The organism is Faecalibacterium sp. AF28-13AC (assembly GCF_003478405.1).
GTDB lineage: Bacteria > Bacillota > Clostridia > Oscillospirales > Ruminococcaceae > Faecalibacterium > Faecalibacterium prausnitzii_E.
Window position 1 is genome coordinate 1 of the sequence record NZ_QUFG01000016.1, and the last position, 57,671, is coordinate 57,671.

At 57.7% G+C, this 57,671-nt stretch carries 49 protein-coding genes, 2 tRNA genes and 1 pseudogene (1 of these 52 running past the window's edge); 24 read left to right on the forward strand and 28 right to left on the reverse strand.

The features are described 5' to 3' along the window. Positions 1-697 precede the first annotated feature (697 nt). Both nrdD and nrdG read left to right on the forward strand, forming a co-directional pair. The gene (gene nrdD, locus DWY95_RS15770) at positions 698-2,869 is read left to right on the forward strand and encodes an anaerobic ribonucleoside-triphosphate reductase (RefSeq protein ID WP_097793008.1); all 2,172 of its coding nucleotides are present in this window, start codon (positions 698-700) and stop codon (positions 2,867-2,869) included. A gap of 108 nt (positions 2,870-2,977) precedes the next feature. After that, positions 2,978-3,529: an anaerobic ribonucleoside-triphosphate reductase activating protein gene (nrdG, locus tag DWY95_RS15775; RefSeq protein WP_118554257.1), complete on the forward strand. Its 552-nt coding sequence runs from the start codon at positions 2,978-2,980 to the stop codon at positions 3,527-3,529. 53 nt (positions 3,530-3,582) lie between these two features. Here the strand turns inward: nrdG and DWY95_RS15780 are convergent, their stop codons facing one another. Then, positions 3,583-5,367 carry a sugar-binding domain-containing protein gene (locus tag DWY95_RS15780; protein ID WP_118554227.1) on the reverse strand — a complete coding sequence of 595 codons (1,785 nt, stop codon included), beginning with the start codon at positions 5,365-5,367 and terminating at the stop codon, positions 3,583-3,585. 144 nt (positions 5,368-5,511) lie between these two features. Between DWY95_RS15780 and DWY95_RS15785 the strand changes: the two genes are divergently transcribed. The 8 genes from DWY95_RS15785 to DWY95_RS15820 all read left to right on the forward strand — a co-directional run bounded on the left by DWY95_RS15785 (position 5,512) and on the right by DWY95_RS15820 (position 14,384). Beyond that, the gene (locus DWY95_RS15785; RefSeq protein WP_097793010.1) at positions 5,512-6,234 is read left to right on the forward strand and encodes a DUF4830 domain-containing protein; all 723 of its coding nucleotides are present in this window, start codon (positions 5,512-5,514) and stop codon (positions 6,232-6,234) included. A gap of 197 nt (positions 6,235-6,431) precedes the next feature. Next, entirely contained in the window at positions 6,432-6,695 is a 264-nt protein-coding gene (locus tag DWY95_RS15790; RefSeq protein ID WP_097793011.1) for an HPr family phosphocarrier protein, read from the forward strand. An 80-nt stretch (positions 6,696-6,775) separates the two neighbouring features. Then, positions 6,776-8,422 carry a phosphoenolpyruvate--protein phosphotransferase gene (gene ptsP / locus DWY95_RS15795; RefSeq protein WP_118554228.1) on the forward strand — a complete coding sequence of 549 codons (1,647 nt, stop codon included), beginning with the start codon at positions 6,776-6,778 and terminating at the stop codon, positions 8,420-8,422. A 224-nt stretch (positions 8,423-8,646) separates the two neighbouring features. Continuing rightward, positions 8,647-9,837, forward strand: coding sequence for a cation diffusion facilitator family transporter (locus DWY95_RS15800; protein WP_118554229.1), 1,191 nt, complete (start codon positions 8,647-8,649; stop codon positions 9,835-9,837). Positions 9,838-9,858: 21 nt separating this feature from the next. Then, entirely contained in the window at positions 9,859-11,046 is a 1,188-nt protein-coding gene (locus DWY95_RS15805; RefSeq protein ID WP_118554230.1) for a pyridoxal phosphate-dependent aminotransferase, read from the forward strand. A gap of 84 nt (positions 11,047-11,130) precedes the next feature. Then, positions 11,131-12,339 carry an NADP-dependent isocitrate dehydrogenase gene (locus tag DWY95_RS15810; protein ID WP_118554231.1) on the forward strand — a complete coding sequence of 403 codons (1,209 nt, stop codon included), beginning with the start codon at positions 11,131-11,133 and terminating at the stop codon, positions 12,337-12,339. 174 nt (positions 12,340-12,513) lie between these two features. Beyond that, on the forward strand, positions 12,514-13,647 hold the full coding sequence (ychF, locus tag DWY95_RS15815; RefSeq protein ID WP_118554232.1) for a redox-regulated ATPase YchF: 1,134 nt from the start codon (positions 12,514-12,516) through the stop codon (positions 13,645-13,647). A 53-nt stretch (positions 13,648-13,700) separates the two neighbouring features. Continuing rightward, on the forward strand, positions 13,701-14,384 hold the full coding sequence (locus DWY95_RS15820; protein WP_097793017.1) for a 5'-methylthioadenosine/adenosylhomocysteine nucleosidase: 684 nt from the start codon (positions 13,701-13,703) through the stop codon (positions 14,382-14,384). 16 nt (positions 14,385-14,400) lie between these two features. Here the strand turns inward: DWY95_RS15820 and DWY95_RS15825 are convergent, their stop codons facing one another. The 3 genes from DWY95_RS15825 to malQ all read right to left on the reverse strand — a co-directional run bounded on the left by DWY95_RS15825 (position 14,401) and on the right by malQ (position 17,435). Further along, positions 14,401-14,841: a hypothetical protein gene (locus DWY95_RS15825; RefSeq protein WP_097793018.1), complete on the reverse strand. Its 441-nt coding sequence runs from the start codon at positions 14,839-14,841 to the stop codon at positions 14,401-14,403. 62 nt (positions 14,842-14,903) lie between these two features. After that, positions 14,904-15,698, reverse strand: coding sequence for a diguanylate cyclase (locus DWY95_RS15830; protein WP_118554233.1), 795 nt, complete (start codon positions 15,696-15,698; stop codon positions 14,904-14,906). 195 nt (positions 15,699-15,893) lie between these two features. Further along, a complete protein-coding gene (malQ, locus tag DWY95_RS15835; RefSeq protein WP_118554234.1) occupies positions 15,894-17,435 on the reverse strand; it encodes a 4-alpha-glucanotransferase in 1,542 nt (513 codons plus the stop codon). Between the two features lie 199 nt (positions 17,436-17,634). Between malQ and DWY95_RS15840 the strand changes: the two genes are divergently transcribed. Genes DWY95_RS15840 through DWY95_RS15855 form a run of 4 tightly spaced genes read left to right on the forward strand, consistent with a single transcriptional unit; the run spans position 17,635 to position 20,821 of the window. Continuing rightward, on the forward strand, positions 17,635-18,822 hold the full coding sequence (locus DWY95_RS15840; protein ID WP_118554235.1) for an alanyl-tRNA editing protein: 1,188 nt from the start codon (positions 17,635-17,637) through the stop codon (positions 18,820-18,822). Further along, complete coding sequence (gene trmB, locus DWY95_RS15845) at positions 18,819-19,589, forward strand: tRNA (guanosine(46)-N7)-methyltransferase TrmB (RefSeq protein WP_118554236.1); 771 nt, start codon at positions 18,819-18,821, stop codon at positions 19,587-19,589. The genes DWY95_RS15840 and trmB overlap by 4 nt, the downstream gene beginning before the upstream one ends. Further along, positions 19,582-19,761, forward strand: a complete 180-nt coding sequence (locus DWY95_RS15850) for a DUF6472 family protein (protein ID WP_097793023.1) — start codon at positions 19,582-19,584, stop codon at positions 19,759-19,761. The genes trmB and DWY95_RS15850 overlap by 8 nt, the downstream gene beginning before the upstream one ends. A gap of 13 nt (positions 19,762-19,774) precedes the next feature. Further along, positions 19,775-20,821, forward strand: coding sequence for a putative ABC transporter permease (locus tag DWY95_RS15855; RefSeq protein WP_118554237.1), 1,047 nt, complete (start codon positions 19,775-19,777; stop codon positions 20,819-20,821). 56 nt (positions 20,822-20,877) lie between these two features. Here the strand turns inward: DWY95_RS15855 and DWY95_RS15860 are convergent, their stop codons facing one another. Beyond that, a complete protein-coding gene (locus DWY95_RS15860; RefSeq protein WP_118554238.1) occupies positions 20,878-21,798 on the reverse strand; it encodes a sugar phosphate nucleotidyltransferase in 921 nt (306 codons plus the stop codon). A 166-nt stretch (positions 21,799-21,964) separates the two neighbouring features. Between DWY95_RS15860 and DWY95_RS15865 the strand changes: the two genes are divergently transcribed. The 7 genes from DWY95_RS15865 to thrS all read left to right on the forward strand — a co-directional run bounded on the left by DWY95_RS15865 (position 21,965) and on the right by thrS (position 30,644). Beyond that, positions 21,965-22,957: an aldo/keto reductase gene (locus DWY95_RS15865; protein WP_097793026.1), complete on the forward strand. Its 993-nt coding sequence runs from the start codon at positions 21,965-21,967 to the stop codon at positions 22,955-22,957. Between the two features lie 15 nt (positions 22,958-22,972). Then, positions 22,973-23,752 (forward strand): SDR family oxidoreductase, encoded by a 780-nt coding sequence (locus DWY95_RS15870; RefSeq protein WP_118554239.1) that lies wholly within the window; start codon positions 22,973-22,975, stop codon positions 23,750-23,752. A gap of 106 nt (positions 23,753-23,858) precedes the next feature. Beyond that, positions 23,859-24,494 (forward strand): RpiB/LacA/LacB family sugar-phosphate isomerase, encoded by a 636-nt coding sequence (locus DWY95_RS15875; RefSeq protein ID WP_118554240.1) that lies wholly within the window; start codon positions 23,859-23,861, stop codon positions 24,492-24,494. Between the two features lie 21 nt (positions 24,495-24,515). Continuing rightward, complete coding sequence (locus DWY95_RS15880) at positions 24,516-24,884, forward strand: DUF1622 domain-containing protein (protein WP_097793029.1); 369 nt, start codon at positions 24,516-24,518, stop codon at positions 24,882-24,884. A 334-nt stretch (positions 24,885-25,218) separates the two neighbouring features. Next, on the forward strand, positions 25,219-26,961 hold the full coding sequence (locus tag DWY95_RS15885) for an ammonium transporter (RefSeq protein ID WP_118554241.1): 1,743 nt from the start codon (positions 25,219-25,221) through the stop codon (positions 26,959-26,961). Between the two features lie 254 nt (positions 26,962-27,215). Then, positions 27,216-28,493 (forward strand): chloride channel protein, encoded by a 1,278-nt coding sequence (locus DWY95_RS15890; protein WP_118554242.1) that lies wholly within the window; start codon positions 27,216-27,218, stop codon positions 28,491-28,493. A gap of 360 nt (positions 28,494-28,853) precedes the next feature. Then, the gene (gene thrS / locus DWY95_RS15895) at positions 28,854-30,644 is read left to right on the forward strand and encodes a threonine--tRNA ligase (protein WP_118554243.1); all 1,791 of its coding nucleotides are present in this window, start codon (positions 28,854-28,856) and stop codon (positions 30,642-30,644) included. Positions 30,645-30,718: 74 nt separating this feature from the next. Here thrS and DWY95_RS15900 read toward each other — a convergent pair whose 3' ends face one another. From DWY95_RS15900 to DWY95_RS15945, 10 genes are all read right to left on the reverse strand, one after another. Continuing rightward, positions 30,719-31,099, reverse strand: coding sequence for a hypothetical protein (locus tag DWY95_RS15900; RefSeq protein ID WP_118554244.1), 381 nt, complete (start codon positions 31,097-31,099; stop codon positions 30,719-30,721). Positions 31,100-31,185: 86 nt separating this feature from the next. Then, complete coding sequence (locus tag DWY95_RS15905) at positions 31,186-32,061, reverse strand: XRE family transcriptional regulator (RefSeq protein WP_118554245.1); 876 nt, start codon at positions 32,059-32,061, stop codon at positions 31,186-31,188. Positions 32,062-32,107: 46 nt separating this feature from the next. Next, positions 32,108-33,730, reverse strand: coding sequence for a recombinase family protein (locus tag DWY95_RS15910; protein ID WP_071431012.1), 1,623 nt, complete (start codon positions 33,728-33,730; stop codon positions 32,108-32,110). 107 nt (positions 33,731-33,837) lie between these two features. Continuing rightward, entirely contained in the window at positions 33,838-34,023 is a 186-nt protein-coding gene (locus DWY95_RS15915) for a hypothetical protein (RefSeq protein WP_004849804.1), read from the reverse strand. Between the two features lie 270 nt (positions 34,024-34,293). Beyond that, the gene (locus DWY95_RS15920) at positions 34,294-35,634 is read right to left on the reverse strand and encodes a virulence-associated E family protein (RefSeq protein WP_117491720.1); all 1,341 of its coding nucleotides are present in this window, start codon (positions 35,632-35,634) and stop codon (positions 34,294-34,296) included. Beyond that, the gene (locus tag DWY95_RS15925) at positions 35,519-36,259 is read right to left on the reverse strand and encodes a CHC2 zinc finger domain-containing protein (RefSeq protein WP_014079457.1); all 741 of its coding nucleotides are present in this window, start codon (positions 36,257-36,259) and stop codon (positions 35,519-35,521) included. Before DWY95_RS15925 ends, DWY95_RS15920 begins: the two co-directional genes overlap by 116 nt. A gap of 47 nt (positions 36,260-36,306) precedes the next feature. Further along, a complete protein-coding gene (gene mobQ / locus DWY95_RS15930) occupies positions 36,307-37,779 on the reverse strand; it encodes a MobQ family relaxase (protein ID WP_187116994.1) in 1,473 nt (490 codons plus the stop codon). Positions 37,780-37,781: 2 nt separating this feature from the next. Then, positions 37,782-38,099 carry a DUF3847 domain-containing protein gene (locus DWY95_RS15935; protein WP_008816380.1) on the reverse strand — a complete coding sequence of 106 codons (318 nt, stop codon included), beginning with the start codon at positions 38,097-38,099 and terminating at the stop codon, positions 37,782-37,784. Positions 38,100-38,385: 286 nt separating this feature from the next. Next, a complete protein-coding gene (locus DWY95_RS15940; protein WP_004614949.1) occupies positions 38,386-38,589 on the reverse strand; it encodes a hypothetical protein in 204 nt (67 codons plus the stop codon). A gap of 146 nt (positions 38,590-38,735) precedes the next feature. Further along, positions 38,736-38,960, reverse strand: a complete 225-nt coding sequence (locus DWY95_RS15945; RefSeq protein WP_008368839.1) for a helix-turn-helix domain-containing protein — start codon at positions 38,958-38,960, stop codon at positions 38,736-38,738. 302 nt (positions 38,961-39,262) lie between these two features. On the opposite strand from DWY95_RS15945, the gene DWY95_RS15950 reads away from it, so the two are divergent. Next, entirely contained in the window at positions 39,263-40,303 is a 1,041-nt protein-coding gene (locus DWY95_RS15950) for a DUF6076 domain-containing protein (RefSeq protein ID WP_118554247.1), read from the forward strand. Positions 40,304-40,306: 3 nt separating this feature from the next. Here the strand turns inward: DWY95_RS15950 and DWY95_RS15955 are convergent, their stop codons facing one another. From DWY95_RS15955 to DWY95_RS15995, 9 genes and pseudogenes are all read right to left on the reverse strand, one after another. Then, positions 40,307-42,121, reverse strand: a complete 1,815-nt coding sequence (locus tag DWY95_RS15955; RefSeq protein WP_029732304.1) for an ABC transporter permease — start codon at positions 42,119-42,121, stop codon at positions 40,307-40,309. Positions 42,122-42,135: 14 nt separating this feature from the next. Further along, positions 42,136-42,801 (reverse strand): ABC transporter ATP-binding protein, encoded by a 666-nt coding sequence (locus DWY95_RS15960; protein WP_009260049.1) that lies wholly within the window; start codon positions 42,799-42,801, stop codon positions 42,136-42,138. Positions 42,802-42,952: 151 nt separating this feature from the next. After that, on the reverse strand, positions 42,953-43,984 hold the full coding sequence (locus DWY95_RS15965) for a HAMP domain-containing sensor histidine kinase (protein ID WP_009260048.1): 1,032 nt from the start codon (positions 43,982-43,984) through the stop codon (positions 42,953-42,955). Further along, positions 43,981-44,670, reverse strand: a complete 690-nt coding sequence (locus DWY95_RS15970; protein WP_019162604.1) for a response regulator transcription factor — start codon at positions 44,668-44,670, stop codon at positions 43,981-43,983. The genes DWY95_RS15965 and DWY95_RS15970 overlap by 4 nt, the downstream gene beginning before the upstream one ends. Positions 44,671-44,897: 227 nt before the next feature. Next, a pseudogene (locus tag DWY95_RS15975) lies at positions 44,898-45,008 on the reverse strand (helix-turn-helix transcriptional regulator); the annotation flags it as partial. A gap of 198 nt (positions 45,009-45,206) precedes the next feature. Further along, positions 45,207-46,268 carry a tryptophan--tRNA ligase gene (gene trpS / locus DWY95_RS15980; RefSeq protein ID WP_118554248.1) on the reverse strand — a complete coding sequence of 354 codons (1,062 nt, stop codon included), beginning with the start codon at positions 46,266-46,268 and terminating at the stop codon, positions 45,207-45,209. A gap of 260 nt (positions 46,269-46,528) precedes the next feature. Then, positions 46,529-46,605 (reverse strand) — tRNA-Asn (locus tag DWY95_RS15985). 41 nt (positions 46,606-46,646) lie between these two features. Continuing rightward, a tRNA-Glu gene (locus DWY95_RS15990) sits at positions 46,647-46,721 on the reverse strand. A 97-nt stretch (positions 46,722-46,818) separates the two neighbouring features. Further along, entirely contained in the window at positions 46,819-47,442 is a 624-nt protein-coding gene (locus tag DWY95_RS15995) for a hypothetical protein (protein ID WP_118554249.1), read from the reverse strand. A gap of 527 nt (positions 47,443-47,969) precedes the next feature. Between DWY95_RS15995 and pckA the strand changes: the two genes are divergently transcribed. After that, complete coding sequence (gene pckA, locus DWY95_RS16000; RefSeq protein ID WP_118554250.1) at positions 47,970-49,574, forward strand: phosphoenolpyruvate carboxykinase (ATP); 1,605 nt, start codon at positions 47,970-47,972, stop codon at positions 49,572-49,574. 169 nt (positions 49,575-49,743) lie between these two features. Next, positions 49,744-50,409, forward strand: coding sequence for a helix-turn-helix transcriptional regulator (locus DWY95_RS16005; RefSeq protein WP_118554251.1), 666 nt, complete (start codon positions 49,744-49,746; stop codon positions 50,407-50,409). 61 nt (positions 50,410-50,470) lie between these two features. Here the strand turns inward: DWY95_RS16005 and DWY95_RS16010 are convergent, their stop codons facing one another. The 4 genes from DWY95_RS16010 to DWY95_RS16025 all read right to left on the reverse strand — a co-directional run. Further along, entirely contained in the window at positions 50,471-51,988 is a 1,518-nt protein-coding gene (locus DWY95_RS16010) for a sodium/proline symporter (protein WP_118554252.1), read from the reverse strand. A 287-nt stretch (positions 51,989-52,275) separates the two neighbouring features. Further along, entirely contained in the window at positions 52,276-52,830 is a 555-nt protein-coding gene (locus tag DWY95_RS16015) for a GtrA family protein (protein ID WP_097793042.1), read from the reverse strand. A 15-nt stretch (positions 52,831-52,845) separates the two neighbouring features. Further along, entirely contained in the window at positions 52,846-55,263 is a 2,418-nt protein-coding gene (locus DWY95_RS16020; protein WP_118554253.1) for a glycoside hydrolase family 3 C-terminal domain-containing protein, read from the reverse strand. A gap of 117 nt (positions 55,264-55,380) precedes the next feature. Next, positions 55,381-57,671, reverse strand: partial view of a glycoside hydrolase family 3 N-terminal domain-containing protein gene (locus DWY95_RS16025; RefSeq protein ID WP_118554254.1) — the 3' portion only. The gene runs 661 nt beyond the window's last position; only the last 2,291 of its 2,952 coding nucleotides appear in the window; its start codon lies beyond the right edge, outside the window; the stop codon is at positions 55,381-55,383.

Here is a 57,671-nt window from a genome sequence, read left to right on the forward strand (position 1 = left end):
TTCAAGGTCCTGTGCGCCTCAGCCGACCGGCTGACGACTTGATTATTTTATCACAGAAGCGATTTTTTGTCAAGCACTTTTTTCGAAGCGTTTCGAACATTTTGAACTTGGACTGCTTCCGATTTCTCAGAACTGACTGGAATCTTTCAGCGTCTATTGGTTCTTTTCTCTCGCTTCTCAGCTGAGGCTTCAGAAGTCATTCTTTTGTCTCAGCGCTTGGCGCTCAAGTATAATACCATACACCCGCCCGTTTGGCAACCCCTTTTTTCAACTTTTTTGCCCTTTTTTCTCGGTTCGGCTTTTTTACCAGTTTTTCGCGTGGAACTCGCATCTCCTTTGACACGATGGATACAACAGTTTATTTTTCTGCTTTCTCTCCCTATATAATGTAATAATACAGAGTCTGCGTATAGATACAGGCGGATATTACGGCCCGGAATGCAGATACTTTTCTTGTGCGATTTGTCAAGCCCTCCGGTCTCAAATTTTGCTCCGAAAATCTTCCCGGATTTTTGGCGAAAGCGACGAAGCACAAAATGTAGTGGTTTTCCCATTGACATATCACTAAATAGTGATATCATAGAATCACATTCCGATGAACGCATTTCAGAAGATCTGCGGGCGGCTCCTGTTCCGGGAGACGCCCGTTTGAACTGCGGCAGAAAACCACAACGCGACAGAAAGATGGAGGAACGCCATGAAGATCATCAAGCGCAACGGGTCCGAGGTCCCGTTCGATATCACCAAGATCATCACCGCTGTTACCAAGGCCAGTGATTCCGTGGGCGGCAAGAGCCGCCTGACCCGCGAGCAGATCAACCAGATCGCCGACGACGTCACGGAGCAGTGCCAGGCGCTCAACCGCGCCGTCAGCGTGGAAGAGATCCAGGATATGGTCGAGAACAAGCTGATGGACATGAAGGCGCACGACATCGCCCGCCATTATATCACCTACCGCTATATCCAGAGCCTGAAGCGCCAGACCAACACCACCGATGAGCGCATCCTGAGCCTGATCGAGTGCCAGAACGAGGAAGTCAAGCAGGAGAACGCCAACAAGAACCCCACCGTCAACAGTGTGCAGCGCGACTACATGGCCGGTGAAATCTCCAAAGACCTGACCGCCCGCCTGCTGCTGGACCCGGAGATCGTCAAGGCGCATCAGGAGGGCCTGATTCACTTCCACGATTCCGACTACTTCGCACAGCACATGCACAACTGCGACCTGGTCAACCTGGAAGATATGCTCCAGAACGGCACTGTCATCTCCGGCACCTATATCGAGAAGCCCCACAGCTTCTCCACCGCCTGCAACATCGCGACCCAGATCATCGCGCAGGTCGCCTCCAACCAGTACGGCGGCCAGAGCATCAGCCTGACCCATCTGGCTCCCTTTGTGGACGTCTCCCGCCGAAAGATCGCCAACGAGGTCGAGGTCGAGATGGAGGGTCTGGATGTCTCCGCTGAGCGGAAGAAGGAGATCGTCGAGCGCCGCCTGCGCAATGAGATCAACCGCGGTGTCCAGACCATCCAGTATCAGGTCGTCACCCTGATGACCACCAACGGTCAGGCCCCCTTCATCACCGTCTTCATGTATCTGGGCGAAGCCCGCAACGCACAGGAGAAGGCCGATCTTGCCATCATCATCGAGGAGACCATCCGCCAGCGCTATCAGGGCGTCAAGAACGAGGCCGGCGTCTGGATCACCCCCGCCTTCCCCAAGCTCATCTATGTGCTGGAAGAGGACAACATCCGCCCCGGCACTCCCTATTACTATCTGACGGAGCTGGCCGCCAAGTGCACCGCCAAGCGGATGGTGCCCGACTATATCTCCGAGAAGAAGATGCTGGAGCTGAAGGTGGACAAAAACGGCGAAGGCCACTGCTACACCTGCATGGGCTGCCGCAGCTTCCTGACCCCTTATGTGGACCCGGAGACCGGAAAACCCAAATACTATGGCCGCTTCAATCAGGGCGTCGTCACCATCAACCTGGTGGACGTGGCCCTGTCCTCCGGCGGAAACTTTGACAAGTTCTGGAAGATCTTTGATGAGCGTCTCGACCTGTGCCACCGCGCCCTGCAGGCACGGCATAAGCGTCTGCTGGGCACCCCCAGCGACGCTGCCCCCATCCTGTGGCAGTACGGCGCACTGGCCCGCCTGAAGAAAGGCGAGAAGATCGACAAACTGCTCTTCGGCGGCTACTCGACCATCAGCCTGGGGTATGCCGGCCTGTATGAGTGCGTCAAGTATATGACCGGCCGCAGCCACACCGATGCCGGTGCAAAGCCCTTTGCCCTGAGTGTGATGCAGCACATGAACGACAAGTGCAATGAGTGGAAGAAGGCCGAGAACATGGACTACTCCCTCTACGGCACCCCGCTGGAATCCACCACCTACAAGTTCGCCAAGTGCCTGCAAAAGCGGTTCGGCATCGTGCCCGGCATTACGGACAAGAACTATATCACCAACAGCTACCACGTCCATGTCTCCGAGACGATCGACGCCTTCACCAAGCTGAAGTTCGAGAGCGAGTTCCAGAAGCTTTCGCCGGGCGGTGCCATCAGCTATGTGGAAGTGCCCAACATGCAGGACAATCTGGAAGCCGTCATGAGTGTGCTTCAGTTCATCTACGACAACATCATGTATGCGGAGTTGAACACCAAGTCCGATTACTGCCAGTGCTGCGGCTACGACGGCGAGATCCGGATCGTAGAGGACGACGGCAAGCTGGTCTGGGAGTGCCCCAAGTGCGGCAACCGCGACCAGAACAAACTGAACGTCGCCCGCCGCACCTGCGGCTACATCGGCACCCAGTTCTGGAACCAGGGCCGCACCCAGGAGATCAAGGACCGGGTCCTGCACCTGTAATCCTCTCAGGCGCTTTGCGCCAGCTCCCCCAATAGGGGGGCAACCGACAAAAAGCATCATCAAATGGAAAAGCAAAGCAGCGCGCTCTGCTTTCAGGTTTCATCCGTCATGAACTACGCTACCATCAAATATTACGATATCGCCAACGGCCCCGGTGTGCGCACCAGCGTCTTCGTTTCCGGGTGCCGCCATCACTGCCCCGGCTGCTTCAATGCGGTAGCCTGGGATTTCGGCTACGGCAAGCCCTTCGACAAGGCCGTCCGCAACGAGATCTTCGCCTCCTGCCAGCCGGACTACATCGCCGGGCTGAGCCTGCTGGGCGGCGAACCCATGGAGCCGGAGAACCAGCGGGAGCTTCTGCCCTTTGTGCGGAACTTCAAGGCCCTCTACCCCCATAAAACAGTCTGGTGCTACTCCGGCTACACCTGGGAGCAGCTGACCGGCACAGAGCCCTGCGCCGCCCGCTGTGAAGTCACCGATGAACTGCTGACCCTGCTGGACGTCCTCGTGGACGGCCGGTTCGTGGAGGCTCAGCATGACATCACCCTGCGCTTCCGCGGCAGCTCCAACCAGCGGCTGCTGGATGTGCCCCGGTCTCTTGCCGCCGGGCAGCCCATGTGGTGGGAGGACGAACAGGTCTTTGCGACCCACACGATGTGATCTTACAAAAAAGCAGACATGCCGCCGTTTCCGGTGCTGCATGTCTGCTTTTTCTATGCCTGTTTCAGGACCTTTTCAAACTCTGCTTCCAGTGCTTCGTTCACCGCGCGGACGGCGGCCGGGTCGGGCTTGATCGCCTGTCGGTCGTAGGTGAACAAGCCGTTCACCTCGTCCTCCACATCGCTGACCTGGGTGTACACCAGTGCCGACAGCCCGTTCCGGAGCTGCGGGAGCACCGTTTCCAATTGCAGTTTCCGGTAGCGCCCGGTCAGCTCGGCGCGGCTCTTTGCCGTGCCGTAGCCGTAGGTCCTGCGGGGCGGCTCGTGGCCGGGCATCGGCCAGGCGATGCCGCCGTATTCGCTGAGGGCAACGGTGCGGCGGCCGGGCCGGAGATGGAGCGGATAGAAATAGTTGTGGCGGGAGTCCACATCGCCGCCGCCCTGGTCATACCACCCGCTGGCCTCGTCCACCAGACGGTCGGGGTCGAGGGCGCGGAGCGTTTCGACCGCCTGCGCGGCATCGAACTGCCCCCATCCCTCGTTGAAGGGTACCCAGCAGCCGATGCAGGGATGCCCCCGCAGAACCTCCACCGTTGCTTCCAGCTCCCGGCCGTATTCTTCCCGGCTGGCCTCGCTGCGGCGGCTCAGCAGACCCCGGAGGGCCGCTGTGTCGGGCAGTTTCCGCAGCAGCGGCTGCAGCACGTTGGTCAGGTAGGTCACGAACCACAGCCGGTACGGCTCGCCGCCGTTCACCATGTCCTGCCAGACGATGAGGCCCAGCTTGTCGCAGTGGTAATACCACCGCTGCGGCTCGATCTTCGCGTGTTTGCGCAGCAGATTAAAGCCCAGTTCCTTGATGGTCTGCAATTCGTGCACCACTGCCGCGTCGGATGGCGGGGTATACAGGCCCTCCGGCCAGTAGCCCTGGTCGAGCAGACCGTTCAGCAGGAGGGGCCGGTCGTTCAGGCAGAAGCGCAGCACACCCCTTGCATCGGGCGCACAGCTCCACTTCCGCAGGGCGAAATAGCTGTGTACCGTGTCGAAGTTCTCTTCCTCCCCCTGGGTCGTACCGACGGTCAGGTCGTAGAGGAAGGGGCTGTCCGGGCTCCACGGGAAGAAATGCTCTTCCGGGATGTTCAGCGTCACCGCGCCGTCCCGGTCGGCCTCGTCGCTGCCCCAGTCCTCTGCGATGGTCACGCCGCCGGCCCGCACCACCGCCCAAAGGTTCACCGCCCCACCGGGCTTTGCCGTGCGGGCCCGGACGGTCACGGTCCGGGCGTCGTAGTCCGGGGTGACGGTCAGCGTCTCGATGTAGTTGTCCGGCACCCGCTCCAGCCAGACAGTCTGCCAGATGCCGCTCTGGGCCGGGTAGAACATCCCGCCGGGCCGGAGCGTCTGTTTGCCCCGCGCCTGCACCCCGGCCCCGGTGGGGTCCTGCACAGCCACCCACAGGCGGTTGTGGTCGGCGTTCAGGGCCTCGGTGATGTCGAACGTAAAGGGCCAGTAGCCACCCCGGTGGCCGCCCACCAGATGCCCGTTGACCTGCACGGCGCAGGCGTAGTCCACGGCACCGAAGTGGAGCAGCACCCGGCCCCCGGAACCGGCAGGCGGGGCAAAGCTGCGGTAGTAGTGGAGCCACTCGCCGGGCTGAAGGGTCCGCCCCACGCCGGAAGCCCGCGTCTCCGGGGAATAGGGCACAAGGATGTCGCCCTCCCACTGCCGGGGCAGCTGCGCCGACTTCGTGATGGCGAACTGCCACAGACCGTTCAGGGATTCGAAACTGTCCCGCCGCAGGGCAGGGCGCGGGTATTCCGGCAGAGGATGCTGCGTCTTGGTCATCGTGGTCACCGCTTTCTGGCGTTTTGGCCTGTTCTGCCCCCATTCTAGCACAGAAAAACAGACTTGTATAGCGGCTTGCCGTATATCCTGCCGCTGCAGCGCATACAATGCTTCCAGAACCAAACAAGGGTGGGAGGCATGGGCATGTTTGTGGTAACGCTGAACAAGGCAAGTCTGAAGAAGGTCGGCATCGGGGCCATGTGCTGTGCGCTGGTGGCGTTCAGTGCGCTGCTGGGGCGGTACATCAGCACCCGCACGGTGGCGGTCTCGGCCAGTGGAAACAAGATCGAGAGCGCACAGGACATCCAGACCTGGTTCACCGGCTACGGCCTGGATGTGGACGGCGCATCCATCACGGCGGATAAGGTCAAGATCCCCCGCAAGTGGGACGACAGCTTCTCCGCCTTCAATGGGGTGGTGCAGCAGAGCGGGCTGGACCTGACCCGCTACAAGGGGAAGACCGTCGAAAAATGGACGGCGCTCATCCCCGCCGCCAGCAAGGGCGACCTGAGCCAGTACGGTGTACTGCTGGTCTACCGGAAAAAGGCCATCGGGGCCTACCTGCTCGAAAAGCCCTCCGGCACCGTGACCGGCCTCAAGGACGCCCAGAGCGCCGCCCTGGCCGAAGAGCAGCAGGCCGAGCAGGTCTCCGGTGAGGATTACAGCGGCGACTGGGGCGAACGACACGACGAAGAGCTGGGAGCTTCCGACCAGGCCCAGCAGACTTCCGGCGAGGACTTCAGCGGCGACTGGGGCGAACGACACGACGAGGAGCTGGGGGCTTCCGGGCAGGCACAGCAGACTTCCGGCGAGGACTACACCTACACCGACCTTCCGCTGGATGCCGAGGGGTATCCCGTCGAATAACCTGCGTTGAAAATTTTCCACCAAAAATTCTGTGGAACTATACCAAAAAAGTTGCATGAAAATCAGCGAAATGGGATAATGAAAAAACCACGAATGAGGTTTATAATATAGGTAGTGTATCCCGCAGCAGGATTGGGCTGCCTCCGGCGCGGCCGATGGCCCCGGAGCATGATGAAGGGGATACCCAGTAAGGAGAAATGATCATGAAGGAATTTCAGTACACTGTAAAGGATGCCTGCGGCATCCACGCACGTCCCGCCGGCCTGCTGGTCAAGGTCGTCAAGGGCTTTTCCAGCACCGCCACCCTCGAAAAGAACGGCAAGACCTGCGACCTGCGCAAGCTGATGGCTCTGATGGGCATGGGCGTCAAGCAGGGCGAGACCGTCACCGTCAAGGTCGAGGGCGAGGACGAGGAGGCTGCAGCCGCAGCCATCCAGCAGTTCCTGACCGAGAACGTCTGAGGACAAGCGAGCCAAAGCCCTTGCGGGACCTTCCTGCGGGGGCTTTTTCGCACATCTGAAATGAGAAGGAGATATGAACGATGCAGGTAGGCACCGGTAAAAGCATCCTGAACGGGATCGCCATTGGCAAACTGAAGCTTTACAAAAAAAAGGACGCCGTCATCTCGGCCGCCGACGTCACCGACACCGCCGCTGAGGAAGCCCGCTTCGAAGACGCCCGCGCCAAGGCCATCGACCAGCAGACCGCCCTTTACGAAAAGGCGCTGGACGAGGCCGGTGAGGACATCGCCGAGGTGTTCAACATCCATGCCATGATGCTGGACGACGACGACTTCGTGGACGCCATCAAGGAGATCATCAACGGCCAGCACAAGTGTGCCGAGTACGCCGTCAAGACCGCTGGAGACAACCAGGCCGCCGTCTTCGCCGCCATGGACGACCCGTATCTGCAGGCCCGCAGCGCCGACGTCATCGACATCGCGCAGGCCATGCTGGATATCTTGCAGGGCGTGGACAACGCCACGCTGCAGGGCACAGAGCCCAGCATCCTCGTGGCCGAGGATCTGGCCCCCTCCGAGACGGTCCGGATGGACAAGAGCCTGCTGCTGGGCTTCATCACCCGCGAGGGCAGCTCCAACAGCCACACCGCCATTCTGGCCCGCAGCATGAACATCCCCGCCCTGATCCAGTGCAAGGAGATCCAGGACGACTGGGACGGCAAGATGGCCGTGGTGGACGGCTACAACGCCTGCGTGTATGTAGACCCCACCCCCGATCTGCTGGAGAGCCTGACCAAGCGTCAGCAGGAAGACCAGAAGAAGCTCGCCCTCCTCTCCGAGCTCAAGGGCAAGCCCAACACCACGCTGGACGGCAAGACCATCAACGTCTTCGCCAACATCGGCGGCATCAGCGATGTGGGTGCCGTGCAGCAGAACGACGCCGGCGGCGTGGGCCTGTTCCGCACCGAATTCGTCTACCTGAACTGCAAGGACTTCCCCACCGAGGACTACCAGTTCGAAGCCTACAAGCAGGTGATGGAGAGCCTGGCCCCCAAGAAGGTCGTCGTCCGCACCTGTGACATCGGTGCCGACAAGACCGTCGATTACATGAAGCTCGACCATGAGGACAACCCCGCCCTGGGCTACCGCGCCATCCGCATCTGCCTGACCCGCCGGGACTTCTTCAAGACCCAGCTGCGGGCTCTGCTCCGTGCTTCGGCCTACGGCAACATGAGCATCATGTTCCCCATGATCTCCAGCCTGCGGGAGCTGCAGGACGCCAAGGCTGTCCTCGAAGAGTGCAAGCAGGAGCTGACCGCTGAGGGCAAAAAGTTCAGCAGCAGCATCGAGGTCGGCACCATGATCGAGACCCCCGCCGCCGTCCTCATCGCCGACGACCTGGCCGCCGAGTGCGACTTCTTCTCCATCGGCACCAACGACCTGACCCAGTACACCTGCGCACTGGACCGCCAGAACGCCAAGCTGGAGCCGTTCTTCGATCCGCACCACCCGGCTGTGCTCAAGGCCATCCAGATGACCATCGAGGCAGGCCACCGCCACGGCATCTGGGTCGGCATCTGCGGCGAGCTGGGCGCGGACACCGCCCTCACCGAGACCTTCCTCCGGATGGGTGTGGACGAGCTTTCCATGAACGCCAAGAGCATCCTGCCTGTGCGCAAGATCATCCGCAGCGTCAACCTGAGCAAGCCCTCCGCCAAGAACATCTGAGTCCCGCGTTTTCCTGCATCCACAGCCCCCTCTGCGGCCTCTTTCCGCCGCCCTGGGGGCTGTTTTCTATCCCATCGTTTCCGGGCAGACACGACCGAATTTCATGTTTTGCCGCCGCAACAAGCCGCGCTTTCATCCCGAAACGCTTCCCAACGCGAAAGCAACATGCTATACTAGGTGCAAATCATTCTGCCGCCAAATTTATCGTATCAGGAGAGATTGGCATGACCCAATTATTGATCCGTTTGTTTATCCGGGACTCGGACGACACCCGCGACCCCGCCGTCCGCACCGCCTACGGCAACCTGGCCAGCCTGGTCGGCATGGCCTGCAATCTGCTGCTCTGCATCGGCAAACTGGTTGCCGGCACCCTGTTCGGCTCCATCGCCATCATGGCAGATGCCCTGAACAACCTGTCGGACGCTTCGTCCAACATCGTCAGCCTCATCGGCTTCCGGCTGGCCGCCAAGGCCCCGGACGCCGAGCACCCCTACGGCCACGCCCGGTACGAATACCTTGCCGGGCTGGTGGTCAGCGTCACCATCCTGGCCATCGGCCTTTCGCTGGGCAAGGAATCGGTGGTGAAAGTCCTCCACCCCACACCCGTCATCTTCAGCTGGCTCAGCATCGGTGTGCTGGCCGCTTCCATCGCCGTCAAGCTCTGGATGAGCCGCTTCAACCGTACCGTAGGGCAGCGCATCGCCTCCGAGACGCTGCTCGCCACCGCTGCCGACAGCCGCAACGACGTGCTGACCACGAGCGCCGTCCTGCTCTCCACCATCCTGTGCAGTGCCACGGGCTGGAACATCCTCGACGGCCTCATGGGCGTGGCGGTGGCCGCGTTCATCCTCTGGTCCGGCTGGGGCCTCGTGATGGACACCCTCAGCCCGCTGCTGGGCGAAACGCCCTCGCCGGAGCTGGTGGCGCACATCGAGCGGACCGTCATGTCCTACCCCGGTGTGCTGGGCGTACACGACCTTATGGTCCATGATTACGGCCCCGGCCACCAGTTCGCTTCGCTCCACGTCGAGTTCCCGGCCGAAAGCGACCCGCTGGCGGCCCATGACGTCATCGACAACATCGAGCGGGATTTCCTGAAAAAAGACAACCTGCAGGTCACCATCCACTACGACCCCATCGTGACCTCGGACGCCAAGGTCGGTGTGCTGCGCACCCGCCTGACGGAGCACCTCCGCCAGCTGGACCCGCAGCTCTCCATCCACGACCTGCGCATCGTCCCCGGCGACACCCACACCAACGTCCTGTTCGATCTGGCCTTCCCCGCCGGGTACACCGGCGATACGGACGCCGTCATGGCCGAGATGTGCCGCTTCGTCACCGGGCAGGACCCGAACTACAGCTGCATCATCAAGCTGGAGCAGAGCTATGCCGCTGTGCCCCAAAGCCCGAAATAACATCATCAGGGGGAAGTATTTATGTTGAACGAGACCTACCGCGGGATGCTGGCGCACAAGAGCGTCATCCGCGAGACCTTCATGTACGGCAAGCAGCGCGCCGCTGAGATCGGCTATGAGAACGTCTTCGATTACTCGCTGGGCAACCCCAGTGTGCCCTGCCCGCCGCAGTTCACCCAGGCGATGCAGAACCTGCTGGAGACCGAAGGGCCGGTAGACCTCCACGGCTACTGCCCCAGCCAGGGCGACCCCGGTTTCCGCACCGCCGTGGCAAACCACCTGGCCAAGACCTTCGGCCTGCCCTATGCGCAGAAGGACATCTTCCCCACGACCGGTGCCGCCGGTGCCATCGCCCATGCCATCCGCGCCGTGACCCGGCCCGGCGACGAGGTGCTGACCTTCGCCCCCTACTTCCCGGAATACGGCCCCTACGTTGCGGGCACCGGGGCCTGCCTCAAGGTCGTGCCGCCGCAGGCCCCGGCCTTTCAGCCGAACCTCGACGCTTTTGAGGAGATGCTGACTGAGCAGGTCGCCTGCGTCCTCATCAACACCCCCAACAATCCCACCGGCGTGGTCTACTCCGCCGAAACGCTGACCCGCATGGCCGAGCTGCTGACCGAAAAGAGCCGGGCCTACGGCCACACCATCTACCTCGTCAGCGACGAGCCCTACCGCGACATCGCCTTCGACGGCAGACCGGTGCCCTACCCCGCCGCCTTCTATCCCCACACCCTCACCTGCTTCTCGTTCTCCAAGAGCCTGAGCCTGCCGGGCGAGCGTCTGGGGTATGTGGCGGTCCGCCCCGGCTGCGAGGGCGAAGACCTTCTCGTGGACATGATGGCCCAGATCTCCCGCTTCACCGGCCACAACTGCCCGCCCAGCATCATCCAGCGGGCCGTCAGCCGCTGCCTGAACGTCACCAGCGACCTGTCCGTCTACGAGACCAACATGAACCTGCTGTACGACAAGCTCAAGGCCCTCGGTTTCGAGGTCGAGCGCCCCGGCGGCACGTTCTACATCTTCCCGAAGGCGTTGGAAGAGGACGCCAACGCCTTCTGCCTGCGGGCCCGCGCCTACGACCTGCTGCTCGTCCCCAGCAACAGCTTCGGCGTCAAAGGCTATGTGCGCCTGGCCTACTGCATCGACACCGAAAAGGTCGAACGCAGCCTGCCCGCACTGGAAAAGCTGGCGGCATCCTACCGCAAATGAACCGACTTCCCCGGCGTACATCTGGCAATGCCGCCGGGGTCGAAGATATCCGTCTGTTATGATCGAGAGGAAAGGGAAAGAACTATGGAAAAGATCAAGATGACGACCCCGCTGGTGGAGATGGACGGCGACGAGATGACCCGTGTGCTCTGGCAGTTCATCAAGGACGAGCTCATCCTGCCGTTCGTAGACCTCAAGACCGAGTATTATGACCTCGGCCTGCCCAACCGTGACGCCACCCGCGACCAGGTGACCCTCGACGCCGCCGAGGCCAACAAGAAATACGGCGTGGCCGTCAAGTGCGCCACCATCACCCCCAACGCCCAGCGGGTGGAGGAGTACAAGCTCCATGAGATGTGGAAGAGCCCCAACGGCACCATCCGCGCTGCGCTGGACGGCACGGTCTTCCGTGCGCCCATTATGATCGACAGCATCAAGCCCGCCGTCAAGTACTGGAAGAAGCCCATCACCATCGCCCGCCATGCCTACGGCGACGTCTACAAGGCCACCGAGTTCCGCATCCCCGGCCCCGGCAAAGCGGAGCTGCGCTTCACCGGCGCGGACGGCACCCAGCAGTCCGCCACCGTCTACGACTTCGAGTGCGGCGGCGTCCTGCAGGGCCAGTACAACAAGGACAGCTCCATCCGCAGCTTCGCCCGCAGCTGCTTCAACTACGCGCTGGACCAGAAGCAGGACCTCTGGTTCGGCGCCAAGGATACCATCTCCAAGAAATACGACCACACCTTCAAGGACATCTTCCAGGAGGTCTACGACACCGAATACAAGGCCCGGTTCGAGGCCGCCGGTCTGGAATATTTCTACAGCCTCATCGACGACATCGTGGCCCGCGTCATCCGCAGCGAGGGCGGCTTCGTCTGGGCCTGCAAGAACTACGACGGCGACGTCATGAGCGACATGGTCTCCACCGCCTTCGGCTCTCTGGCCATGATGACCAGCGTTCTCGTCAGCCCGGACGGCAAGTTCGAGTTCGAAGCCGCCCACGGCACCGTCACCCGCCACTACTACAAGTACCTCAAGGGCGAGGCCACTTCCACCAACCCCATGGCCACCATCTTCGCCTGGAGCGGTGCTCTGAAAAAGCGCGGCGAGCTCGACAGCCTGCCCGACCTCGTCCGCTTCGGCGAGGCCCTGGAAGCCGCCAGCCTCCAGACCCTCAACGACGGCATCATGACCAAAGACCTGTGCAGCCTTGCCGAAGGCATCACCCCCACCCCCGTGGACAGCCTCGGCTTCATCCGCGCCATCCGCGAGCGGCTGGAGAAGAAGTTCTGAGCCGCAGGAAGACTTGCATAAACAGAGCTTACATGCTACAATTAGAGTTGGCCATGTAAGCTCTGTTTTTTTGTGAATGGAGCCTGGTCTGCGAAAAAGAGACCTGCAAAAACAACTGATATCCGTTCAATCGAGCTGTTTATCATCGACATCATAAAAGGAGAAATCACAACTATGAAATTAGGTATCGTTGGCCTGCCCAACGTCGGCAAGTCCACTCTGTTCAACGCCATCACCTCCACCAAGAATGCGGAGGCGGCGAACTATCCGTTCTGCACCATCGAACCCAACAGCGGCATCGTGGCCGTGCCCGACAAGCGGCTGGACAAGCTGGCTGAGATCTGGCAGACCAACAAGAAGACCCCCGCCATCGTCGAGTTCGTGGACATCGCCGGTCTGGTCAAGGGTGCCAGCCAGGGTGCCGGTCTGGGCAACAAGTTCCTGGGCCACATCCGCGAGTGCGACGCCATCGTGCATGTCGTCCGCTGCTTTGACGACGACAACATCATCCATGTCGTCGAGGATGTGACCAAGGCCGAGGCCGTGGACCCCATCGCCGACATCGATGCCATTGACTACGAGCTGATCCTGTCCGACCTGGAAGTCGTCCAGAACCGTGCCGGCCGGATGGCCAAGGCCGCCAAAAGCGGCAACAACAAGGGCGCTGCCGCCGAGGCCGCATGGCTGCAGCAGCTGGCCGACCACCTGAGCGCCGGTAAGCCTGCCCGCAGCTTCGACTTTGACGAGGGCGATGCCGAGCAGCAGACTGTCCTGCACGAGATGGGCCTGCTGAGCGCAAAGCCCGTCCTGTACGCCTGCAACGTAGGCGAGGACGACCTGATGGAGGGCATCGAGAACAACCAGTATGTCCCGCTGGTGGCCGCCCGCGCTAAGGAAGAGGGTGCCCGCTACATCCCCATCTGTGCCAAGACCGAAGAGGACATCGCCGATTACTCGCCCGAAGAGAAGAAGGCCTTCCTGGCCGAGATGGGCATCGAGGCCAGCGGCCTGGACAACCTCATCACGGCCAGCTACGACCTGCTGGGCCTCATCTCCTTCCTGACCGACGGCAAGAAGGAGTGCCGCGCCTGGACCATCCGCAAGGGCACCAAGGCCCCGCAGGCAGCCGGTAAGATCCACAGCGACTTCGAGCGCGGCTTCATCCGCGCCAGCGTCATCGGCTACGGCGATCTCGAAGCCAACAACTTCGACTATGCCGCCGTCAAGGCCAAGGGCCTGCAGCGCACCGAGGGCAAGGAATACGTCGTCAAGGACGGCGATGTCATCGAGTTCCTGTTCAACGTCTGATTGCAGACGCGTTTCCCGACCCCACCGATTTGAAAAGAGAACGAGGTTTCCAAATGATTATTGGCATAATGGGCGCAATGCCCGATGAAGTCGAGCAGCTCTGTGCAAAGCTGGAAAACGTCACCGTAGAGCCTTACGGCGGCGTCGAATACCACAAGGGCACACTGGCGGGCAAGGAGGTCGTGGTCTGCTGCGCCGGGATGGGCAAGGCCAACGCTGCCGCCACCACCCAGGTGCTCATCACCAAATTCGGTGCCGAGAAGATCATCTTCTCCGGCATCGCCGGCAACATGACCAGCAAGATCGGCATCGGCGATGTCGTCATCGGCAAGACCGTGCTCTACCACGACGCCCAGCTGGACATGATCTGCCAGAACCCGCCGTTCCTCAAGGAGTATACCGGCGACCCGGCCCTCATCGCCGCCGCCGAAGCCGCCTGCAAGGCCGCAGGCGTCAAGGCGCTGACCGGCAGGATCGCCACCGGCGACCTCTTCGTCGGTGACAGCGAGACCAAGGCCGCCATCGAGGCCAAGTGCGCCCCCGACTGCGTGGAGATGGAAGGTGCCGCCGTCAGCCAGATCGCTGCCAAGAACGGAGTGCCCTGCGTCATCCTGCGGGCCATGAGCGACAACGCCGACGAGGACGGCCACGAAGTTCTGGTCGTCAAAAAGTTCAGCATTGCCGCATATGTTGCCACCGCGACCCAGATCGTGGCCGCGATGGTGGAAGCGCTCTGAGCAGAGCGCCTTCCCTTTACAGAAAGCGTTCCAGCCGGATGCGGTTGTCCTCCTCAAAATCCTGCACTTTCTGCATCAGGCGCTTGGAGCCGGGCGCAGCATCGGGATAGTCCTTCTGGGACTTGATGCAGTCCATCACGCCCTGGCTGCTGCCCTCGGAGAGCATCTCGGCCAGATTCCGGGTGGATTTGTCGGTCAGGGTCTTCATCCCGATGCCCATTCTGGTGTTGAGCTTTGCCATGGCGCTCTGGCCCTGGGCGGTTCCGCCGCAGGCCTCGATGGCGGTGTGGGCCTCCTGGTTCAGTTCGCGGTAGATGTTCCGTTCCCGCAGCAGTTCTGCCTTGAACTGCACGTCGTCCGTCATCGGCACGATCTGTTCCAGCGTGTTTTTGCCCATTTCCGTGTTCTGCACCACGGCTTCCAGCAGGCTGAGGTTGTCGTTTTTCAGATGTTCCATAACAAAAAATCCCCCTTCTGGCTCTTAGGATGTCCAGAAGGGGGATCTTTTATCCAGTGATCTTATCCGGCGCAGACCTGGCTGCCGCCAGCTTCCTGCGCGGCCTTGAGCCGTGCTGCACAGAGCTCGTACAGTGCGTCCCAGTTCTTGCCCCGCACCTCGCAGGTGCAGGCGCAGCCGATGGACTGGGTGAACGGCACCCGGCGCATCAGGCCCACCGAAGCCACATAGGCACGGGGCATCTCCGCGTAGATGCTCCGCAGCTCCTCGGCCAGTTCATCGCAGGTCTTGTCCGCACAGCCGATGGCGAACAGTGTATCGGTCAGACGGCAGACCACCCGCTCGTCCGGGCGGTCGTAGTGCTTCTTCCACTGGTTCGCCACAAAGCAGACCAGCTGATCCATAACGGCATCGCCCTGCTCCGCCTGCATCTGCTCGACGCGGTCCAGCTCCACCAGCGCCAGCGAGGCGCAGCGGTGGGCGTCGGTCCAGTCATCCAGGCGGGTGCAGAACTCGGTCTCAAAATAGCGGCGGTTGAACACACCCGACAAAAAGTCGTGGTTCATGTCGTCGCGGCACAGCTCCCGCTCACGCGGGGACATCCGGTCCTCCGGCAGGTCGCTGCCCGCCAGCGGCGCGGTCATCTGCAGTTTCCATATCTTGCCGTCCGCAACGATCTGGCGGCGCAGTACGCAGTCTACCTGCCCATTGCGCAGCTCATAGTCCACCATCAGGCCGTCATCCTGCCAGCTGCGGGCTGCTTCTTCGTCCGCTTCGGTCAGGGTCACGTCCTCAAAGGCGGCCTGTGCGCTGCGCACAAATTCGCGCAGGTCCTGCTCAGTCCATTCTTTCTTCATGCGTTTTTCCCCATCGTTGTGGTGCCGGATTCTCCCTCCCGGCACACCTTGCCACGAAAAACACTTTGAAAATGTTTCTCAGATTACAAAGATTATACCACTTCTGCGGAAGACTTGCCAGCAAAACGCACAAATTTCAGCCAATTTTTTTGCAAATCCGTCAATCTGCTAAAGCTCTCCCGGTTTTTCAGGTTTTTATGCACGGCAGACCGCCTCGCACTCGCCCAGGATCTTTTCGGCCAGCTTCTTTGTGCCAAAGCCCTCGGCAGCGCGCCAGGTCCAGTTGCCGCCCAGACGGCCGGGCGTGTTCAGGTGGCCTTCCTCGCCCAGGCCCAGCCAGTCGGCCATGGGAATGATGGCGCGTGCGGAGGCCGAACCCAGCGCTGCGCGCAGCAGGGCCACGCGGGCCGCATCGGTCTTGACGGCGGCGACCTCTTTGGCCGTGGGGTGGCAGGGGGTCAGATGCAGGTAGGCACAGGCCATGGCCTTTTCCTTCTCAGCCGCCCCGGTCTCCCACCAGGCGGTCAGGGTCGTGTTGTCGTGGGTGCCGGGGTAGACCACGCTGTTCCGGACGTGGTTGTGGGGCAGATACTCATTGTCCCCGCCGCCGAAGGCAAACTGCAGCACCTTCATGCCGGGGAAGCCGCTCTCTGCCAGCAGCTCGCGGACGCTGTCCACGATGTCGCCCAGGTCCTCGGCGATGATGGGCAGTTTGCCCAGCGCGTTTTCCAGCGCGTGGAACAGCTCCATCCGGGGGCCGATCTCCCACTTGCCGCCCTTGGCGGTCGTGCTGCCCGCCGGAATAGCCCAGTAGGTATCGAAGCCGCGGAAGTGGTCGATGCGGAGCAGGTCGTAGATGCCCAGTGCATGGCGGACCCGCTCGATCCACCAGGCATAGCCGGTCTCACGGTGATACGGCCAGTTGTACAACGGGTTGCCCCAGAGTTGGCCGTCGGCGGAGAAATAATCCGGCGGGCAGCCGGCCACGCGGGCAAAGCTGCCGTCCGCCGCCAGTTCGAACAGCGGACCGCCCACCCAGGCGTCCACCGAGTCGGCCGAGACATAAATGGGGATGTCGCCCAGGATCTGGATGCCCTTGGCGTTGGCATAGGCTTTCAGCTTCTTCCACTGGATGGCAAACTCATACTGCAAAAACTTCCAGAAGCCGATCTCTTCCTCGTGCTCCGCGCGGAACGCGGCCAGTGCATGGCCGTCCCGCATCCGGTACGCGCGGGGCCACTCGGTCCAGCTCTTCATCTGGTTGGCGGTCTTCAGGGCCATGTACAGTGCATAGTCCTCCAGCCAGCTCTCGTTTTCCAGCGTGAAGGCATAGTAGGCATCCGGGTAGTAGTGGGCACAGCCGTGCAGCCCTTCGCACTGCCTGCGCCAGGCCGCGTATGCCGCGCGCAGGATCTTGTAGCGGCTGGTGTACAGGGTGCCGTAGTCCACCTGAAGCGGGTCTTCGCCCCAGGATTCCGCCTTGAGCTGGGCGGCGGTCAGCAGGCCCTCCGCCTTGAGGGCGTCGAGGTCGATGAAGTACGGGTTGCCCGCAAAGGCCGAGCAGCTCTGATAGGGGCTGTCCCCATAACCGGTGGGGCTCAGCGGCAGGATCTGCCAGATCTTCTGGCCCGCTGCGGCCAGAAAATCCACAAACGTTTCCGCTTCCGTTCCGAAGCAGCCAATTCCATAGGGGCCGGGCAGGCTGGACACCGGCATTAAAATTCCACTTTCACGCATGATGTACCTTCCTCATTTCGTTCGGATTTCGGTTATTTCCTATCATAACATAACCGCAGACTATTTTCCACAGGCAAAAATCGTGGTATACTAAAATCTATGGAATAAACCTCTCAGTCGGGCTTGCGCCCGACAGCTCCTCTATCAGGGGAGGTGGCATCGCGTCAGCGATGACGGAGAGGTTTTTTAGGAGGACACCATGCAATCCACTCAAAAATATTACGAGGCCGATGCCTACCGCACCGAGGCGGCAGGGCGCATCCTCGCGGCCGAGCCGGACGGCAGCGGCGGCGGAAAGATCGCGCTGGACGGCACGGTCTTTTACCCCGAAGGCGGCGGTCAGCCTGCCGACCGGGGCACCCTGACCCTTCCTGACGGCACAGTGCTGCACGTCACCGACGTCCACGAGCAGGGCGGCGTCATCTGGCACACCATAGATGATCTGCCCGAAATCGCCGCCCCCGGCACCGCAGTGCAGGAGGCCCTTGACTGGGCCTGGCGGTTCGACAAGATGCAGCAGCACACCGGTGAGCACATCCTCTCCGGCATCCTGCACCAGATGTTCGGGGCCGAGAATGTCGGGTTCCACATCGGCACCGACGCGGTGCGGATGGACACCAGCGTCCCCATCTCCGCCGAGGGTCTGCGGGAGGCTGAGCTTGCCGCCAACCGCATCGTCTGGCAGAATGTGCCGGTGTGTATCACCTACCCCACCCGCGAGGAGCTGGCCGCGCTGACCTACCGCAGCAAGAAAGAGATCGAAGGCCAGGTGCGCATCGTGAGTATCCCCGGTGCCGATGTCTGCGCCTGCTGCGGCACCCACACCGCCGCCACCGGCGCGGTGGGCCAGATCAAGATTCTGGCCGCTGAGAACTACAAGGGCGGCGTCCGGCTGAGCATCGTCTGCGGCGAGCGGGCCCTGCTGGCTGCACAGGCCATGCGCCAGCGTCAGGCCGAGATCGGTGCCCTGCTCAGCGCCAAGCCCAGCGAGACGGCCCACGCCGTCCACCGCGTCTTCGACGAGTACACGGCCCTGAAATTTGCCCATTTCGGGCTTTGCAGCCAGCTCTTTGAGGCGCTGGCCGCACAGACCGCCCCCGGCGAAGACGCCATCCGCATCGTGCCGGGGCTTGACCCGGACGGCCTGCACCGGCTGGCCGTCAAGCTCAGCGCGGCCACCACCGGCCTGTGCGCGGCCCTGACGGCCAACGAAAAGGGCACCGGCTACTGTCTGGCCAGAGCCGACGGCGACGTCCGCTCCCTGACCAAAGCCCTCAATGCCGCCCTGAACGGCCGCGGCGGCGGCAAGCCCGGCATCTGCCAGGGCAGCTGCGCCGCAGCACCCGAACAAGTTGAACGATTTTTGAAGGAGAACCACATATTATGAGAATGCGCTTCAAACCCTACGCCCACGATGAGCTGATGGCCGCCGATTTCCACGTCCACGAGCCCCTGATCTGGGGCGGCCGGTGGCACGCACAGTATGCCCGCCCGGAGCAGCCTTTTGTGCTGGAACTGGGCTGCGGCAAGGGCGGCTTTATCTCCCAGCTGGCCAGCGCCCACCCGGAGAACAACTACCTCGGCATCGACATCACCGACAAAGTCCTCATTCTGGCCAAGCGGAAGATCGAGGCCGCCTATCAGGAGGCGGGCCGCCCCATCGACAACGTCAAGATCATGAGCACCGACATCGAGCGCATCAAGGGCGTCCTCACGCCGGAGGATACCGTGAGCCGTATCTACATCAACTTCTGCAACCCGTGGAGCAAGAATGCCTCCTCCAACAAGCACCGCCTCACCTATCCCCGCCAGCTCATCCAGTACCGCGCCTTCCTCGAAGACGGCGGCGAGATCTATTTCAAGACCGACGACGACGATCTGTTCCGCGACAGCCTGGAATACTTCCCCGCTTCCGGCTACGAGATCACCTGGAAGACCTTCGACCTGCATGAGAACGAGCCGGCATGGAACATCCGCACCGAGCACGAGGGGATGTTCACCGAGATGGGCATCAAGATCAAGGCCCTCATCGCCCGGAAGCTGCCCGGCGACGAGACCGTGACCTGGATCGAGCCGAAGGTGCTCAAAAAGATGGCGGCTGCCGAAGCCGCTGCCGCCGAGGCCGCTGCCCACGGGGAGACCGCCGATGCGTGACCCCTGTGAGCTGTGCGTGAACAATGTCCCGGACGAATACGGCACCTGTTATTGTGCACAGGGTGCCGCACTCGACGAGGACGAGATGGCACGGTATCTCTCCCGCAGCACCCGCGCCTGCCCCTTCTTTGAAGCGGGCGATGAATACAGCATCGTCCGGAAACAGAATTAACGGAGGTGTTCCCTTGCTTTCTTTTTTCGTTGATACCACCGTCTGCGGCTTTTCGCTGTATCAGATCTTCGCTTACTTCCTCATCTACTCCTGCCTCGGCTGGTGTCTGGAGGTCATCTACGCCGCCGTCACGACCGGCAAGCTGATCAACCGCGGCTTTCTGAACGGCCCGGTCTGCCCCATCTACGGCTTCGGCATGGTCATCGTCCTCTTCGCCCTGACGCCCCTGTCGCACAACCTGCTCCTGCTCTACCTCGGCGGCGTCATCCTGCCCAGTGCGCTGGAACTGGTGGGCGGCTGGGCTCTGTACAAGCTCTACCACACCCGCTGGTGGGATTACAGCGACTACCCCTTCAACATCGGCGGCTACATCTGCCTGGAGTTTTCCCTGCTGTGGGGCGTGGGCACCCTCATCGTGATGAAGCTCGTCCACCCCATCATCGCCGATGCAGTGGCCTTCATCCCGCCGCTGGTGGGCCTGATCCTGATGTTCCTGCTCTACGTCCTCTATGCCGCCGACACCATCGCCACCGCCTTTGCTGCGTCCGACCTGGCCCGCGACCTGGATGCGCTGGAAAATGTGGCCGACAGTATGCACGCCGTCAGCGACGCCATGACCGAGCTGCTGGGCACCAACGCCATGGCCATGGACCAGAAGATGGACGAGAGCCGTTTGCAGTTCAAGCTGGCGGCCGCCGAGGCCCGCGACAATGCAGCCAAGCTGAACGCCCGCGAGGCAGTCGCTGCCATGCGCGCCAAGGCCGACGAGGCCATGGAGGCCGCGAAGCGGGCCTCGCAGGACGCAAAGCTCAACGCCAGCGAAGCGGCCAATGCCGTCAAGCTGGCGGCCAAAGGCAGAGCCGAGCGCACGGCCGAACTGTTCCGGCTGGAACAGCTGGCCGAGGAGCTGCAGGCCCGCAGCGAGGAGCTTCGCTCCCGCACCCAGCGCGCCACCCCGCACTTCGGCAAGCGCCGTATGCTCCGCGCCTTCCCCAAGCTGAAGCACGGCGCGCAGAACCGCTCGCTGGACACGCTGCGGGAACAGCTGAAGCGAAAATGAACCAAAAATGGAGCGTTCCCCGCAAAAGGGAGCGCTCCATTTTTTCATGGTCCGATTCAGTTCCAGAGGTCTTCCGGGTACAGGCCGTCCTGCGTCTTCTGCGCGATGGCGGCCACGACGGTGGGCTTGTCCTCGCGGTAGGTCACGCCGAACCACTTGTCGCGGCTGTGCAGGATCTTCACGGTCGCCTTGCCCTCGTCGATGAGTTCGCTGATGACCAGCGGCAGGAAATATTCGCACTTGAGCGGGTTCTGTTCCAGATTCTCAGTCAGCCAGCCCGCAAAACGGCGCTCGGCCTCATCGAGGAAGCTCCGGCCGAAGCCCCACAGGTTCATGCTGACGGGGGCGTCCAGCGGCAGGTCGTGCCAGCTCGCGCCGCCGTCCTCGGTGTAGTGGATGCCGCCCTCGTATTTCTCGATGCGGGTGCGCTCGGTGACGCTGTGCAGGGTGCCGTCCGCGTTCGCGACGCAGACGCCGCGGGCAACGCTGCCGTTCTCGGAGACGGTGTTCTTCAGCAGGTAGCTGACCATGCAGTAGTCGTAGACCGTGCCGTCCGCGTGGGTGGACAGGTAATCGTAGATGACCTGGAACGCCTCCGGGCCGTAGTAGTCATCCGCATTGATGACCGCGAACGGGCCGTCGATGAGGTCTTTTGCCGCCAGGACTGCGTGGCAGGTGCCCCAGGGCTTGACGCGGCCCTCCGGGATGGAGAAGCCTGCGGGCAGCTCATCCAGCTGCTGGAATGCGTATTTCACGTTCATCACTTTGGCCACGCGGTCGCCGATGGCCTTTTTGAAGGCCTCCTCGATCTCGTGCTTGATGACGAAGATCACGGTCTCAAAGCCTGCACGGCGGGCATCGTAGAGGGAATAATCCACGATGACCTGCCCGTTGGGGCCTACCGGGTCGATCTGCTTCATGCCGCCGTAACGGCTGCCCATGCCAGCCGCCATGACCACCAATACCGGTTTGTTCATATTCTGATACCTCCTGCGCTGTGCGCGTTTTTTGCCTTTATTATACTCCAAACGGCAGGCGTCAACAAGTGCCGTTCTGCATCGTGCGGGACCCCCATGGATTCTGCCGCTCCGATGTGTTAAAATAGGGGCAGATCAGATCCCGAATCGGAAAGGAGTTTTGTTCATGTACACTGCATCCTCCGCCCGCTATTCCACCCTGCCTTACCACCGCTGCGGCCAGAGCGGCCTGCTGCTGCCTGCCGTGTCGCTGGGGTTCTGGCACAACTTCGGCGATACCGCCCATTTCGAAACCATGAAGCAGCTCTGTTTCACGGCGTTCGACCACGGCATCACCCACTTTGACCTTGCCAACAACTATGGCCCCGCACCCGGCAGCGCCGAAAAAAACCTGGGCCGCATCCTGAAGGAGAACTTCCGCCCCTACCGCGATGAGCTCATCATCAGCACCAAGGCCGGCTATGAGATGTGGGACGGCCCCTACGGCAACTGGGGCAGCCGGAAGTATCTTCTGGCCAGCCTGGACCAGAGCCTGGAGCGGCTGGGGCTGGACTACGTGGACATTTTCTACCACCACCGCATGGACCCCAACACCCCGCTGGAAGAGACCATGGGTGCGCTGGAACAGGCCGTGCGCAGCGGCAAGGCACTGTATGCAGGCCTGTCGAACTACGACGGCCCCACGCTGGAAAAGGCCTGCGCCATTCTCACCGAGCGGCACGTGCCCTTCGTCCTCAACCAGAACCGCTACTCCATCTTTGACCGCACCATCGAGAAGAACGGCCTGAAGGAGACAGCCAACCGTCTGGGCAAGGGCATCATCGCGTTCAGCCCGCTGGCACAGGGTCTGCTGACCGACCGCTACCTGCACGGCATCCCCGAAGACAGCCGCATCCGCACCGACGGCCGCTTTCTGAAGGAATCCACCCTCACCGAGGAAAAGCTGGAGCAGATCCGCGCCCTGAACGCCATCGCCGCCGCCCGCGGCCAGACGCTGGCCGAAATGGCACTGGCCTGGATCCTGAAGGACGGTCAGGTCACGAGTGTGCTCATCGGCGCATCCCGCCCGGAGCAGATCTTAGACGACCTCAAGGCGCTGGACAACACCGCCTTCACCCCCGACGAGCTGCGCGCCATCGACGCAGCTTCGGGCTTCTGAGAAAGGACAAGTCCTATGAACAAGAAAACAGTCTGGATCACCGGCGCTTCTTCCGGCATCGGGCAGGAGTTCGCCCGCCGGTACGCGCGGCTGGGCTTCCGGCTCATCCTGACGGCCCGCCGGAAAGACCGGCTGGACGCCCTGGCCGAGGAGCTGCAAAACCGCTATCATGTGCCCTGCCGCGTCCTCCCCGCCGACCTGGAACGCGACGTTGACTGCGAGGCCCTGTGCACCGTACTGGCCGCTGAGCGCATCGACCTCTTCATCAACAACGCGGGCTTCGGCACCTGCGGCTGCTTCCTCGACACCGACCCGGAAAAGGAGCTTTCCATGCTGCGGGTCAACGTTCTCGCCATGCACCGGCTGTTCAAGTTCGTGCTCAAGAAGATGGACCGGCAGGGTTCCGGCACCATCCTGAACGTGGCCTCCTCGGCGGGCCTGCTCCCGGCCGGGCCGTTCATGGCGGGTTACTACGCTTCCAAGGCCTATGTGGTCAGCCTGACGCGGGGCGTGGCCGAGGAGCTGCGGGAGCAGCACAGCCCGGTCTACGTCTGCGCGCTCTGCCCCGGCCCGGTGAACACCGAGTTCAACGACCGCGCTGACGTCGTCTTCGCGCTCAAGGGCATCTCGCCGGAGCTCTGCGTGGAAGAAGCCATGCGCGGGATGCTCCGCCGCAAGACCATCATCGTGCCCTCGGCCCTGATGCGGGCCGCCACCACGGCCCAGAAGCTCTTGCCCGCCCCGCTGCTCATGCCCATCCTCGCCCGGCAGCAGAAGCGGAAGCTGGGCCGGTGATTGACTTTTGCCCGCCGACACGATACACTAACGTCAGACACGCACCGCCTTCCGCATATTTTTGGACGGCGGTGGAACATCATGCTATTGCAGGAGGAATTTTTCCATGAAGATCGCACTCATCAACGAAAACAGCCAGGCCGCCAAGAACGGCCTCATCGAAGCAGCGCTGAAGAAGGTCGTGGAGCCCATGGGCCACGAGGTGGTCAACTACGGCATGTATGCCGCCGACGACAAGGCACAGCTGACCTATGTGCAGTGCGGCATCCTGGCCGCCATCCTGCTGAACAGCGGCGCAGCCGACTATGTCATCACCGGCTGCGGCACCGGCGAGGGTGCCATGCTGGCGCTGAACAGCTTCCCCGGCGTCATCTGCGGCCATGTGGAAGACCCCGTGGATGCCTACACCTTTGCCCATGTCAACGATGGCAACGCCGTGGCCATGCCGTTCGCCAAGGGCTTCGGCTGGGGCGGTGAGCTCAACCTCGAATACTGCTTCGAGAAGCTGTTCGGCTTCGGCCACGGCCAGGGCTACCCCAAGGAGCGCGTGGAGCCGGAGCAGCGCAACAAGAAGATCCTGGACGGCGTCCGCGCCGTCACCTTCAAGCCTCTCATCGAGTGCCTGCAGAGCATCGACCAGGACCTGCTGAAGGGTGCCGTGGCCGGTGAGAAGTTCAGCGAGCTCTTCTTTGCTTCCTGCAAGGACGACGCGCTGGCTGCTTACATCAAGACCCTGCTGTAATTTTTGCCAAGGAGACGCACGATGAGCGCTTTGTATCACTTCAACGCAGCCGCTTCGGAGGTCCTGGAGCTGTTTCTGGAATCCGCCGTGCCCATGATCGCCGGGCTGGCGGAGGTCATCGGCCTGTTCATCATCGTCACGAGTCTGGTGCGGGCGACCTACCATTACATCCGCGCCTTCTTCTTCCACGACCGGTATGATTTCCACCACGAGATGAGCAGCGGCCTGACCACCGCGCTGGAATTTTTGATGTCGGCCGAGATCGCCAAGACCTTTCTGCTGCAAAACCTCGAATCCGTGGTGCCGCTGGCGGCCACATTCGCGCTGCGGGCTTTGATGAGCCTGCTGCTGCACGTCGAGATGCGGGGCCAGCATAAGACGGAGGAATGACCCACCCGCCGCCGGGCCGCGGCTTCGTCCAAACTTTTCCGGTCCATTTCCCACCCGGATTGTGAAAAACGTAAAAAATACGGTCTGGCACTTGACACTTTGACCAAAACGCTCTATACTCGTGCCATCGAAAGCAAAGGCGCTGACGGAAGCAATTCCGCCAGCGCTTTTTGTGTTTTCGGCAGAAGTTCGGACTTCTGTGCTTCCGGGGGAAGATCGAGGGCCTCCGGAGGGGAAGATCCGCGCTGCCGCGCAGATAGAGGGGCGCAGCAGCCGGAGTACGCAAGGCCGGTTCTGGTGGCCGGCCGCACAACAAATGGGGAGGTATCCAGTTATGTTCAGTTCCGTAGACACCTGCTGGGTGTTGGTGGCCGCGTTCCTGGTCTACTTCATGCAGGCGGGCTTCGCGCTGTGTGAGGCAGGTTTTACCCGCGCCAAAAACACCGGCAACATCCTCATGAAAAACATGATGGATTTCTGCATCGGCACCCCGTGCTACTGGCTCATCGGCTTCGGGCTGATGTTCGGCGGCACCAGCGCTCTCATCGGCGGGTTCGACCCGTTCATCCAGGGCGATTATTCCCATCTGGGGCTTGACATCCCGCTGTGGGTGTACATCGTGTTCCAGACCGTGTTCTGCGCCACGGCAGCCACCATCGTGTCCGGCTCCATGGCCGAGCGCACCAACTTCAAAGCCTACTGCGTCTACTCCGCCGCCATTTCACTGGTGGTATACCCCATCTGTGGCCACTGGATGTGGGGCGGCGGCTGGCTGCAGAGCATGGGTTTCCATGACTTTGCCGGTTCCGCAGCCGTTCATAACGTCGGCGGCGTCATCGCTCTGCTGGGCGCTGCGATGCTTGGCCCCCGTATCGGCAAGTACGACAAGAACGGCAACCCCCACGCCATCCCCGGCCACAACCTGACTGCCGGTGCGCTGGGCGTCTTCATCCTGTGGTTCTGCTGGTTCGGTTTCAACGGCGGCTCTTCCCTGAGCCTGGCCACCGATGAGGCCATGACCCTGACCGGTCTGGTCTGCTTCAACACCAACCTGGCCGCTGCTGTGGCCACCTGCGTGACCATGATCTTCACCTGGCTGCGGTACGGCAAGCCCGATGTCTCCATGACCCTGAACGGTTCGCTGGCCGGTCTGGTGGCCATCACGGCAGGCTGCGACGCTGTTTCTCCGTTCGGTGCCTTCATCATCGGCTTTGTGGCCGGTCTTCTGGTGGTCCTGAGCGTTGAGTTCTTTGATAAGATCGCCAGGATCGACGATCCCGTCGGCGCAGTCTCCGTCCACTTTGCAAACGGCGTGTGGGGCACCATCGCAGTCGGCCTGTTCTCCAACGGCGGCGACGGCGTGGGCAAGGGCCTGTTCTACGGCGGCGGCCTGAGCCAGCTGGGCATCCAGCTGCTGGGCCTCATCACGGTCGATGTCTATGTCGTCGTCGTGATGTTCCTCATCTTCAAGATCATCGACAAGACCATCGGCCTGCGCGTCCCCGCTGAGGTGGAGATCGACGGCCTGGACATCCACGAGCACGGTCTGGCTTCTGCCTACGCTGGCTTCTCCATCTCCGACGCCAACGCAGCTGCCATGACCCCCAACGAAAACACCGACCTCGGCGAGGACGACCCCGTCAAGGCTTCCGCAACGCAGCTGTCTGCTGCGGTGCCGGTGGTGCGTGAGCCCGCCGTCATCCACGACGGCATCTACGACACCGGGATGCACAAGGTCTCCATCATTGCAAAGCTGTCCAAGTTCGACCAGCTGAAGACCGCTCTGAACGATTTGGGCGTCACCGGCATGACCGTGACCCAGGTGATGGGCTGCGGCATCCAGAAGGGCACCAGCGAGAAATACCGCGGCGTCCCTGTGGATTCCACCCTGCTGCCCAAGATCAAGGTCGAGGTCATCGTGTCCAAGATCTCGGTCGATTCCGTGGTCGAAGCCGCCAAGAAGGCCCTTTACACCGGCCACATCGGCGACGGCAAGATCTTTGTTTACAACGTGACCCGCGTGGTCAAGATCCGCACCGGCGAGGAAGATTTCGCCGCCCTGCAGGATGTGGAGTAAGTTCCACCATCTCTTTTCTCCGCTGTCCCCGCTTTTTGAAAGCGTGTGATAGATAATTGTTCTCCTTTTTCTCCTTTTCCTTTTTTCTGATCCAAACAGCAAAAACGATCCCCGGTTCCTTCCGCACAAGGGAGCCGGGGACCGTTTTCGTCTGCGCCGCTTTTTGGGTTGACAACCCCGCCACGCTGTGTTATGTTGGAGCGGTCTCGAAACACATCATGGACCGGACGTCAACGATACAGGAGTTTTCTTCTATGAACAATTTTGATACGTTCCAGCGCGAAGCCAAAGCCGCCCTCCGGGTGGCGCTGCAATGGTTTTTTCTGGCGATCCCCACGGGCCTGGTCTGCGGGCTGGTGGGCACCCTGTTCCACCTTTCCGTCGAGTGCGTCACCGAGCTGCGGGCCGCACAGCCCTGGCTGCTCTTCCTGCTGCCCGCAGCGGGCCTGCTCATCACCGCACTGTACAAGATCACGAAGTGCGAGGGCGTGGGCACCAACAATGTCATCCGCGCCGTGCAGAGCGGCGAACCGGTCAGCATCCTGCTGGTCCCGGCCATCTTTCTGGGCACCGTGCTCACCCACCTGTGCGGCGGCTCGGCCGGCCGCGAGGGTGCCGCGCTGCAGATGGGCGGCAGCATCGGCTGGAACCTCGGCACCCTGCTGCACCTCAAAGACTATGACCGCCGCACCGCTACCATCAGCGGCATGGCCGCGTTCTTCTCGGCCCTGTTCGGCACCCCGCTGGCCGCGGCCCTCTTTGCCATGACCATCGAGGATGTGGGCCTGACCTTCACCTCGGCTTTTGTCCCGGCCTTCACCTCGGCCCTCATCGCCTACGGCTGCTCGCTGACCTTCGGCATCGCACCCACCCGCTTTGCGCTCACCGCACCGGAACTGACGGTCTGGAACGCTTTCCTCATCATCCTGCTGGGCGTGGCCTGCGCGGCCGTCTCCCGGCTCTTCTGCGGCACGCTCCACTTCATGGAGCACACCATGCCCAAGCGCATCCCGAACCCCTGGGTGCGGGTCCTGGCCGGCAGTGTGCTGGTCATCGGCTTCTCGTATCTCTTCGGCGTGGGGCGCTACAACGGTGCCGGCATGAACATCATCACCGCTGCTGTGGAGCAGGGTCAGGCCCTGCCCTGGGATTTTCTATGCAAGATCTTCCTCACTGCGCTGACCCTCTCCTGCGGGTTCAAGGGCGGCGAGGTCGTGCCCAGCTTCTTTGTGGGTGCCACATTCGGCTGCGCATTCGGCCCGCTGCTGGGCCTGCCCGCCGGGTTCGCGGCCGCCGTAGGCCTCGTGTCCGTCTTCTGCGGTGCCACCAACGCCCTCATCCCCTCCATCCTGCTGGGCTTTGAGCTGTTCGGCGGGGCCGGGCTGGAGCTCATCGCACTGGGCTGCGGCATCTGCTACATGCTCTCCGGCCACCACGGCCTTTACAGCAGCCAGACCTTCGTCACCAACAAGCTGCGCGCGGAGTATATGTCCCATAAGTGGCGTGTACGAGTGAAAAAAGAGGAAGAATGATCTTCCAGCCCTTGATTTTTCCCGAACGTCGTGCTACAATCAGCATAGTTTCATCCTGTTGAAAACGATGATGCGGACAAACCGAAGTCCCGACCCCTGCGTTGCAGAGAAGGTCGCCACTCTGTTCAGAGTGTGCTGCAAGCGGCCCAGCGCACCCGGAGCTTCTACCACCGCAGAGTGCAGAGGCGAACCTCTGCCGGGTGCGCCCGTTACAGCACAGCGAGTGGTGCGGCCTGACCGCACAATTCGGGTGGAACCGTGGAACGCTTCTGGATCTTTCAGGCGCTTCATCCCGTGTATTGCTGCGGGGTGAAGCGCTTTTTATTTTTCATTCTTTTCAGGTTCAAAAGGAGATTCATTATGAAGATCATTTACAAGGACGGCCATGTGGACGAGTGCCCGCAGGACCAGGAACTGCATGTCATCCGCCATACCGCTGCACACGTGATGGCACAGGCCATCAAGCGCCTGTATCCGGAGGCCGACTTCGCCTTCGGCCCCGCCACCGAGAACGGCTTCTACTACGATGTCGATCTGGGCGACACCAAGCTCACCGACGAAGATCTGGCCAGCATTGAAAAAGAGATGCACAAGATCACCAAGGAAAATCTCGCCATCAAGCCCTTCATCCTGCCCCGCGCCGAGGCCGTGAAGCTGATGGAAGAGCGCCACGAAAACTACAAGATCGAGCACATGGCCGACCTGGCCGATGAGACCGAGTTCAGCTTCTTCCAGCAGGGCGAGTACGTGGATATGTGCATCGGACCCCACCTGACCTACACCAAGGCACTGAAGGCCTTCAAGATCACCCAGCAGTCCGGCGCATACTGGAAAAACGACAAAGAGAACAAGATGCTGACCCGCATCAACGGCGTGGCCTTCCGCAACCAGGAAGAGCTGGACGCCTGGGAGAAGGAGCAGCAGGAGGCCCGCGAGCGCGATCACCGCAAGATTGGCAAGGAGATGGGCCTGTTCATGACCGACGACCTGGTGGGCCGCGGCCTGCCCATGTTCCTGCCCGCAGGCTACACCGTCTGGCAGGAGCTGGAGAACTATATCAAGGCCAAGGAGCGCGCACGCGGCTATCTGCATGTCATGACGCCCTGCATCGGTACCGTGAACCTCTACAAGACCTCCGGCCACTGGGACCACTACCGTGAGAACATGTTCCCCGCCATGGAGATGGAGGGTGAGAGCTACGTTCTGCGCCCGATGAACTGCCCCCACCACATGATGATCTACGCAAATCATCCCCACTCCTACCGTGACCTGCCCATGCGCATCGGCGAGATCGCCCACGATTTCCGTTACGAGTCCTCCGGCACCCTGAAGGGCATCGAGCGCGGCCGTCACTTCTGCCAGAACGACGCCCACCTGTTCTGCACTCCGGAGCAGATCAAGAGCGAGGTCGCCGATGTCTGCAACCTGATCTTCGAGACCTACAAGGACTTCAACATCACCGATTACCGCTGTGTCCTGTCCCTGCGTGACCCCGCCGACAAGAAGAAGTACCACGACGACGACGCCATGTGGAACCACGCCGAGAACGCTCTGCGTGAGGTGCTGACCGAGCTGGGCATCCACTTCACCGAGGAGATCGGTGAGGCTGCCTTCTACGGCCCGAAGCTGGACGTCAACGTTAAGCCCGCTGTTGGTGCAGAGTACACCCTCTCCACCTGCCAGCTGGACTTCTGCCTGCCCGCCAAGTTCCACCTGACCTATGTGGACAAGGACGGCACCGAGAAGACCCCCGTCGTGCTGCACCGCGCCATCCTGGGTTCTCTGGACCGCTTCATGGCCTACCTGATCGAGGAGACCAAGGGCAAGTTCCCCACCTGGCTGGCCCCTGTGCAGGTCAAGGTCCTGCCCGTCTCCGAGAAGACTCTCGACTACGCCGAGGCCGTCACCGAGAAGCTGGTCGAGGCCGGTGTCCGCGTGGCACTGGACGACGACAACCAGAAGATCGGCTACAAGATCCGCGCTGCCCAGCAGGTGGACCGTGTGCCGTATATGCTGGTCCTGGGTGCCAAGGAGGCCGAGGCCGGCAACATCTCCGTCCGTGATCGCAAGGGCGAAACCACCACGATGGATCTCGACGCCTTCATCGCCAAGGTGACCGACGAGATCAAGAACCGCACCTATAACAGCTAAACATGCGCTAAAATAGCAGCGAGGCCCTCTTCCCGCACGGGAAGAGGGCCTCGCTGCTTATTCTGTATGGATTTTCAGACCCCACTGCTGCCACGGGAGCTGATACTCATAGGTGGGGTGCCGCTGAACACCGCCTGCCCGTTCACGGTATGCTGCGTCAGACCGACAATATCCAACAGCTGACTTTCGCTGTATTTTGTTGAATAGTTCAGGAGTTTTGTATTCTGGCAGATGTAGTTTCCATTTACCGTTTTCACTGCTCCGGCACGTTCCAGTTTGGCCAAAATTTTTCCCAGCTGTTTGCGGTCCAGCCGGATGCCTTTTTCGGTCAATGCCGCAGAAAGCTGTTGCGCCGACAGCGGCTTTTCCCGCACCAGCAGCGCGAGCGCCAGCTCCGAAGCATTCAGGTGGTACGGGACAAGTCCTTTTTTCAACCAGATACCGTTCTGTGTCATCGTTCTGCCCTCCTTGTGTGGCTTTGGCCTGAGTATACCATACTACCTTTGGATTGCAATGGATGAATTGTGAATTTGTGGGAGCTTTACCGATTTTTCCTGTCTGCCCACGCACGGACGGCAGAGTAGAGGGCGGCGAAGACAAGCCCGGCCACGGCCCAGATGATCCAGCTCTTTTCCCAGTTGTTGTTCCAGAAACTGACAGCGAGGTACACCGCCGTCACAAGGCACCAGTAGGCCCCGGCAAACCAACCGACACGGCGGTTCGTCCACTTTTCGCGGACGGTGTATTCCCCCGTTTGCAGCAGTTTATCAAAGCTGCCCTGGGTCATCCCGGCCCGGATGAACAACTGTACTGCACCGGCCACAATGGCCAGCAGCAGGCCGACTGCGGCAACGACCCAGAAATCTGGTGCTCCCAGCATGGCCGTGCCCAGGATCGGCACCACGGCCAGCACACAGAGCACCACGCCCTGGGTCATGCTGCGGCGGTAGGTGGGCGCATACTCCTGTTTCTGCCGCTCCACGATGCCCTCCACACCATAGGCAAGGGCGATCTGCTCTTTTTCCAGATATTCGAACGCTTCCAGCCGGATGGCGGCGGGCAGGATGAGCAGCAGCCCCAGCGCGACGAAGAGCAGCAGGAAGATGACACCGAGCCCTGCCATCCGCTCTTCGTTGGGTGTACCATCGCTCCATGCGCCCAGAACAAGCAGCGCGATGGGGCTGAGGATGCACAAGCCCACACCCGCCGCCATCTTCCCATGCACGGCCTGCACCGTGCTGAGATATGCGTTTGCCTCGTCAAATGAGACGGTGCGGCAGGGTTCCGTCACCCGCTCTTCCTTCGGCAGCGGGGCCGTGGCATCGGGCTGTTCCAGCTCATCTTTTAATAAGTAGTCGGTGCTCACTTCAAACAGAGCACTCAGCTTCAGAATTTTATCCAAGTCGGGGATGGACATTCCCGTTTCCCTTAATTAAAGATATTGTTGGGTAAAAAAAGAAAGGTCAGTCGATTTTGCCGATGAAGCGGTAGTAGATTTCTACTTCCTGCTCACGGCTTCCATCCTCGCCCTTGACAGCTTCGTGGACGGTTATTTTTTCAATTAGAGTGTTCAGAAGTTCGGCGGTCAGCTCCACAGGGTTGACATACTGTTTCATTAGGGCAATCCACTTTTCAGCATCCGCTGCGGTCTGTACGGCGGCTTCCATCATTTCGTGAAGCTGTCTTATTTTTGTTTCAAGCTCCTTTTGCTCGTTCTGGTACTTCTCGGACAGCATATTGAAGTTATACTCGGTTATGCGTCCGGCAGACCAGTCCTCATACATTTTAGCAAACAGCCCGTCAACCTCGGCTTTACGTTTCTCTGCCTTTTTCAGCTCCGCAGCCTGCTTTTTCTTCGCAGAGTTCCTTTCCCTGTCGCTGACATTGAGCAGCCGTTTCAGCAGCTTGTCCTCATCTTTCTGTGCCAGCATAGACCAGTATTGCAGTCTTGCAAGCACATAGGCATACAGTACATCATAGCGGATATAGTGCATGGAACACTGGCGTAATCCCTGTCCGTTCTTGCTGCAATGGTAGTACCCGTATGGGTTTTTGTTCTGCTTGTTTTCCCCATAGGCTAAAGACCATCCGCAGTCTGCACATTTTATCAATCCTGCGAAAATCTGTGTCGTACCGTTTCTGCGTTTCCTGCGTCTGCTTGCAATCAGCTCTTGAACTTTTTGGAACACTTCTTCGGAAATGATGGCTTCGTGGGTATTTTCCACACGATACCATTCTTCCTGCGGCTTCCGCACCTTTTTCTTGTTCTTGAATGAAATGTTGCTCTGCTTGTTGTGAACGCTGTGACCGATGTAGGTTTCCTCTTTCAAAATGCTCTTGACCTGTGCAATCGTCCACGCATAGGCTTTTTCTGCGGGCGCACCGGCGTAGATATTGGCGAAAGTCCCGTATCTTTCATAGTTCAGCCAGCCGGGGGTAGGTACTTTTTCCTCCACCAGAATCCGTGTAATGCTGGCGGCTCCACGCCCGTGTACAGCAAGGTCAAAAATCTTCTCTACAATCCAGCGTGTTTCCGGGTCGATCAGAAGATGACCTTTTTTGTCCGGGTCTTTTACATAGCCCAGCGGTGCATAGGCTCCATAGTGTGCGCCATTGGCAAATCTTGTGTGCATGGCAGCCTTGACCTTTTTGCTGGTCTGTCGGGCGTGCATTTCATTCAGGATGTTTAAGAACGGTGCAAGCTCGCTTTCTCCGTTGATGGTGTCCACATTGTCATTGATGGCAATGTAGCGTACTCCCTTGCTGGGGAAATAGATTTCCGTGTACTGACCGGTCAGGATATAGTTTCTTCCCAGACGGGATAAGTCCTTTGTGACAACGCAGTTGATTTTCCCGTCTTCGATGTCATCAATCATCCTTTGGAAACTTGGACGCTCGAAATTTGTCCCACTCCATCCGTCGTCAATGTACTCGTCTACAACGGTCAGCCCATGCTCTGCGGCATACTGTCTAAGCATCATGCGCTGGGTCTGGATACTGCCGCTTTCCCCCTGTAATTCATCGTCACGGCTCAATCTCAAATATAGTGCAGTGTTATAAATCGTTGTATTGTATGGTTGTTTCACGGTTAAAAATCCTCCTTCTAAAAGAAACAACCCACGCTTATACAATACTCGCTGGTACAAGTATATCATAAGCGTGGGCTGATTGACAGTCGTTATTCCGTATTTTTTCAGGAAGCGGCGGCAGCGTGCTGGATCACATCTTCCAGCAGGCTGTCAAGCGGCTTCCCATCCTGTGCGAAATGCTCCGATACCTTGATACGGACTTTCCCCATGACAAAATACTGGGTGCCGTCTTTTTCGGTAAGCAGGGTGCCGCTGTTTTTGTTATTGCTCTCGTTTTTGCTTTTTGCCATAGGCAGTTACCTCCATAAATGAAATATGCCCGACAAGGGAATGTCAGACAGGTGTACAGCCGCAGACTGTCTCCGTGTCAACCAAACCGTGTCAACCGGCAGAAAAGACTTTGAAAACAATCCATAGGCGCTCTATTATTACTTTTTACTTTTTCTTTGATTTCTTGGTTGACATGGTTGACAAAGGAGAGAAATGCCCCAAATATCAGGCTTTTCCCCGTCAACCGGCTGTCAACCAAAGCGTCAACCAAACTGTCAACCGGTGGCTTTTCAGAATGGAAGTTCCATTTGCCGGGCTTCTTCTTCCGTGATTTCCTGAAAACCGTCCCCCTCCGGCGGAGCTTGGTTGACACGCTCCCAGCCTTTTTGAGAACCGTATTTCTTATACCGCTTCGGGCTTTTGTAGGCTACCCAGCCCTGTATGATGCCGCCCGCAATGCCGGTATTCATAATCTCGCAGATTGCCCGTGTCTCCCAGTCTGCCGGGGAATTTAAGTTCCCCAGCGCTTCCTCATAAAGCTGCTTGGAACATACCCTGTCGCCGGTGTAGTCCTCCAAATAGGCGTAGATCATGCCGGCCTGTGTGTCTTCCTGCATAAAGTCCTGCTGGTGGGCGTTCAGGTATCGGTTCATTTCCATGCTGAATGACAGCTTATACTTCCCACTGCGATAAACCGTCATGGCTTCCGCCCACATCTGTTCGATATACGCCCTCGCCGCCGCTTCATCGTCCAGTATGTGAACCTCCGCCCGTTCCGGGTACACCGTCACGGGGAGAAAGCGCCGGTTGCCGGTGCGGTCACGGGGCAAAAAGTCCTGCCGGTTGGTCGTCCCTCCAAATACACATTGCCGCAGCCGGTCTGCCGGATGTGTCTCATACGGCACTTTGTAGGTTTCTTTCTGGCGGCTTAAGAATGACTTGATTTCCTCAATACTCTTGGCGTTGGCTGTGGCAATCATCTCCGACATCTCGATAATCCAATGCCCTTGCAGCTTGCGGTACACATTTTCATCGTCCAGCTTTTTCAAATCGTCTGAAAACCATTCGTCCCTGCCTGCCAGCAGCCGGAAAAAGGTAGATTTCCCGGCTCCCTGACCACCAACCAGACAGAGCATGACCTCAAACTTGCTCCCCGGTCTGAATACCCGCCGGATGGCTCCCAACAGGAACAGTTTCAAGGCTTCATAGGTGTATTCGTCCGTATCGGCTCCCAGAAAGTGATGCAGGGCGTAACGGATGCGCTCTGTGCCGTCCCATTGCAGGCTGTTCAGGTAATCCCTGACTGGATGGTAGCGGTTTTCATTGGCAACAATCTTGATGGCGCTCTGCACCTTTTTCTCGCTGGTAAGCCCGTAATTTTCTTCCAGATACAAAAGCAGGTAGTTCATGTCCATGTCGGTCAGCGTGGTACTGGTGCGCTCCCAGCCCAGCGGCTTCACAATGTCAATCTGCTCCGTCAAAAGGTTCAGGCGCAGCGCCCCGCGAAACAGAGGGTCACGCTGGAACACCGTCAGGCAGTTTCGGATGCTGTTCTTCACGCCGCCTTTCTGCGTCCCCTCTAATGTTTCCCGGATTTCTGCCGGTGTCTGCGCCGGTTCCATTGTGTCCATCGTCCTTTTGACCGCTTCCTGCGTTTCCGGCGGCAAGCTCTGAAATTCGCTGTTCAAGCCGCAACACCTCCTTTCCCTGTGCGGCGATCAATGCCGCTTTTTCTTCTATTTCTCCGTATAACAAAATATCCAAAAGGTATTCTGTGTAGCTTATCCTCTGCAACGCTTCCACAAAAAGAGGATGCCAGATGGCATCCTGCGGCTGTGGGGCGTGTGCTGTTTTCCAATGCTCCAGCAGGCGCAGATAATCGCATAGCACCCGGAAACAATACCGTTCCGTTTCCTGAAATCTCTGCTCCGCTGATTTTTGTCGGGGCTGTGACCTGTTGTGACGCTTCCTATCTGGCGGCGCATTGCCGGATTTCTCATAGGAAACGCCGAAGTCCTCCGCAAGCCTGACCGCAGCTTCCCGTTTCCCCAATCCATGCAGCAAAGCGGCAAAGTCGATCACATCCCCGGAAGCCCCGCAGCCGAAGCAGTAAAAGCGGCTGTCCACTTTCATGCTGGGCGTGCGGTCATTGTGGAATGGACAGCAGACCATGCCGTTTCTCCCCACCCGGATTCCATAGAATGAAGCAGCCTGCCGAGTGGTAACAGACTGTTTCACCGCTTCAAATACATTCAAATGCTCCCTCCATAAAAATACTGGTAGCGGTAAAGCTGCCGATTATATCATAGCTCCATCTCATGTTTCTTTCTCTGTACTGCCTGTGGCTGCTCCCTCCGGCGCAGTGCGGTATCTACGGCGTCCTGCACCTGCCGTAGCCGTATGACTTCCTCCCGGAGTGGCTTGTGCTGCGGAGACAGTTCGGCATACTCTGTTTTTAACTGTGCGTATTCCTGTTTCCATGCTTTCAGGGCAATGGGTTTTCCGTCCAGTTTTTCTTTCAAAATACGGCGGGCGGCATAAAACAGCCGTAACTCCGCATCGTGGGATGTTTCAAATTTCTCCCTCTGTTTCTTAAACTTGATATTGTTCAATTCCGTATGAACAGGTTTTAGCCGCTGGTAATTCTCGCCCTCCCGTATCAATTCCTGCAATTCCTTTATCCGGGCAGATTTCTTTTTCATGGAGTCGCTTAACGCTTCAAATTCTTCGTTGACAGAGGAAAGACGCTCCTGCAAATCCTCTAATGTGAGCAGCTTGTTTTCCGTCAGATAATTGACGGCTTCGGCAAACTGCTTTAAGTTTCCGGTTCTGGCTTTATTGCTCCATGCCCCTGCGTTGCGCTGGTTGTAATAAGCGATCAACAGGTCGGCAAGGCTCGGTGTCTGCGGTTTGGAAAGTTCTTCTTTTACCTCTGCCATCCAGACAAACAGGGCTTTGATCTTCTTCCTCACATCCTGCATGAGCCGGTTGGTGGCTTTAATCCAGCGGTTCAGTTCCCCTTTCTCGGTGCGGATGCCCTTTGCTTCCATCTGCCGGACATTAGCTCCCTCGTGGACAGTAGGTATCAGGTCAAGCCCCTGCCGCACATAGGAACGGTGGTCGATACGCACATCCAGCCCTTTTTCCTCAAATTTTGTATTAACGGCAGCCGCCCACTGCTCCCGCCAGTGTTCCAGCGTTTCCGGCTCATGCCAGTCTGTTGTATGGACAGCGTTAAACATATAATCGCCGTTTTTATCCCGGATTCGGTTTCCATCTTCATCAAGAAGATATTCCCGACGCTGTTTTTGTCCCCATGTGCCATCCGGGTTCAAAGGGCGCATGGTTGTCATCACATGAAAATGCGGGTTAGGGATGCCGCCGTCCTCTTTCTCCGGGCTGTGAAAAGCAAGGTCGGCAATCATGCCTTTTGTCACAAACTGCTCCTGTACGAACTTCCTCGCCAGCTCCATGTTTTCTTCCAGCGTCAATTCATTCTGCATGGCAATATCAAAGGAATAGGCAAGCTGTGCTTTTGGATGTTTCTCGCAGTTCTCCACAGCATTCCAGAGGGTCGCCCGGTCAAGATATATTTCCGGCGCATGGGGCGGCAGCATGATTTCCGAAGCGATCACGCCGCCCTTTTTGGTGTAGTCGCTGACTTCTCGATAGTAGCTGCTGTAAAGACGCTCCCCGGCTCGATAGGCTGCGCTGGCAATGGCGCTCTGACCGGCGCTGCGCTTGATCTGTGCGATTGAAAAATGATAAAGTGCTATCCTTAGTCACCGCCTTTCTCCTGCCCGGAAATACGGGCGTGGTTCTCTGTGGCAGACCGGATGAAATGCTCCGCCTGCGGCAGATTCAAAATGCTTTCCATGAGGGAATAAAATTCCGCTTCGGATAGCTCCTTTGTCTGTGGTGCAATGCTCTCAATAGCTGCCCCACGGGTAATCAGCCGGTGCGTCCTCTGTTTCCGGGAACCGCTTTCCAGATACGCCTGCCGGTTTTTCAAACGCTGCATTTTCCGTTTTTCCTGTTCCAGCAGGACAGTGGTTTTTTCATATTCCTGCTTCAACTGTTCCAAAGATTTTTCCATGTTCTCACATCCTTTGCTGATAAGATAAAGAAAGACCATCCGCAGACAGTCCGTGTGTCAGTGCTTCTATAAAACCCGATGAAAAGGGAAAACCGCAGAGCGGATTTCTCTTTGCGGCGAGTACACAGGGGATAGCCGCTTTAGCGGCGCAAGGGGGTGTAGCCACCTTGTCGGAGCGAAGCGAACGCAGACCTCGGATTGCTGATTTTATCAGCGGCAGAGGTAAGCTCCGCAGGACGCACGATACATGGTCTTTAGACTATGTATAGAAGTGCGCCCTTAGTTCCTAAGGGATTTTGCCGTTTCCGGCAGTTTTGTCCTTTTTCTTGGAACGCTTGGAAAGATACTTCGGGCAGTCAACCACAACCGCCCGGAAGCTCTGTTTACATTCGTGCTGGCATTTCCGGCACAGTTCGTTGTAAGTGATACGGCTGCGGTCATTTAAGAAGAAAGACCATTCCAGCCGCCGCTTGTTGCTCATTCTTGCCATAACCGGCTCCTTTCTCCATTTCTACCTGATGTACACAGATAGGCTGTTTTGGTGTAGCGTTTCGGTATCATTTTTAAGTTTTTTTCCCTCTGTATGCTCCTTTGGAAAGTGCGGCAGTATTGCAGTCAGGGAATGATACCTCACGCTTATTTGTCGCTTCTCGGTACGGTTTCGGAGCCTTTTGCCATCCATTCAAAGAAAGCAATTTTGCTGACCTTGATAAGCCTACCCCTGCGGAACGCCGGAAAGCCGGGTGTGTGTACTAGCTCATAGGCGCTCGCTCTTGAAATTCCCATAATCCGCTGAATGTCCGCTACATCCAGAACCAGCGGTAAATCCTCATAGCTGTTCAATCTCTTTTTATCGTTCATTCTGTTCCTCCCATAAATCAAATAGGTTAAAATGCTTCCTGTTGCCGTTCTCCCCAAAATCCGTTTTCCTGCCCCATTCCTGCGGTGTTTCCCTGCATTGGTGCGCCGGATGCGTCACTTCTCCTGCCGGTCATATCCCTTTTGGACGGTCATTCACTTGTCAAGGTACTGTGTGGCACGAAATTACCAACTGCAATCATCATAGCGGACTATCCTTGACAAAACAATGCTTCTGCGATACCATGAGTGTAACGGATATAACTAAATTATATAATTACCATAGACAAAGGCAGGGGATAGGGATGGAGAATCAGTTTATACGGCATGAGCCATGTTTTGAGAGGATTTTGTTTGTCCTGACGCTGGACAGGAAGAAAATGAAAGAGCGGATTTTGATTGGGGAAGAACAGCAGATCCGCTTCCGGCTGAACGGGAGCCAAAACGCAGAGGTGCTTTGTGATATGACACGCCCGCTGGGAACTTTTTTGATAAACTTTGAGCGTGACACGGACAGAGACTGGAACTTATACGGGCTTTCTCCGCTGCGGCAAGCCCTCCACTCCAACCGATGGAAACAGCCGGAGCTGGAACAGGCGGCAAGCGAATTTCTTTGGGAGAAATATCTTAGCAATGACCCTCTGAAAATGTATGTGGCGTTCCGTATCTGGAACAGCTATCTGCTTGCCAGAGAACCCCGTGACCGTAACACTGCCTGTGACCGCTTCATGGATAAAATGAGCAGACTGACCGGGGTATTCCAAAACGAATCCATGAGCTTTGACAGGGAGACAGGAAAACCGAAACATTTTCAAGCTGGCAGCCTTTATTTCAAAGGCGCACCATCAGAAGATACCCGACTTGACCTCTGGTTTCCGGACAACCGGCGCACAGAAGAATGTGTGTCTGCCTATGCGTCCCTCTACCCGTTGATTACCTATTATCTGAACCGGCTGAATGACTGGGGGCTTTGCTTCCGGCAGTGCAAGGTCTGTGGGAAATATTTTCTGGCAAAGAGCCAGCGGTATGAACTGTGCAGCGACAAGTGCCGAAAAGCACAGGCGCTTCAAAACAAGCGGGAATTTGACGAAAGGGCAAGAGAAAATAACTATGACCTGCTTTATAAAAATGAATGCCAGAACTGGCGCAACAAAATAAACCGGGTAAAAAATACCGCAGGCTTTCCGGCTGACCGTCTGGAAAAAATACAGGCTGCCTTTTCCGACTTTAAGAAAGAAGCCTTGCAGAGAAAAAAGGCTGTAAAAACAGGAACAGCCAGCCCGAAAGAATTTACGGACTGGCTGTATCAGCAGAGTAATGTAATTGTGGAGCTGACGGATTATTAAAACTTAGCCTATCGTTCTAATGCGCTCTATAATTGAGTGCTGTTGCAAAGATTTCTTTTGATATACTGATACTACATGATAGACCATCACAACCGCAGCAAAGTATAAAAGCACAAAAAGAACTGGGAAGTGATATTCAAAGTATGAAAGTCCGGGAATTTTTGATATTTGGGTACAAAGCAGCAATCCGATTGGTATGCCTAAAATGCAGCTTCCTATAAAACTTCCAACCAGATAGATGAAACTTTCCGACTGCTGTACTTTTCGCAACTGCAATTTTGTCATACCTGTAGCTTCCAGTAGTGCATAGTCGTGTCTTCTGGCAATGGCATTTGTAATGCTGGTATTCAGCATATTTATAAATGAAAACAGACTAATAAGCACCACCAAAACTGTAATGATGACTTTCGCATTATGGAAGTAATCTTCCAATGCCATAACATCATCAGCCAAAACAGACACATCAACTCTGTCGTCATCTATAAAAATTTCTTTGATTATCTCTGTTGCTACGTCTTTTCCGTTATCATCCAAACAAATATACCATGCAAGCGTACAATTCATTTCTGACAGTGATTTCATATTTTCACCACTTGTATAAATAACAAGCCCAGTATCGCTGTTTTCTACAAATCCGCTTACAACTAACTCCACTTCTTTTTGACCATATCCTGTATCTATGATATACGGCAGATAATCTCCAACTTGAAGCTGCATATTCAGTTTCTGATAATAAGGAGACTGTCTATTGATAGCAACAGGAATTGCTCCATTCTGTAATTCATGACTTGGTTGCATACCCTCAACAATTTCATTTTTAAATGTTTCTGGATTTACAGCATTTTCAATGGACAGTTCAAATTTTTCCCCCTCTGAATTTGTCAGAATGCCGTCCAGCATATACAATTCATAAACATCTTTTACACCTGAAATGTTATACAATTTTTGCTTTTTTTCTTCTGTAAATGGTGTAGATTTCATTAAATCATAGGTGGATTCTTCATCAGCCGTTGAATTTAGTAGTACAAATACATCACTATTTCCCTGGTAAGGTTGTGACGCAAGTCTTTCGGGATTTATCGCATTCAATATTGAAAAAACACCGAACATTAAAATCCCACTCATAATGAGAGATAAAAATGTATAGGCAGCTTTCTTTCTATTGGCTCTACAATACATCCACCCGATTCTTATAGGCGTAAGTTTACGCTTTGCCCCAACACTTCTAAAATAGTTTGTTGCCTGTGTATGTTGTGCTTCTATTGGTGATGTAGATGCAGCCATTTTCGCTGGTGCTTGAAAAGCCAAAGCTGTGATAATCCAAATAAATATGCCGGAGATTACCGCACATACAATGCTTGGTATCCAGTAAAAATGAAGTGGTAAAACTATGTTTACCAGAAAACCGATGACTGTTCCCAACACAATGCAAGGTTTTGCTATTTTGTCACGTTCTTTCTTGACCACTGATTTAATTTGCTGGTATGTTGCGCCGATTGCCCGTAATTGTGCAAATTCATGTACTCGTTGCAGTACAGATACATAAAGAATATTTTTGACAGCCAGCCCTGCCGTACAAAGAAGTACAATAACAATTCCTAAAACAGTTCCTACTGCTTCAGTTGTATTATTTACATGGGCGATCTGCTGCGTACTAAGCGTTGCATTGCACAAAAGAATACCAGAAAAGCTCAACAGAAATGCCGCAATCAAGATGATAACTCTGATTAGAAATGTCCTATTCTTTTCAGAGAATACACTCTTTTCAGCAATCCTTTTCTCTATTCTCTCTGTATCATTTTCAAAAGGATAATTCATAATTCCCACCTCCTTTAACCTACAATTTTGCCATCCTCAATCCGCACAATGCGGTCTGCGAGCTGGGCAATCTCGTTATTGTGAGTAATCATTACAATGGTCTGATTAAATTCTCCGCTGGTACGTTTCAAAAGCCCTAACACATCTGCACTGGTCTTGCTGTCGAGATTTCCAGTCGGTTCGTCAGCAAGGACAATCGCCGGCTTTGTAATTAAAGCTCGTGCAATCGCTACACGCTGCTGTTGACCGCCTGAAAGATTGTTTGGCATATTTTCCAGCTTATCTTCTAAAGCCAGCATATACACAACTTCGTCCATAAATTTCTTATCTACGGTATCACCATCCAATTCCACAGGCAGGGCGATGTTTTCATATACATTCAAAATCGGAACCAGATTGTAGTTTTGGAAAATAAACCCTATGTTACGACGGCGGAAAATTGTCAATTCATCATCATTCTTTTTCGCAAGTTCTTCCCCCCGTACAATCACGCTGCCGGAAGTGGGGGTATCAAGTCCTCCCATCATGTGGAGTAACGTAGACTTGCCGCTGCCGGAAGTTCCAACTACGGCAACAAATTCTCCCTGTTCCACAGTAAAATTTACACCATCAAGGGCACGAGTGATGTTTGGTTCTGTGCCGTAATACTTCTTTAAGTCGATTGTTTGTAAAATGCTCATATTCAAATGCTCCTTTCAAGGCTTTCTACCTGTTGATGAAGTCATTGTAAACCACAAATGTTACACAAATGTCCGAGGTAGGAAAAATTTTTATCGAAAATCGAGATGAAATGTTACAACGCTCGGACATTTCAAAAAAAGTGGCTGTATCTTACCTTACAGGAAGCATAATAGAAAATTCTGAGCCTTGCCCCAGCTCTGAAACGACCTTGATATAGCCCCCTTGCCTTGTTACAATCTCACGAGCCAAATACAAACCTATTCCCACACCCTGTTGATCGTGTACTTCTTCCTCACGATAGAAGCGCCGAAAGATGGCAGCCTGATTGCTTTCTGAAATGCCCCTGCCGGTGTCGGTCACTTTGACCTCTACGTACATTTCCCACTGAACCACTGATACAGAAATCTTTCCACCTGACGGAGTGTATTTTACTGCATTGTCCAGCAGATTGAAAAGGGCTTCGCTTGTCCACTTGCTGTCATGGGAGATTATCAAATTTTCCGGGCAATCCACGGATACAGCAATTTCTTTTTTCTCTGCGGCATATACAATACTGCTCATAGCTTGTGCAAGCGTATGGAATAAGCTGCTGTCTTTCTTTTCTAATCGTATTGCTCCGGTTTCTAACCGGGATGTTTTAACCAGTGCTTGGAACAGAAAATCCAGTTTATCAGTCTGACTGCGTATGCCTTGCAAAAAGTCCATCCGTTCTTCTTCTGAAACAGGCTTTGTTAAAAGTGTGTCCGTTACCATTTGCAAATTGCTGACAGGCGTTTTGACTTGATGCGAAATATCAGAAATCAGCATTTGAAGCTCCTGTCGTTCCATGTCTACCTTGTGCCGATTTTCCTGCATAATCTCATACAACCGGATTAAGCGGTGGTTGATACGGGCAAAAAGAGTTTCACTATCATTTGACTTTTGTAATTCCTCGTTTCCATCAATCATGTTGTCCAGCGTCCGGCACAAATTAGAAGTAAAATGAGAAAGGCGTTTTCCAAAAGACAGCACCAATAGCCAAATCCAGAAAAATGCACAGAGTGTCAATGTTCCACCTGCTATGAAAATTCGTATATCCTGCATTATACCGCCGAGAATACCGGTAATTACCAGCATAGAGAAAACCATGCCAGCACTAATCAGTCTACAAATTTTCTTAGCAGAAAGGTTATTCAGTTTCATTTCTTTTCGCCTCCTGTCCATTGATACCCCATACCGTAAACCGTTTTGATATATGTGTCGCCATCCGCTTCAATCTTACTGCGAATGCGGCTGATAGAAGTAGTAAGGGTATGTTCATCTACATATTTTTCATCAATGTCCCACAGCCTTTCCAAAAGTTGTTGGCGGGTAAGTACCTGCTTCGGATTTTTAAGAAATAGGTTCAGCATTTTATATTCCATCGCAGAAAGCGCTAATGGTTTCCCGTTCAAACTTGCAAATTGTTCCGAAAAATCCAGAAACAGGCTACCATCCTCGTAAATATCCTTAGCTGGTTTGTGATGTTCCAACATAGCGAACATGGCTTTGATCTTTCGCTGCAAAGCACTAATCGAAAAAGGTTTCGTGATATAATCCACTGCACCAGCTTCATATCCTCGTATCTGATCGCTTTCCTGATCGTTGGCAGTTAGAAATATAACTACTGTATCAGGATGCTCTGGCTTGATAAGACGGCATAGGTCATAACCATTTCCGTCTGGTAAATTTATATCCAGCAATACCAAATCAAAAATGTTTGTTTTTAATGATTCAGCGGCTGTCCTTGCATTCAGAACAGAAGTTATTGTGTAACCGTCCAATTCCAAATTATAAGTAAGCGTTTTATTCAAAAGATTATCGTCTTCGACAATTAAAATCTGCTTCATATTGTCACTTCCTTTTCTTTTTGCAGATAGTATAACAGGCAAATGTCCGAGAATTGTTACAAGGACAAATATATTTATTATTTTACAGCTTTTTTCTGTGTACTGCAATTTTATATAAAGAAAGGACAGCAGTGTCAAATTGCTGTCCTTACGGCTTATTATAGCTGGTAGTGTATAAGCGTGGGTTCATCATATTTGGTGTGGTATCTTTAACTATGGGAAACTCCGCCCTCCCACTTCGAGACAGCCTGACGCGAAACGTTCAACTGATCGGCAAGCTCTTCCTGGCTCCATCCATTCTGGCGGCGGAGAAGGGCAATTTTTTCGGCTAAGATCATCGTGTTCTCTTTTCTGCCGCAGGGCGGCGTATCAATGGATTCCGGCGGACGTCCTCTATGCTGTTATCATAGCAGATTTTCCAGTTGACAACCACCAATTGCGGCTTGAAATTTGTCAACCAGCGGTTGCAGCCACGCAAAAACCGCCTGCACCCAGCATCATCGCATGGGCACAGGCGGTTTTGTTTCTACCATTTGTTACTTCAGCAGATTGTTATCCGTAAAGTAGTCGATCCGCATGGACTTGCGGACATCGGCGAGGGTGGCGGCGGCGGTCTGTTCGGCCACGGCGCTGCCTTCCTTCAGGATCTCCACGACTTCCGGCAGGCGCTGCTCCCACTCCTTGCGGCGGGTGCGGATAGGCTCCAGTTCGGCCTGCATGACGGCATTCAGGAACTTCTTGATCTTCACATCGCCCAGGCCGCCGCGCTGATAATGCGCCTTGAGCTCGTCGAGGTTCTGGTACTCCGGCAGGAACTCGGCGAAGTGCTCCGGGCGGCTGAACGCATCCAGATAGGTGAAGACGGGGTTGCCCTCCACCTTGCCGGAGTCCTGCACCCGCAGATGGCCGGGGTCGGTGTACATGGACATGATCTTCTTCTTGATGTCCTCTGGTTCATCGGACAGGTAGATGCAGTTGCCCAGAGACTTACTCATCTTGGCCTTGCCGTCAATGCCCGGCAGGCGCAGGCAGGCGTGGTTGGACGGCAGCAGGATCTCCGGCTCGGTCAGCGTCTCGCCGTAGACGGCGTTGAACTTGTGGACGATCTCGCGGCACTGCTCCAGCATGGGCATCTGGTCCTCGCCTGCCGGGACGGTGGTGGCGCGGAAGGCGGTGATGTCGGCTGCCTGGCTGATGGGATAGGTGAAGAAGCCGACTGGGATGCTGGTCTCAAAGTTCTTCTGCTGGATCTCGGCCTTGACGGTGGGGTTGCGCTGCAGGCGGGACACCGTGACAAGGTTCATATAATAGAAGCTCAGCTCGGTCAGTTCCGGCACCATGGACTGAATGAAGATGTGGGCCTTGGCGGGGTCGATGCCCACGGCCAGATAGTCCAGCGCCACCTGCAGGATGTTCTGGCGCACCTTCTCCGGGTTGTCGGCGTTGTCGGTCAGCGCCTGCGCATCGGCGATCATGATGTAGATCTCATCGAACTTGCCGGAATTCTGCAGGCGGACGCGCTCTTTCAGGGAGCCGACGTAGTGGCCCACATGCAGGCGGCCTGTGGGGCGGTCGCCGGTCAAAATGATCTGTTTCATAACTAGTCTCCTTCTTTTTCAGGCCCGCCTTTGTACAACCTCTCCGTCAATGCTTCGCATTGCCACTTTCCCTGGTAGGGGAGGCTCTGGCGTATCCCGATCGTTCCCGGTTTTGCCAAGGGCATCCCTGTCCGGGGAGCTGGACGCCGCAGGCAGCCTGAGCGGTTCATCTTTTTATAAGTATATCCCCTGTGCATTTTTCTGTCAACAAAAGGGTCAAAACAAAAAGAAAAAGCGATGGAAAACTTCCATCGCTTTGCTGGCGCCTCTTGCCTGACTCGAACAGGCGACACCCTGATTAACAGTCAGGTGCTCTAACCGACTGAGCTAAAGAGGCATCTATATAAAACGGCGTAGAGCCGTTTTACTACTATAAAATGGTGACCCGTACCGGAATCGAACCGATGTTAAAGGCGTGAGAGGCCTCTGTCTTAACCGCTTGACCAACGGGCCATACGTCCATTTTGCATCGGGTGTTCGCTCCCGACTCGATTATTTTAGCACAGCAGCCGCTCTTTGTCAACAGGAAATTTCAAGTTTTTTCAAAAAATCAGAAAAACCTCCGGGCGCCCGTTTTCACGACCCCCAGCAGCACATCCAGATACAGCCCGACGACGCTTTCCACCTCGCCCATCTCCATGCTCTGGCGCTGGGGCAGACCGGCCAGCCGCCCGCTGTACAGACACTTGAGCTGGGGCATGGCCGCGTAATCGTTGGGGCGCATGAGGGTGCTGTGCCGGGGCAGGTCCAGCGAGCCGCTCTTCTGCAGCACCTCGCTGACGAACTGGGAGCAGAAATAGTGGCGGCGGCGGTTCCAGCGAATGTGCAGTGCACAGAGCAGCAGCCCCACCGAGTTGAAGCGGTAAAGCTCGCCGTGGTTCATCATGTGGTCGGCGCGGCGCTTGGCGCGGGCATAGGCCTCATCCGTCACCTCCAGCGCATAGAGCGCACAGGGGATATTCTCCCGCAGCCGGAAGACGCCCCGGTTGAGGTATTCCCGGCTGGGCCCCGCCGGGAACATGGTGTAGCCGTTTTTCCGGGTGGAGCTGTACAGGGTGGTCAAGTCCTCATCAAAGGCGAGGGAGATATGGGTATACTCCGCCCCGGTCAGTGCGTACACCAGATTCGAAACCAGCGTTCCCGAACGGGTCAGAAAGATATAAAGTGTTTTCATAGATGTACCGGTTCTCCCCCCAAAATTCCAAACTGTGGATGTGTTGATTTTACGTTGTTTTTACAGTATAACATAAACTAAGTTTCTTTGCCAGTGAAAAACGCGAAAAATCGGCGAAAATTTTTCTTCCACCGTTTGGAGGAGCCTTTCTGTCCGGAATACGGTTCCGCGTTTGATTTTATTGCATTTACCGGCGCACGTTCCGGCGGCAGCCCCTGCCGCCCGGCCGCTTCCATTTGTTAAAGTTTTATCAAAATTTCGTTTTTGGAAAAATCGCTTTATTTTCTTTACCGGGAAGGGACTGTTTTTTCATGAAATGTCTGCAATTCCATCCGATTCTTAATGAAATTTGTTGTTTCTAACCGAAAGATTTGTCCTATTTGGTTGATTTTGGAGTCATTTTATGTATAATGGTATACAGGAGAATACGCATCTGTATTTCTTCATCGCCCGCGCTGCCTTTTGGCTGAGGTGCGCGCGACGCGCGATCAGAATTTGATCTGAACGAAAGAAGAGGTATAAGTATCATGGCAAAGGTAGATCTGAGCAAGTATGGTATCACCGGCACGACGGAGATCGTGTACAACCCCTCTTACGAGCAGCTGTTTGAAGAGGAGACCAAGACCGGTCTGGAAGGCTTCGAGAAGGGCCAGGTCAGCGAACTGGGCGCTGTCAACGTCATGACCGGCATCTACACCGGCCGTTCCCCCAAGGATAAGTTCATCGTCATGGACGAGAACTCCAAGGACACCGTGTGGTGGACCAGCGACGCATACAAGAACGACAACCACCCCGCTTCTGAGGAAGCCTGGAATGCCGTCAAGGAGATCGCAAAGAAGGAGCTGTCCAACAAGCGCCTGTATGTGGTCGACGCCTTCTGCGGTGCCAACAAGGACACCCGCATGGCCGTTCGTTTCATCATGGAAGTGGCCTGGCAGGCACATTTCGTGACCAACATGTTCATCAAGCCCACCGCTGAGGAGCTGGCTAACTTTGAGCCGGATTTCGTTGTTTACAACGCATCCAAGGCCAAGGTCGAGAACTACAAGGAGCTGGGCCTGAACTCTGAGACTGCTGTTATGTTCAACATCACCAGCAAGGAGCAGGTCATCGTCAACACCTGGTACGGCGGCGAGATGAAGAAGGGCATGTTCTCCATGATGAACTACTTCCTGCCGCTGAAGGGCATCGCTTCCATGCACTGCTCTGCCAACACCGATAAGGAGGGCAAGAACACCGCCATCTTCTTCGGTCTGTCCGGCACCGGCAAGACCACCCTGTCCACCGACCCCAAGCGCCTGCTGATCGGCGACGACGAGCACGGCTGGGATGACAACGGCGTCTTTAACTTCGAGGGCGGCTGCTACGCAAAGGTCATCAACCTGGACAAGGACTCCGAGCCTGATATCTACAACGCCATCAAGCGCAACGCTCTGCTGGAGAACGTTACTCTGGATGCTGAGGGCCACATCGACTTCGCGGACAAGAGCGTCACCGAGAACACCCGTGTGTCCTACCCCATCGACCACATCCAGAACATCGTCCGCCCCATCTCCTCTGCACCCGCAGCCAAGAACGTCATCTTCCTGTCTGCTGACGCATTCGGCGTTCTGCCCCCGGTCTCCATCCTGACCCCGGAGCAGACCCAGTACTACTTCCTGTCCGGCTTCACTGCAAAGCTGGCAGGCACCGAGCGCGGCATCACCGAGCCCACCCCCACCTTCTCCGCCTGCTTCGGCCAGGCCTTCCTGGAGCTGCACCCCACCAAGTATGCTGAGGAGCTGGTCAAGAAGATGCAGAAGAGCGGCGCCAAGGCTTATCTGGTCAACACCGGCTGGAACGGCACCGGCAAGCGCATCTCCATCAAGGATACCCGCGGTATCATCGATGCCATCCTGAGCGGCGCCATCAACGAGGCTCCCACCAAGAAGATCCCCTACTTCGACTTCGAAGTTCCCACCGAGCTGCCCGGCGTTGATCCCGCCATCCTGGATCCCCGCGACACCTATGCAGATGCTTCCCAGTGGGAAGAGAAGGCAAAGGACCTGGCTGGCCGCTTCGTCAAGAACTTCGCCAAGTACGAAGGCAACGAGCACGGCAAGGCTCTGGTCTCCGCAGGCCCCCAGCTGTAAGCGCTGACCCCCGCATTTTTCTTCTGAACTCCATATAAATGAGGCCCCCGCCGCGTGTTCATTGACCGAGCACACGGCGGGGGTTTTTGCGTTCCAGCGCGGGTAAACGAAGCGTCGGTTGCGTTTTGGAGCCGGGTATGCTATCCTGTCCTCAAAGGATGTGAACCGTATGAACGCCAAAGATTTCGGGGCCTTTCTGGCCCGGACCCGCAAGGCCTGCGGGCTGACGCAGGCCGACCTGGCCGCACAGCTGCATGTGACCGACAAGGCCGTCAGCCGCTGGGAACGGGGCGTCGGTCTGCCGGACATCAACACGCTGGAACCACTGGCGGACGCACTGGGCCTGACGCTCTCCGACCTGATGCACTGCCGCGACCCGCAGGAAGCTCCTCTGTCAAACGCCGAACCCACACTGGAAGATTTCCTGACCATGCTCCGCCGTCCGCACAGCATCGACTGGCACTCCGTCCGGGCCGCGCTGTTCTGCCTGAGCATTCTGCTGGCCGTCTGGGGCGTATGCTTCCACCCCGGTGTTCTTGCCGTTCACTGGCACGGCCTTGGCAATGGAGATTTCCGAGCGGATGGCTGGATGCAGTCTATCCTGATCTTTCCGTTGCTTCTGGCGCTGGAGTGTTTCTTCCTGAACCTTTGGCGTCTCTTTGAGCAGACCGGATATTTTCGCCACTGGGGCGAGTCGGATACAGTCCTTACAAATTCGCTGGCTCTTCTCTCCCCCGGTGTCCGCCTTGTAAAGTTCGCACTGGATTATTTCTTCTTTTTCTGCTGTGGACTGACGGTGCCGTTTTGTGAGTTCCTCCTGATCGTGATGAATTGATCTTCCAGATACAAAATGAGCCTTTGCGTTTTCTGCAAAGGCTCATTTCTTATTTTCCTCTTTACTTCGCCGCCTCGAACTCGGCTTCGATCTCCGCCGAGGGAGCCGGGGTGACCAGGCTGACGACAACGCAGACGACGAGCGAGGTCAGGAAGGCGGGCAGCAGCTCGTAGATGCCGAACACACCGCCCAGTGGGCTGATGAGGTACTTCCAGACGAAGACCATCAGACCTCCGGCCAGCATCCCGGCCAGTGCGCCCTGCCAGTTGCAGCGCTTCCAGAACAGCGCACAGAGCATCACCGCGCCGAATGCGCCGCCGAACCCGGCCCACGCAAAGCTGACGATGCCAAAGACGCTGGAATCCGGGTCGCGGGCCAGCACCACGCCCACCACGCTGACGCACACGATGGTCAGGCGGGCGGCGAACAGGCTCTGCTTCTCGCTGAGCTTGAGGTGCGCGAACTCCTGCAAAATGTTCTGGGAGACGCTGGACGCCGCTGCGAGCATCTGGCTGTCGGCAGTGGACATGGTCGCGGCCAGGATACCGGCCAGGATGAGGCCCGCCAGCACGGCGGCCAGTGCGCCGTGGGCGCTGATGAGGCTGGCAATGCGGACGATGAGGGTCTCACTGGTCGAGCCGCTCAGGAACTCCAGCGCGCCCGCCCTGGTCATGCCGAGGCCCACCATGCCGATGACGATGGAAGCCGTCATGGCGATGACCACCCACACCGAGGCGATGCGGCGGCTCAGGACCAGCTTTTTCTCGTCCTCAATGGCCATGAAGCGGAGCAGGATGTGAGGCATTCCGAAGTAGCCCAGACCCCACGCCATGGTGGACACGATGTCCAGCAGGCTGTACGAGGTGGCTGTGTTGGTGTCTGCATTGTGGCTGGCCAGCATGGTCAGGTAGCCGGGCAGGCTCTGCGCATTGGCGACCACAGCGTCCCAGCCGCCTGCCACGCCCACACCGTAGACCAGAACGGCGATGAGCGCCAGCGACATGACGATGGACTGGATGAGGTCGGTGGTGGTCACGGCGCGGAAACCGCCCAGGATGGTGTACCCCACGATGACGAGGGCCGAGACCAGCATCGCCGCCATGTAATCCACGCCGAACAGGCTGTGGAACAGCTTGCCACAGGCCGCAAAGCCCGATGCCGTGTAGGGCACAAAGAAGACGATGATGATGACCGCGCCCAGTGCATTGAGCAGGTTGCGCTGGTCATGGAACCGCAGCGATAAGAACTGCGGCACCGTGATGGCGTCCAGGTTGGCCGAGTACCGCCGCAGCCGCCGGGCCACGATGAGCCAGTTCAGCCAGGTGCCCAGCGCCAGACCGATGGCCGTCCAGCCAGGGGACGCGATGCCGCTCAGGTACGCAAGGCCGGGCATTCCCATCAGCAGCCAGCTGGACATATCGCTGGCCTCGGCGCTCATGGCCGTGACCAGCGGGCCCATCTTGCGGCCGCCCAGGTAAAAATCGGTGCTGTCGTTGTTGGACTTGCTGTAGGCAAATCCAACAAGCAGCATCGCCGCCAGATAGACAACGATGGTAACAATGATACAGAGATTGCTCATATTCCTTTCCTCCTCTACTTTCCCATTTGGAAGGATGTTTTGATTTTACCACAGTAAAGCATCAAAGTGCAAGGTTTTTTGAAAACTTCGGCCCTATTGGCAAAAAATCCGCGTCCGGCGCACAGAAAACCCGCAAAACGACCACAACGCGCCCGCCGTTCCCCGCTCCACTCGCGCTCCTTCTGCGGGGCGGAACGGCCCGGCACAACAAAACGCCCGGTTCCTGTGCGGCACCGGGCGTTTTGTCTTTATGGAGAAATGAAAATGATGAAGGTGGATGGCTGTTTTCAGTTCTTCTTGGCTTCGCCTTCGGGGAAGATGATCTTGTTGACGAAGAAGAAGATGATCATCGAGATGCCGCCGTTGAGCACGGTGGTGCCGATGTTGTAGATGAAGTCGGGCACCAGCAGACCGGCCACCGCGACCCAGATGCAGTTGATGGAGTTGACGATGCAGGTGATGACGCAGAACGCCAGCACGTACCAGCCGATCTGCTTGGCCAGATTGCCCTTGCTGCGGAACACAAAGCTGCGCTGGATGGGGAAGTTGATGCACTCACCCACGATCATGGCGACCATGTAGGCGCAGAAGTAGGGCAGGCCGCCGTGGGCAGCGTCATAGCCGAGGATGTTCCACTTGAAGGTCTCGCCGAAGAGGGTGATGTCGATGCCCGGCCAGCCGAAGTCCACCACCGGCAGGCTTGCAAAGGCCTTGGGCAGGAATTGCAGCAGCAGGTACTTGAACACCGTGATGAGGTTGGAGACGATGACGAACAGACCGCCCTCGCGCACCCACTTGGCAGCGGCGGGGTGTTTGGCCGCAAAGTTGTTCCAGAAATTCATAGCAGTTCTTCCCTTTCAGCTGTTTTTCAGGCGTTTTTCCATCGCGCCGTTCTGGGCGATGTTCTTCACAGCCTCCACGATGACCCGCAGCAGACCGATGATCCAGAAGCCCTGCGCTTCCATCACGATGCCGTCTACCATGCCCATGCTGATGGCGCCGTTGGTCATCTTGGCCAGCGCGCGCAGCGGCATGTTGTACTGGAACAGGATGTTCAGGTCCGGCTTGCCGCGCTGGATGCTCCGCTTGAGCAGCAGGCCCAGCACCGCCGCCACGAGCCAGCCCAGCGGGCTGCGGCCGTGGCCCAGCTCGCCCAGCGTCATGTTGCGGTCGATCCGGATCTTGTCCTCCGGGATGGGACGGCCCAGCAGGGCGGCGAACTCGGCATCCGGAACGCTGGTGATCTCGCCCGTCCTGTAATGAGGCAGATCCACGCTCTGGTAGGGGTCCGGCGCACCGGAGCCCAGCACCACGACATCCGCCGTCAGGCGGATGTCGGCGCTGGAAGCGCCCACGCGGAGCTGATAGCTGCCGCCCTCGACCTCCCAGCGGTCGGTGGCCACATTCCAGTAGCGGTAGGCCTTGTCGTCCAGCGGGATGGAGACGGTCTTGCTCTCGCCCGCTTCCAGCCAGACCTTGGCAAAGCCCTTGAGCTCCTGTGCGGGGCGGAAGACTTTGGCGTCGGGCTTGGCGACGTAGAGCTGGACGATCTCGGCACCGGCGCACTTGCCGGTGTTGGTCACGGTCAGGGTCACGCCCTCCGGTGCGGCCTTGAGGTCTTTGTAAGCAAAGGTGGTGTAGCTCAGGCCATAGCCGAAGGGGAAGGCCACGGGTCTGCCTGCCGTCTCAAAGTAGCGGTAGCCCACATACAGACCCTCGCGGTACTGGACGGTGCGGCCCTCGCCTGCGAAGTGGTCTTTCACCGGGGAATCGCTGTAAGCATTGGCCCAGGTCTCGGCCAGCTTGCCGCCGGGGCAGACCGTGCCGGTCAGCACGTCCACCAGAGCGCCCGCACCGGCCTGACCGCCCAGGCAGCCGTAGACCAGCGCCTTGCAGTCTTTGAGCCACGGAGTCTCCAGCGAGGAGCCTGCGCTGAGCAGGACGACCACGTTGGGGTTGACAGCAGCGACCGCAGCCAGCAGATCCAGCTGGTTCTGCGCCAGCTTCATGTCCATCCGGTCGAGGCCCTCGCTCTCCTTGATCTCGTCCAGACCCATGCAGAGCAGGACGACGTTGGCGTTCTGCGCCAGCGCGACGGCTTCCTTCTTCAGGGCCTCGTCGGCCTTGCCCTGGCGGTCAAAGCCCTGGGCATAGCCGACATTGGCCAGGCCGCTCTCGGTCAGGCAGTCCAGGAAGGAATCCACCTGGATGGAGTTGACGGCGCTGGAACCGGCGCCCTGATAGCGGGGCGTCCTGGCAAAGTCACCGAGGACAGCGATTTTCTCGCCTTTTTTCAGCGGCAGCAGCGCGCCCTCGTTCCGGAGCAGAACGATGCTCTGGGCGGCGGCGCGGCGGGCCAGCGCATGATGCGCGGCGGCGTCAAAGGTGCGGGGTGCCTTTTCGACGGCGGCCTTGGTGTCGAGCACCAGTTCCAGCAGCTCGTCCAGCCGGGCGTCCACGTCGTGTTCCGAGATCCTGCCGCTCTCCACAGCCTTCATCAGTTCGCGGACGGAATCGTCGCCGGGGAACGGCATCTCCAGCGTGGAGCCGTTCTTCACGCCCAGTGCATGGTCGTTGGAGCCGCCCCAGTCGGTGACGACCGCGCCGTCGAAGCCCCAGTCCCGGCGCAGGATATCCTGTAACAGGTGGGCGTTCTCGTTGGCGTATGTGCCGTTGACGAGGTTGTAGGAGGACATGATGGTCTTGGGCTTTGCCTCTTTGACCACGATCTCAAAGCCGGTCAGGTACAGCTCGCGCAGGGTGCGCTCATCCACGATGGAGTCGCTGGCCATGCGGCGCAGCTCCTGGCTGTTGACGGCAAAGTGCTTGGGGCAGGCCGCGATGCCGTTCTTCTGGATGCCGCGGACATAGCCTGCGGCCATCTTGCCCGCCAGATAGGGGTCCTCCGAGAAATACTCAAAGTTGCGGCCGCACAGCGGGCTGCGCTTGATGTTCAGGCCGGGGCCCAGCAGCACTGAGACCTCCTGTGCTGCGGCCTCTTCGCCCATAGCCTCGCCGACGGCCTCGCCCAGGGCGGGGTCCCAGCTGTTGGCCACGGTGGCCGAAGTCGGGAAGCAGGTGGCCGGCACACTGGGGTTCAGGCCCAGGTGGTCTGCCGCACCGGCCTGCTTGCGCACACCGTTGGGGCCGTCCGACAGGGTGATGGACGGGATGCCCTTGCCCGGCAGGGCGCGGGTGTCGAACACCGTGCCGCCGCTCAGCAGCGCACATTTCTGCTCCAGATCCAGTGTTTGAATGATGTCTGCGTGTTTCATCGCAATTTCCTCTTTGTTTCCTGAGCAGGGCAAAGGCCCGCTGTTTCTTTGCAGCGGGCCTTTGCCGTTTGGTTCAGTTCAGGTGCTGCGTCGGTTCAAAAGCGAGAGGCCGTTTCATCAGGCGTTCTCTTCTTCCTCTTCCTTGCGCTTCTTGTAGCTCTTGAAGGTCTTGATCTCCAGAGCAACGATCAGCAGTGCAACGAGCACGTCAGCGCCGATCATGATGATCTCCCACTTTGCCATACCGGGGTTCAGGTTCTCCGCAGCATAAGCGCGGCTGTTGACCACGGTATAGAGGATGTTCTTGGAAGCCTCGCGCAGGGCCTGCTTGCTGCTGTTGGTCAGCACGGTCACGGTGTTGAAGTCGTTGCCGGTGGTGCAGAGCATCAGGTCGCTGCCGTTGCGGACGCCCTGGTCCGCAGTCATGTAGCCGTAGACACCGAAGTAGTCGGTCTCGACGAAGCCCACGAAGCCCCACTCGCCGCGCAGAACGTTCTTCAGCAGCTCCTTGCAGCCGCCAGCCCAGCGGGTGCCGATGTAGTTGAAGGAAGACATGACCGCGTGGCAGTCTGCATCCTTGACGGAGATCTCGAAGGGCTTGAGGTAGATCTCACGGATGGCCTGCTCGTTGGACCAGGTCGCCGCCATGGAAGTACGGTTGCCTTCCTGATCGTTCAGGGCGAAGTGCTTCATGTAAGCATACACACCGTGCTCCTGTGCGCCCAGGATCGCATTGGAAGCCATCCGACCGGACAGGACGCCATCCTCCGAGTAGTACTCGAAGTTACGGCCTGCGAATGCAGTGCGGTGGATGTTCATAGCCGGGCCGTACCAGCCGGAGGTGTCCATCTCATTGGCCATCTCGCCGATGCTGTCGCCGAAGGCGTAGGCCAGCTCCTTGTCCCAGGTCATGCCGATGAGGGTCGCAGCCGGGAAGCCGACGGAACCGACACCGGTGAAGTTGTTGTTGATGGAAGCCGGGCCGTCGCAGTCATTGGTGCGGACCTTCTCGATGCTGGAGACCGCAGCGGTCTGGTAGCCGCCGAAGCCGATGGTCTGCTGCATCTCGTCGATGGTCATCTGGTCGAGCAGCTGATCCCACTTCGCGTCGTTGTAATCCACGCCGCGCAGGTCGACCAGCTTCAGGCCGTTCTTGGCACCGGTGGTGATGTCGGCGGCGTTGGCATCGTCATCGTTCTGATAGCCAGCCTCGGTATACGTATGGGCATTGTCGAAGGCAGCCTTCTGCTCGTCGGTCATCTCATAGGTGGCGGGAGCAGCGGTCGCCTCGGCATAGTTCGCAAAGCCGTCGGCGCGGGACAGATAGGTGATCTCGCCTTCTGCGAAATCGAACTCGTTGGTCGCAGCCACAGCATCGCTGCCGCGCTTGTTGGACTCGTTGTAGACGATGTCGGATGCAACGGTGTAGGTCTTGGAATCGGCGACGTTGTGCGAGTCATCGTTCGCGCTGATGACATAGTCGCCAGCTTCCAGCACATAGCAGCCGTTGGTCTGGTAATCATAGGAAGCCAGATCCTCCACCGGGATGGAGAACTCGATGGTCTGAGACTCGCCGGGAGCCAGCTCATTGGTCTTGGCGAAGTCCAGCAGGTTTGCAGAAGACTTCTCGATGCCGCCGTTGGTGTACGGAGGATCGCTGTAGATCTCCACGACATCCTTGCCCGCAACGGAGCCGGTGTTGGTGACGGTCACGGTGAAATTCAGGTTGGTTCCATCGTTGGTGATGCCGCTCATCTCCTTGGTGAAGGAGGTGTAGCTCAGGCCGTAGCCGAAGGGGAAGACGACCTCGTCGTCGTAGTTGATGAGGCCCTCGTCCGCAGCCGTCTCATAGAACTTGTAGCCGACGTAGATGCCTTCCACATAGTTGACGAAGGACGGGGTGGTGCCTTCCGGATCAAAGAAGCTGGAATCGGAATTCAGCTCCTCGGTGTTGGTGTACTTGAAGTCGCCGAAGTTGTTCCACCAGGGCGCGTTCTTCAGGTTGGAAACATAGGTATCCACGGTACGGCCGGAGGGGTTGACCTCGCCGGAAACGACCTTGCCGAAGCCCTCAAAGCCGGACTGGCCGGTGCCGGGGCAGAGCAGGACGCCCTTGATCTGGGGGTAATCCTTCAGGAAGTCCATCTGGAAGGCGTTGGCGCCGTTGTAGACCAGAATGACGTTGTCGAAGTTTGCGGTGACCAGGTCGAGCAGGTCTTCCTCACGGTTGGACAGCTGCAGGAAGTGGTCGCCCTTGTCCCAGTCGTTGCCCTCGTTCAGAGAGTCGTCGTAGGTGCCGTTGTAGTAAGCGGTGCCGCGCTCAGAGCCGTAAGCCTGTGCCACGCGGCGGATCCAGCTGCCGTCCACAACGGAAGCCATATCGGTGGGCAGGTCTGCGCCCTCGCCGC

What these genes read in the sequence shown, in the direction of transcription:
- DWY95_RS15840 (WP_118554235.1), top strand. Translation starts at nt 17,635, where the DNA reads ATGCAATCCACTCAAAAATATTACGAGGCCGATGCCTACCGCACCGAG.
- ychF (WP_118554232.1), top strand. Translation starts at nt 12,514, where the DNA reads ATGAAATTAGGTATCGTTGGCCTGCCCAACGTCGGCAAGTCCACTCTG.
- DWY95_RS15805 (WP_118554230.1), top strand. Translation starts at nt 9,859, where the DNA reads ATGTTGAACGAGACCTACCGCGGGATGCTGGCGCACAAGAGCGTCATC.
- DWY95_RS16015 (WP_097793042.1), bottom strand. Translation starts at nt 52,830, where the DNA reads ATGAATTTCTGGAACAACTTTGCGGCCAAACACCCCGCCGCTGCCAAG.
- DWY95_RS15830 (WP_118554233.1), bottom strand. Translation starts at nt 15,698, where the DNA reads ATGAAGAAAGAATGGACTGAGCAGGACCTGCGCGAATTTGTGCGCAGC.
- DWY95_RS15960 (WP_009260049.1), bottom strand. Translation starts at nt 42,801, where the DNA reads ATGAGCATTTTACAAACAATCGACTTAAAGAAGTATTACGGCACAGAA.
- DWY95_RS15920 (WP_117491720.1), bottom strand. Translation starts at nt 35,634, where the DNA reads ATGGACACAATGGAACCGGCGCAGACACCGGCAGAAATCCGGGAAACA.
- DWY95_RS15850 (WP_097793023.1), top strand. Translation starts at nt 19,582, where the DNA reads ATGCGTGACCCCTGTGAGCTGTGCGTGAACAATGTCCCGGACGAATAC.
- DWY95_RS15935 (WP_008816380.1), bottom strand. Translation starts at nt 38,099, where the DNA reads ATGGAAAAATCTTTGGAACAGTTGAAGCAGGAATATGAAAAAACCACT.
- DWY95_RS15955 (WP_029732304.1), bottom strand. Translation starts at nt 42,121, where the DNA reads ATGAATTATCCTTTTGAAAATGATACAGAGAGAATAGAGAAAAGGATT.
- DWY95_RS16005 (WP_118554251.1), top strand. Translation starts at nt 49,744, where the DNA reads ATGAACGCCAAAGATTTCGGGGCCTTTCTGGCCCGGACCCGCAAGGCC.
- thrS (WP_118554243.1), top strand. Translation starts at nt 28,854, where the DNA reads ATGAAGATCATTTACAAGGACGGCCATGTGGACGAGTGCCCGCAGGAC.
- trpS (WP_118554248.1), bottom strand. Translation starts at nt 46,268, where the DNA reads ATGAAACAGATCATTTTGACCGGCGACCGCCCCACAGGCCGCCTGCAT.
- DWY95_RS15890 (WP_118554242.1), top strand. Translation starts at nt 27,216, where the DNA reads ATGAACAATTTTGATACGTTCCAGCGCGAAGCCAAAGCCGCCCTCCGG.
- DWY95_RS15870 (WP_118554239.1), top strand. Translation starts at nt 22,973, where the DNA reads ATGAACAAGAAAACAGTCTGGATCACCGGCGCTTCTTCCGGCATCGGG.
- DWY95_RS16010 (WP_118554252.1), bottom strand. Translation starts at nt 51,988, where the DNA reads ATGAGCAATCTCTGTATCATTGTTACCATCGTTGTCTATCTGGCGGCG.
- DWY95_RS15940 (WP_004614949.1), bottom strand. Translation starts at nt 38,589, where the DNA reads ATGGCAAGAATGAGCAACAAGCGGCGGCTGGAATGGTCTTTCTTCTTA.
- DWY95_RS15785 (WP_097793010.1), top strand. Translation starts at nt 5,512, where the DNA reads ATGTTTGTGGTAACGCTGAACAAGGCAAGTCTGAAGAAGGTCGGCATC.
- DWY95_RS15950 (WP_118554247.1), top strand. Translation starts at nt 39,263, where the DNA reads ATGGAGAATCAGTTTATACGGCATGAGCCATGTTTTGAGAGGATTTTG.
- DWY95_RS15995 (WP_118554249.1), bottom strand. Translation starts at nt 47,442, where the DNA reads ATGAAAACACTTTATATCTTTCTGACCCGTTCGGGAACGCTGGTTTCG.
- DWY95_RS15900 (WP_118554244.1), bottom strand. Translation starts at nt 31,099, where the DNA reads ATGACACAGAACGGTATCTGGTTGAAAAAAGGACTTGTCCCGTACCAC.
- DWY95_RS15790 (WP_097793011.1), top strand. Translation starts at nt 6,432, where the DNA reads ATGATCATGAAGGAATTTCAGTACACTGTAAAGGATGCCTGCGGCATC.
- DWY95_RS15825 (WP_097793018.1), bottom strand. Translation starts at nt 14,841, where the DNA reads ATGGAACATCTGAAAAACGACAACCTCAGCCTGCTGGAAGCCGTGGTG.
- DWY95_RS15970 (WP_019162604.1), bottom strand. Translation starts at nt 44,670, where the DNA reads ATGAAGCAGATTTTAATTGTCGAAGACGATAATCTTTTGAATAAAACG.
- DWY95_RS15915 (WP_004849804.1), bottom strand. Translation starts at nt 34,023, where the DNA reads ATGGCAAAAAGCAAAAACGAGAGCAATAACAAAAACAGCGGCACCCTG.
- nrdG (WP_118554257.1), top strand. Translation starts at nt 2,978, where the DNA reads ATGAACTACGCTACCATCAAATATTACGATATCGCCAACGGCCCCGGT.
- DWY95_RS15780 (WP_118554227.1), bottom strand. Translation starts at nt 5,367, where the DNA reads ATGACCAAGACGCAGCATCCTCTGCCGGAATACCCGCGCCCTGCCCTG.
- DWY95_RS15860 (WP_118554238.1), bottom strand. Translation starts at nt 21,798, where the DNA reads ATGAACAAACCGGTATTGGTGGTCATGGCGGCTGGCATGGGCAGCCGT.
- DWY95_RS15885 (WP_118554241.1), top strand. Translation starts at nt 25,219, where the DNA reads ATGTTCAGTTCCGTAGACACCTGCTGGGTGTTGGTGGCCGCGTTCCTG.
- DWY95_RS15905 (WP_118554245.1), bottom strand. Translation starts at nt 32,061, where the DNA reads ATGTCCATCCCCGACTTGGATAAAATTCTGAAGCTGAGTGCTCTGTTT.
- DWY95_RS15865 (WP_097793026.1), top strand. Translation starts at nt 21,965, where the DNA reads ATGTACACTGCATCCTCCGCCCGCTATTCCACCCTGCCTTACCACCGC.
- DWY95_RS15820 (WP_097793017.1), top strand. Translation starts at nt 13,701, where the DNA reads ATGATTATTGGCATAATGGGCGCAATGCCCGATGAAGTCGAGCAGCTC.
- pckA (WP_118554250.1), top strand. Translation starts at nt 47,970, where the DNA reads ATGGCAAAGGTAGATCTGAGCAAGTATGGTATCACCGGCACGACGGAG.
- DWY95_RS15810 (WP_118554231.1), top strand. Translation starts at nt 11,131, where the DNA reads ATGGAAAAGATCAAGATGACGACCCCGCTGGTGGAGATGGACGGCGAC.
- ptsP (WP_118554228.1), top strand. Translation starts at nt 6,776, where the DNA reads ATGCAGGTAGGCACCGGTAAAAGCATCCTGAACGGGATCGCCATTGGC.
- DWY95_RS15965 (WP_009260048.1), bottom strand. Translation starts at nt 43,984, where the DNA reads ATGAAACTGAATAACCTTTCTGCTAAGAAAATTTGTAGACTGATTAGT.
- DWY95_RS15800 (WP_118554229.1), top strand. Translation starts at nt 8,647, where the DNA reads ATGACCCAATTATTGATCCGTTTGTTTATCCGGGACTCGGACGACACC.
- trmB (WP_118554236.1), top strand. Translation starts at nt 18,819, where the DNA reads ATGAGAATGCGCTTCAAACCCTACGCCCACGATGAGCTGATGGCCGCC.
- DWY95_RS15875 (WP_118554240.1), top strand. Translation starts at nt 23,859, where the DNA reads ATGAAGATCGCACTCATCAACGAAAACAGCCAGGCCGCCAAGAACGGC.
- DWY95_RS15945 (WP_008368839.1), bottom strand. Translation starts at nt 38,960, where the DNA reads ATGAACGATAAAAAGAGATTGAACAGCTATGAGGATTTACCGCTGGTT.
- DWY95_RS15880 (WP_097793029.1), top strand. Translation starts at nt 24,516, where the DNA reads ATGAGCGCTTTGTATCACTTCAACGCAGCCGCTTCGGAGGTCCTGGAG.
- malQ (WP_118554234.1), bottom strand. Translation starts at nt 17,435, where the DNA reads ATGCGTGAAAGTGGAATTTTAATGCCGGTGTCCAGCCTGCCCGGCCCC.
- DWY95_RS16020 (WP_118554253.1), bottom strand. Translation starts at nt 55,263, where the DNA reads ATGAAACACGCAGACATCATTCAAACACTGGATCTGGAGCAGAAATGT.
- nrdD (WP_097793008.1), top strand. Translation starts at nt 698, where the DNA reads ATGAAGATCATCAAGCGCAACGGGTCCGAGGTCCCGTTCGATATCACC.